The organism is Streptomyces sp. NPDC054961, from assembly GCF_053609145.1.
Genome location: NZ_JBSGWY010000017.1, coordinates 62,871 through 120,138, shown reverse-complemented (window position 1 = coordinate 120,138; position 57,268 = coordinate 62,871). Strand labels below are relative to the sequence as shown.

The 57,268-nt window shown below is 72.1% G+C and carries 46 protein-coding genes (1 of these 46 running past the window's edge); 22 read left to right on the top strand and 24 right to left on the bottom strand.

Annotated features, from left to right (window positions below; translation table 11 throughout):
- Together ACWF9Z_RS17690 and ACWF9Z_RS17685 are read left to right on the top strand one after the other, a co-directional pair.
- Positions 1–303, top strand: the 3' end of a protein-coding gene (locus ACWF9Z_RS17690; RefSeq protein WP_453603090.1) for a lipopolysaccharide biosynthesis protein. 1,449 nt of this gene lie to the left of the window's left edge; only the last 303 of its 1,752 coding nucleotides appear in the window; its start codon lies beyond the left edge, outside the window; the stop codon is at positions 301–303.
- Positions 300–1,556 carry a hypothetical protein gene (locus ACWF9Z_RS17685; RefSeq protein WP_453603088.1) on the top strand — a complete coding sequence of 419 codons (1,257 nt, stop codon included), beginning with the start codon at positions 300–302 and terminating at the stop codon, positions 1,554–1,556. The genes ACWF9Z_RS17690 and ACWF9Z_RS17685 overlap by 4 nt, the downstream gene beginning before the upstream one ends.
- 24 nt (positions 1,557–1,580) lie before the next feature.
- Here the strand turns inward: ACWF9Z_RS17685 and ACWF9Z_RS17680 are convergent, their stop codons facing one another.
- Both ACWF9Z_RS17680 and ACWF9Z_RS17675 read right to left on the bottom strand, forming a co-directional pair.
- Positions 1,581–2,159: a TetR/AcrR family transcriptional regulator gene (locus ACWF9Z_RS17680; protein ID WP_453603086.1), complete on the bottom strand. Its 579-nt coding sequence runs from the start codon at positions 2,157–2,159 to the stop codon at positions 1,581–1,583.
- A gap of 102 nt (positions 2,160–2,261) precedes the next feature.
- Positions 2,262–3,770, bottom strand: coding sequence for a hypothetical protein (locus tag ACWF9Z_RS17675; RefSeq protein ID WP_453603084.1), 1,509 nt, complete (start codon positions 3,768–3,770; stop codon positions 2,262–2,264).
- Positions 3,771–3,914: 144 nt separating this feature from the next.
- Here ACWF9Z_RS17675 and ACWF9Z_RS17670 point away from each other — a divergent pair, with 144 nt between their 5' ends.
- Together ACWF9Z_RS17670 and ACWF9Z_RS17665 are read left to right on the top strand one after the other, a co-directional pair.
- Positions 3,915–4,454: a WcaF family extracellular polysaccharide biosynthesis acetyltransferase gene (locus tag ACWF9Z_RS17670; RefSeq protein WP_453603082.1), complete on the top strand. Its 540-nt coding sequence runs from the start codon at positions 3,915–3,917 to the stop codon at positions 4,452–4,454.
- Positions 4,451–5,569 carry a glycosyltransferase gene (locus ACWF9Z_RS17665; RefSeq protein ID WP_453603080.1) on the top strand — a complete coding sequence of 373 codons (1,119 nt, stop codon included), beginning with the start codon at positions 4,451–4,453 and terminating at the stop codon, positions 5,567–5,569. Before ACWF9Z_RS17670 ends, ACWF9Z_RS17665 begins: the two co-directional genes overlap by 4 nt.
- Before the next feature lie 22 nt (positions 5,570–5,591).
- On the opposite strand, the gene ACWF9Z_RS17660 is transcribed toward ACWF9Z_RS17665, so the two are convergent.
- The 4 genes from ACWF9Z_RS17660 to gmd form a co-directional block, all read right to left on the bottom strand.
- Complete coding sequence (locus ACWF9Z_RS17660; RefSeq protein ID WP_356649275.1) at positions 5,592–5,804, bottom strand: hypothetical protein; 213 nt, start codon at positions 5,802–5,804, stop codon at positions 5,592–5,594.
- A gap of 131 nt (positions 5,805–5,935) precedes the next feature.
- Entirely contained in the window at positions 5,936–6,610 is a 675-nt protein-coding gene (locus ACWF9Z_RS17655; RefSeq protein ID WP_453603078.1) for a hypothetical protein, read from the bottom strand.
- A 272-nt stretch (positions 6,611–6,882) separates the two neighbouring features.
- On the bottom strand, positions 6,883–9,660 hold the full coding sequence (locus tag ACWF9Z_RS17650) for a CBM96 family carbohydrate-binding protein (RefSeq protein ID WP_453603076.1): 2,778 nt from the start codon (positions 9,658–9,660) through the stop codon (positions 6,883–6,885).
- 246 nt (positions 9,661–9,906) lie between these two features.
- Positions 9,907–10,920 carry a GDP-mannose 4,6-dehydratase gene (gene gmd, locus ACWF9Z_RS17645; RefSeq protein WP_453603074.1) on the bottom strand — a complete coding sequence of 338 codons (1,014 nt, stop codon included), beginning with the start codon at positions 10,918–10,920 and terminating at the stop codon, positions 9,907–9,909.
- Positions 10,921–11,276: 356 nt separating this feature from the next.
- Between gmd and ACWF9Z_RS17640 the strand changes: the two genes are divergently transcribed.
- Positions 11,277–12,266: a GDP-L-fucose synthase family protein gene (locus ACWF9Z_RS17640; RefSeq protein ID WP_453603073.1), complete on the top strand. Its 990-nt coding sequence runs from the start codon at positions 11,277–11,279 to the stop codon at positions 12,264–12,266.
- A 17-nt stretch (positions 12,267–12,283) separates the two neighbouring features.
- Here ACWF9Z_RS17640 and ACWF9Z_RS17635 read toward each other — a convergent pair whose 3' ends face one another.
- The gene (locus tag ACWF9Z_RS17635) at positions 12,284–13,759 is read right to left on the bottom strand and encodes a sugar transferase (protein WP_453603071.1); all 1,476 of its coding nucleotides are present in this window, start codon (positions 13,757–13,759) and stop codon (positions 12,284–12,286) included.
- A 383-nt stretch (positions 13,760–14,142) separates the two neighbouring features.
- On the opposite strand from ACWF9Z_RS17635, the gene ACWF9Z_RS17630 reads away from it, so the two are divergent.
- Entirely contained in the window at positions 14,143–16,416 is a 2,274-nt protein-coding gene (locus tag ACWF9Z_RS17630; protein ID WP_453603069.1) for a M4 family metallopeptidase, read from the top strand.
- 1,145 nt (positions 16,417–17,561) lie between these two features.
- Here ACWF9Z_RS17630 and ACWF9Z_RS17625 read toward each other — a convergent pair.
- Complete coding sequence (locus ACWF9Z_RS17625) at positions 17,562–18,200, bottom strand: hypothetical protein (protein ID WP_453603067.1); 639 nt, start codon at positions 18,198–18,200, stop codon at positions 17,562–17,564.
- A 219-nt stretch (positions 18,201–18,419) separates the two neighbouring features.
- Positions 18,420–19,979 carry an MFS transporter gene (locus ACWF9Z_RS17620; RefSeq protein ID WP_453603065.1) on the bottom strand — a complete coding sequence of 520 codons (1,560 nt, stop codon included), beginning with the start codon at positions 19,977–19,979 and terminating at the stop codon, positions 18,420–18,422.
- Positions 19,980–20,190: 211 nt separating this feature from the next.
- Here ACWF9Z_RS17620 and ACWF9Z_RS17615 point away from each other — a divergent pair, with 211 nt between their 5' ends.
- The gene (locus tag ACWF9Z_RS17615; RefSeq protein ID WP_453603139.1) at positions 20,191–21,210 is read left to right on the top strand and encodes an Lrp/AsnC family transcriptional regulator; all 1,020 of its coding nucleotides are present in this window, start codon (positions 20,191–20,193) and stop codon (positions 21,208–21,210) included.
- 80 nt (positions 21,211–21,290) lie between these two features.
- On the opposite strand, the gene glgP is transcribed toward ACWF9Z_RS17615, so the two are convergent.
- Entirely contained in the window at positions 21,291–23,927 is a 2,637-nt protein-coding gene (gene glgP, locus ACWF9Z_RS17610) for an alpha-glucan family phosphorylase (protein ID WP_453603064.1), read from the bottom strand.
- Positions 23,928–24,407: 480 nt separating this feature from the next.
- Between glgP and ACWF9Z_RS17605 the strand changes: the two genes are divergently transcribed.
- The 4 genes from ACWF9Z_RS17605 (at position 24,408) to glgB (ending at position 32,014) form a co-directional block, all read left to right on the top strand.
- Positions 24,408–26,402 carry a maltotransferase domain-containing protein gene (locus ACWF9Z_RS17605; protein ID WP_453603062.1) on the top strand — a complete coding sequence of 665 codons (1,995 nt, stop codon included), beginning with the start codon at positions 24,408–24,410 and terminating at the stop codon, positions 26,400–26,402.
- Positions 26,399–28,093, top strand: coding sequence for a maltose alpha-D-glucosyltransferase (gene treS, locus ACWF9Z_RS17600; protein WP_453603060.1), 1,695 nt, complete (start codon positions 26,399–26,401; stop codon positions 28,091–28,093). Before ACWF9Z_RS17605 ends, treS begins: the two co-directional genes overlap by 4 nt.
- 154 nt (positions 28,094–28,247) lie before the next feature.
- Positions 28,248–29,687 (top strand): maltokinase N-terminal cap-like domain-containing protein, encoded by a 1,440-nt coding sequence (locus ACWF9Z_RS17595; RefSeq protein WP_453603059.1) that lies wholly within the window; start codon positions 28,248–28,250, stop codon positions 29,685–29,687.
- The gene (gene glgB, locus ACWF9Z_RS17590; RefSeq protein WP_453603057.1) at positions 29,684–32,014 is read left to right on the top strand and encodes a 1,4-alpha-glucan branching enzyme; all 2,331 of its coding nucleotides are present in this window, start codon (positions 29,684–29,686) and stop codon (positions 32,012–32,014) included. Before ACWF9Z_RS17595 ends, glgB begins: the two co-directional genes overlap by 4 nt.
- Here the strand turns inward: glgB and trxA are convergent.
- The 3 genes from trxA to ACWF9Z_RS17575 all read right to left on the bottom strand — a co-directional run bounded on the left by trxA (position 31,989) and on the right by ACWF9Z_RS17575 (position 33,782).
- Positions 31,989–32,363 carry a thioredoxin gene (gene trxA / locus ACWF9Z_RS17585; protein ID WP_453603056.1) on the bottom strand — a complete coding sequence of 125 codons (375 nt, stop codon included), beginning with the start codon at positions 32,361–32,363 and terminating at the stop codon, positions 31,989–31,991. The genes glgB and trxA overlap by 26 nt on opposite strands.
- A 29-nt stretch (positions 32,364–32,392) precedes the next feature.
- Positions 32,393–32,770 carry a MerR family transcriptional regulator gene (locus tag ACWF9Z_RS17580; protein ID WP_453603055.1) on the bottom strand — a complete coding sequence of 126 codons (378 nt, stop codon included), beginning with the start codon at positions 32,768–32,770 and terminating at the stop codon, positions 32,393–32,395.
- Between the two features lie 76 nt (positions 32,771–32,846).
- Positions 32,847–33,782, bottom strand: coding sequence for a LysR family transcriptional regulator (locus tag ACWF9Z_RS17575; protein WP_453603053.1), 936 nt, complete (start codon positions 33,780–33,782; stop codon positions 32,847–32,849).
- A 136-nt stretch (positions 33,783–33,918) separates the two neighbouring features.
- Here ACWF9Z_RS17575 and ACWF9Z_RS17570 point away from each other — a divergent pair, with 136 nt between their 5' ends.
- Positions 33,919–35,163 carry an MFS transporter gene (locus tag ACWF9Z_RS17570; RefSeq protein ID WP_453603051.1) on the top strand — a complete coding sequence of 415 codons (1,245 nt, stop codon included), beginning with the start codon at positions 33,919–33,921 and terminating at the stop codon, positions 35,161–35,163.
- Positions 35,164–35,612: 449 nt separating this feature from the next.
- Complete coding sequence (locus tag ACWF9Z_RS17565) at positions 35,613–36,236, top strand: XRE family transcriptional regulator (RefSeq protein WP_453603049.1); 624 nt, start codon at positions 35,613–35,615, stop codon at positions 36,234–36,236.
- A 190-nt stretch (positions 36,237–36,426) separates the two neighbouring features.
- On the opposite strand, the gene ACWF9Z_RS17560 is transcribed toward ACWF9Z_RS17565, so the two are convergent.
- Positions 36,427–37,452: an ATP-dependent 6-phosphofructokinase gene (locus ACWF9Z_RS17560; RefSeq protein ID WP_453603048.1), complete on the bottom strand. Its 1,026-nt coding sequence runs from the start codon at positions 37,450–37,452 to the stop codon at positions 36,427–36,429.
- A gap of 334 nt (positions 37,453–37,786) precedes the next feature.
- On the opposite strand from ACWF9Z_RS17560, the gene pta reads away from it, so the two are divergent.
- The 3 genes from pta (at position 37,787) to pyk (ending at position 42,627) form a co-directional block, all read left to right on the top strand.
- Entirely contained in the window at positions 37,787–39,871 is a 2,085-nt protein-coding gene (gene pta / locus ACWF9Z_RS17555) for a phosphate acetyltransferase (RefSeq protein ID WP_453603046.1), read from the top strand.
- A gap of 41 nt (positions 39,872–39,912) precedes the next feature.
- Positions 39,913–41,133 (top strand): acetate kinase, encoded by a 1,221-nt coding sequence (locus tag ACWF9Z_RS17550; protein WP_453603044.1) that lies wholly within the window; start codon positions 39,913–39,915, stop codon positions 41,131–41,133.
- 63 nt (positions 41,134–41,196) lie between these two features.
- Positions 41,197–42,627 (top strand): pyruvate kinase, encoded by a 1,431-nt coding sequence (gene pyk, locus ACWF9Z_RS17545; RefSeq protein ID WP_453603042.1) that lies wholly within the window; start codon positions 41,197–41,199, stop codon positions 42,625–42,627.
- 206 nt (positions 42,628–42,833) lie between these two features.
- On the opposite strand, the gene ACWF9Z_RS17540 is transcribed toward pyk, so the two are convergent.
- From ACWF9Z_RS17540 to ACWF9Z_RS17525, 4 genes are all read right to left on the bottom strand, one after another.
- On the bottom strand, positions 42,834–44,156 hold the full coding sequence (locus ACWF9Z_RS17540; RefSeq protein ID WP_453603040.1) for a hypothetical protein: 1,323 nt from the start codon (positions 44,154–44,156) through the stop codon (positions 42,834–42,836).
- The gene (locus ACWF9Z_RS17535) at positions 44,146–44,733 is read right to left on the bottom strand and encodes a DUF6114 domain-containing protein (RefSeq protein WP_453603038.1); all 588 of its coding nucleotides are present in this window, start codon (positions 44,731–44,733) and stop codon (positions 44,146–44,148) included. The genes ACWF9Z_RS17540 and ACWF9Z_RS17535 overlap by 11 nt, the downstream gene beginning before the upstream one ends.
- A 114-nt stretch (positions 44,734–44,847) precedes the next feature.
- Positions 44,848–45,492 (bottom strand): DUF6230 family protein, encoded by a 645-nt coding sequence (locus ACWF9Z_RS17530; protein WP_356649298.1) that lies wholly within the window; start codon positions 45,490–45,492, stop codon positions 44,848–44,850.
- Between the two features lie 603 nt (positions 45,493–46,095).
- The gene (locus tag ACWF9Z_RS17525) at positions 46,096–47,103 is read right to left on the bottom strand and encodes a co-chaperone YbbN (protein ID WP_453603036.1); all 1,008 of its coding nucleotides are present in this window, start codon (positions 47,101–47,103) and stop codon (positions 46,096–46,098) included.
- A gap of 288 nt (positions 47,104–47,391) precedes the next feature.
- Between ACWF9Z_RS17525 and ACWF9Z_RS17520 the strand changes: the two genes are divergently transcribed.
- Positions 47,392–48,069: a TetR/AcrR family transcriptional regulator gene (locus ACWF9Z_RS17520; RefSeq protein ID WP_453603035.1), complete on the top strand. Its 678-nt coding sequence runs from the start codon at positions 47,392–47,394 to the stop codon at positions 48,067–48,069.
- Positions 48,070–48,199: 130 nt separating this feature from the next.
- Here the strand turns inward: ACWF9Z_RS17520 and ACWF9Z_RS17515 are convergent, their stop codons facing one another.
- The 4 genes from ACWF9Z_RS17515 to ACWF9Z_RS17500 form a co-directional block, all read right to left on the bottom strand.
- A complete protein-coding gene (locus ACWF9Z_RS17515; protein ID WP_453603034.1) occupies positions 48,200–49,900 on the bottom strand; it encodes an acyl-CoA mutase large subunit family protein in 1,701 nt (566 codons plus the stop codon).
- Positions 49,901–49,986: 86 nt separating this feature from the next.
- Positions 49,987–50,316, bottom strand: coding sequence for a DUF3817 domain-containing protein (locus ACWF9Z_RS17510; RefSeq protein ID WP_453603032.1), 330 nt, complete (start codon positions 50,314–50,316; stop codon positions 49,987–49,989).
- 64 nt (positions 50,317–50,380) lie between these two features.
- Positions 50,381–50,890 (bottom strand): MarR family winged helix-turn-helix transcriptional regulator, encoded by a 510-nt coding sequence (locus tag ACWF9Z_RS17505; RefSeq protein ID WP_453603031.1) that lies wholly within the window; start codon positions 50,888–50,890, stop codon positions 50,381–50,383.
- 21 nt (positions 50,891–50,911) lie between these two features.
- Positions 50,912–52,288: an MFS transporter gene (locus ACWF9Z_RS17500; protein WP_453603029.1), complete on the bottom strand. Its 1,377-nt coding sequence runs from the start codon at positions 52,286–52,288 to the stop codon at positions 50,912–50,914.
- 86 nt (positions 52,289–52,374) lie between these two features.
- Here ACWF9Z_RS17500 and ACWF9Z_RS17495 point away from each other — a divergent pair, with 86 nt between their 5' ends.
- Entirely contained in the window at positions 52,375–53,367 is a 993-nt protein-coding gene (locus tag ACWF9Z_RS17495; protein WP_453603027.1) for a DUF5937 family protein, read from the top strand.
- A 278-nt stretch (positions 53,368–53,645) separates the two neighbouring features.
- Here the strand turns inward: ACWF9Z_RS17495 and ACWF9Z_RS17490 are convergent, their stop codons facing one another.
- Together ACWF9Z_RS17490 and ACWF9Z_RS17485 are read right to left on the bottom strand one after the other, a co-directional pair.
- Complete coding sequence (locus tag ACWF9Z_RS17490) at positions 53,646–53,942, bottom strand: MTH1187 family thiamine-binding protein (protein ID WP_453603025.1); 297 nt, start codon at positions 53,940–53,942, stop codon at positions 53,646–53,648.
- The gene (locus ACWF9Z_RS17485) at positions 53,939–54,283 is read right to left on the bottom strand and encodes a DUF3817 domain-containing protein (RefSeq protein WP_453603023.1); all 345 of its coding nucleotides are present in this window, start codon (positions 54,281–54,283) and stop codon (positions 53,939–53,941) included. Before ACWF9Z_RS17485 ends, ACWF9Z_RS17490 begins: the two co-directional genes overlap by 4 nt.
- Positions 54,284–54,486: 203 nt before the next feature.
- Here ACWF9Z_RS17485 and ACWF9Z_RS17480 point away from each other — a divergent pair, with 203 nt between their 5' ends.
- The 4 genes from ACWF9Z_RS17480 (at position 54,487) to ACWF9Z_RS17465 (ending at position 57,163) form a co-directional block, all read left to right on the top strand.
- The gene (locus ACWF9Z_RS17480) at positions 54,487–55,125 is read left to right on the top strand and encodes an AIM24 family protein (protein ID WP_449484164.1); all 639 of its coding nucleotides are present in this window, start codon (positions 54,487–54,489) and stop codon (positions 55,123–55,125) included.
- Positions 55,125–55,775: an AIM24 family protein gene (locus ACWF9Z_RS17475; RefSeq protein ID WP_453603021.1), complete on the top strand. Its 651-nt coding sequence runs from the start codon at positions 55,125–55,127 to the stop codon at positions 55,773–55,775. The genes ACWF9Z_RS17480 and ACWF9Z_RS17475 overlap by 1 nt, the downstream gene beginning before the upstream one ends.
- A gap of 11 nt (positions 55,776–55,786) precedes the next feature.
- Positions 55,787–56,590 carry an AIM24 family protein gene (locus tag ACWF9Z_RS17470; RefSeq protein ID WP_453603137.1) on the top strand — a complete coding sequence of 268 codons (804 nt, stop codon included), beginning with the start codon at positions 55,787–55,789 and terminating at the stop codon, positions 56,588–56,590.
- Positions 56,591–56,686: 96 nt separating this feature from the next.
- Positions 56,687–57,163: a MarR family winged helix-turn-helix transcriptional regulator gene (locus tag ACWF9Z_RS17465; RefSeq protein WP_356649429.1), complete on the top strand. Its 477-nt coding sequence runs from the start codon at positions 56,687–56,689 to the stop codon at positions 57,161–57,163.
- Positions 57,164–57,268: the final 105 nt, after the last annotated feature.

Here is a 57,268-nt window from a genome sequence, read left to right as displayed (position 1 = left end):
GACCCGCGCGCGGTGCACCGCACCGACCTGTCCCGCATCCGCGAGCTGATCAGCGGCGCCGGCGGCACGGTGCTCGGCGCCGTCCTGCACTCGCCGCTGCCCGGCGAGAAGAAGCGCGGCGGACTGTTCCGCAAGGGCTCCGCCCCCGCCCCCGCGGCGGCCCCGGCCGCCGCTCCCGTCTCCCGGCCGCGCGAGCCGCAGCCGATCCCGTACGAGGTGGCGGCCGCCGACGCGGAGCAGCACATCCCCGGAGACGGTACCGACACGGTCGCCCTGCGCACGGTGCGCACGGGCCGGCGGTGAGCCGCAGGGCCTTCGCCGCGGTCGCCTCCGTCCTGGACCAGGCCGCGTCCAGCGCGACGAACATCCTGGTCCTGGTGCTGGCCGCGCGGCTCTCCTCCGCGGCCGGCTTCGCCGACTTCTCCATGGTCTACGTGACCTTCACCGTGCTCCTCGGACTGAACATGGCCTACGTCGGCCAGAGCCTGGTCCTGCAGAAGGGCGAGGAGGGCGAGCCGCTCGGCTCCGCGTGCCGGGCCGGCCTCGCGTTCACCGGGGCCGCCTCCGCCGCGGTGGGTGCCGTACTGGCCGTCGTGGGCCTGCTGCTGCCCGGGACCCCGGGGCGGGCGTTCCTCGCGCTGGGGCTCGTCCTGCCCCTGGTGCTGCTGCAGGACGGGCTGCGCTACTGCTTCTCGGCTCTGCGGGCGCCCCAGCGGGCGCTGGCCGCCGACGCGCTGCGCCTCGTGTGCGTCGTGGCGGCGCTCCTGCTCCAGCCCGAAGGGGCCTCGGCGGCCCGGCTGGTGCTGGTGTGGGGGGTCTCGGCACTGCCCGCGCTCGCGCTGGGCCTGTGGCTGCTGTGGCCGTCGGTGCGCGGGGCGTCCGCCGCCGGACTCCTCCGGGACCTGCGGCCGTACCTGCGCCGCGGGCACCTGGGGCAGCGGTTCGTCGTCGAGTTCGCGGTGGGCAACGGCTCCAGCCAGCTGGCCGTGCTGGGCCTCGGCGTCTTCGCGACCCCGCTGGCCGTCGGCGCGCTGCGCGGCGCCACCACCCTCTTCGGGCCGCTGAACGTGCTGTTCAACTCCGCGAACGCCTTCGGCCCGCCCGTCGTCGGCCGGGCCCGCGGCAAGCGGGGCGTGGTCCGGCTGACCGCCCTGATGGGCGCGGCCCTCGCGGTGACCGGCGCCGTCTGGGGGGCCGTTCTGTACGCGCTGCCCGACCGGCTGGGCCGCGAGCTGCTCGGCGACAGCTGGACGGCGGCGGCCGCGCTGCTGCCCGCGACCGGCGCGCAGTACGCGGTCATGGGCCTGGGCACGTGCGCGCTGCTGACCCTGCGGGTGCTCAACCCGAAGGCCACGCTCTCGCTGCAGATCGTCTTCTCGCTGCTGTCGGTCGGACTCCTGCTCGGCGGCTACGCCGTGGGGGGCGTGGCCGGGGCGGCGTGGGGGCTGGCGCTCGGTTCCGCCGCGAAGGCGGCGGCGGGCTGGCTGCGGGTGGCCCGGCTGGACACGCCGGCGCCGGCGGCCTCAGGGACGGCCTCGGAGCCGGCGGCCGTCTGAGGGGCGGCCGTCTGAGGCGGCCTTCTAAGGGGTGGCTCCGAAGCCCTCCTCGAGCAGGGCGAAGAGGTCCTCCATGGCCTGCCGTTGACCGGCCCGGCCGCGGACCAGGCTCGTCGTGTCCAGCGCGAAGCGGGCCAGCGCGGCGCAGCGCAGGTCGCCCTCGGGGGCGCCCGCCGCCTCCTCGATGGCGGCGGCGAGCGCGCGCGCGTGGCGCTGCCGCATCCGGTCCCCGTACTCCTGGAGCTCCGGCGTCCGCCGGACCAGGGTGACCCGCGCGAGGTCCTGCGGATCGTCGCTCGGCCCGGCCGCCCCTTCCTCCACGAGGTGCGCGCACAGGGCCCGCAGGACGGACCGGCCGGGCGCGCGGTCGCGTACGGCCGCGACGAGCGAGGCCCCGCTGTCCGCGTCCTCGTCGAAGACCAGCGCCTCCTTGCTCGGGAAGTGCTTGAACAGCGTGGTCACGGAGACGTCGGCGGCCTCCGCCACGTCGCGGACGCCGACCCCGTCGTACCCGCGCTCCAGGAACAGGCGCAGCGCGGAATCGGCGAGCGCCTTGCGGGTCTGGGCCTTCTTGCGCTCGCGGCGCCCCACGGTCACGGTCATGGCACCACGGTAACGACAGGGTGCATCCGATGCAAAAGGTGAGTCGTTACACTTCCGCGGGCACCCAGGACGCCGTACCGGGACGCCCCGGGACCGCGCGCGTCAGCGCAGCCTGGCGTCCTTGTCCTGCCGGTACGTGGCCACGAGCGCGAGGCACATCGCGGCGATGGCCACCCGCCCGGAGGCCTGGAGCAGCGGCCCGCGCAGCAGGATGAAGGAGTATCCGGCGACCAGCGGGACCACCACGGAGATCAGGCTGCCGGGTGGCGAACGCCGGGTCGCCCGCTTCGCGTAGCGGCGGTCCACGCGGGCGGAGGCGTACCCCATGCCGAGCAGTCCCGCGCCCATGCCCAGCGGCCCGAAGTCGAGCCACAGCTCCGCCCAGATCGGGGAGGAGAGGTTGGTGTTGACCGTGCCCATCCACTGTCCGACCATCACGCCGGTGTCGCGGGGCTTGCCGGGCCACATCGTGCGCGGCACCGCGAAGAAGACGGACCCCGCGAGCTGGCGCCCGTAGAAATGGCCGGGGCCGGAGTTCGAGTAGGTGATGGTGTTCGCGAACATGCCGATCTGGTCGTAGTCCTTGAGCGCCATCGGCTCCAGGAACGAGGTCGTCTCGACGGGCTTGTAGTTCTTCTCGTCGTAGCGGAAGCGGTCCGCGAACGGGAAGACGAGCAGGGCGATCACCACGGCCATGGACAGCGCCACCCGGTACATCGCCGCGCTCACCGGGAAGACCGTGAAGAGCAGCGAGAACATGACGGTGAGGAACCAGTAGCGCGGGTTCGAGATCGGGTTGTTGACCACCAGGTTCAAGGCCGCCAGCGCCGACCAGGTGACGATGATCGACACCTTGCGGCGGGCGAACTTGGACGTGATCAGCCAGCGCGTGTACAGCAGCAGGGACAGCAGCGCCGGGACGGTGCCGAAGCCGCGCAGCAGCGCCTGGCCGGCCTGGCCGTCCTGGGAGACGCCCGCCTCCTGGATGCCCGCGATGATCTCCTGGCGGCTGGAGAAGAAGACCGCCGGGCCGCCCAGCTTCATGACGAACGCCGCGCTCCCCAGGAACGACAGGACGGTCAGCAGCTGGAGCCGCCGCCGGTGCGCCATGACCGGGCGCGGCTCCTTCTGCGAGCCGCCCGCGCGGCCGGCCGGCCGGTGGCGGGCCAGCAGCACGCCCACGTCGAAGGCGGCGCAGCCGAGCAGCACCAGGCCGATGGCGGCCGTGAGGTCCGAGCGCGGGCCGACGACGGGGGTCGGGACCTGGCCGAGGACGGCCTGGGCGAGGGGGGCCACGCCCATGGCCATGTAGACGAAGAGCCAGAAGGAGCCCTGGAGCAGCTTGCGACGGCTGGTCAGGACCATGGCGGACAGGCGGGCGCCCGCGTACATGGTGAGCACGAGCTGGAGCCAGAAGGCCGTGTCACGCTGTCCCGCACCGTGCTGGACGGCGACGAACAGGGGCAGGAAGACGGTGAATCCGAGGGCCAGCGGGACGGAGAGCGCCCGGGAGAGCAGGGTCCGGGGAGTGGTGACCTTGCCCCAGCTCTTCTCTTCGTCGGGATGGGGCGGGACCGCGGGCCCGTTGGGGCGGACGACGGTCTCGCGCATGTCGGTTGCCACCCTTGCCCCCACCCCCTGTGCCTGATCCGGGCGCAGTCTAGTCTGAGCGGTCGGCGCCCGGGGAGGCGCCCGGGGACCGGACGATGGAGCGGGCTATGGGGCGGACGATGCGGCGGACGACGGGGGGCTGCTGTGCGTGATCTTCCTTCCTTCACGCTGTCCGGTTACGACAAGGGGCGCGGGCTGCTGACGCAGGCGCTCTGGTTCGCCGTGATGAACACGCTGTTCATGAGCTGGTTCTGCCCGGCCCGGCTCCGGGTCCGGCTGCTGCGCGCCTTCGGGGCGCGGATCGGCGAGGGGGTGCTGATCCGCCACAGGGTGCGGGTGCTGTGGCCCTGGAAGCTGACCGTGGGCGACCACACGTGGATAGGCGAGGGCGCCTGGCTGCTGAACCTGGAGCCGGTCACGATCGGTTCGCACGTGTGCCTCTCCCAGGAGGCCCTGCTGTGCACCGGCTCCCACGACCACCGGGCCGCCGACTTCCGCTACCGCAACGCGCCGATCTCCGTCGAGGACGGCGCGTGGGTGGCCGCACGGGCCACCGTGCTGGCGGGCGTCACGATCGGCCGGTGCGCGGTGGCGGGCGCGGGCTCCGTGGTCCACAAGGACCTTCCCGCGCTGACCCTGCAGACCCAGGACGGGCTGCGCCGCCCCGTCGAGGAGCCGAAGTGAGAGTCCTGCACGCCGTCACGCTGCACTCCCCCACGCACGCCTTCGGCGGGCCGGTGCGGGTCGCGCTGAACCTCGCGAAGGGGCTGCGCGCACGCGGCCACGAGGCGGGACTGCTGGCGCTGGGCGAGGGGTTCGACCCGTGGCCGGACTCCGTGGAGGGCGTACCGGCCAGGCTCTTCCCGGCCCGCCGCCTGCTCCCCCTCGGCTTCAGCGGGATGACCTCGCCGGCCCTGCTCGCCTCGGCGGGCCGCCTGGTGCGGGACGCGGACCTGGTCCACGTCCACCTGGCACGGGACCTGGTCACCCTGCCCGTGGCCCTGGCGGCGCTGCGGGCCCGCAAACCCCTCGTCCTGCAGACCCACGGCATGGTCGACCCGAGCGAGAAGCTCCTGGCCAAGGTGCTGGACGCGGTGGCGGTACGCCGCCTGCTGCGCGGCGCCGACGCGGTGCTCCACCTGACCCCGCACGAGCGGGAGGGCCTCGACGCGGTCGTCGGAGGCTCCCTGCCCCGGTCGGTGCGGCTGGTGAACGGCACCCCGGCCCAGGAGGAGCGCCCCGCCCCGTCCGGGCCGCCGCGGATCCTCTACTCGGCCCGCCTGCAGGCCCGCAAGCGCCCGGTGGACTTCGTGGACGCGGCCCCGGCCGTGCTGGCGGTGCACCCGGACGCGGAGTTCGTGGTGGCCGGCCCGGACGAGGGCGAACTCGCGGCGGTCCGCGCCCGCATCGCCGAGCTGGGCCTCGGCCCCCGCTTCACGGTCCCGGGCGCCCTGTCCGGCTCCGAGGTCCTCACGGAGCTGCGCCGCGCCCACGTCTACGTACTGCCCTCGGTGGACGAGCCGTTCCCTATGTCGGTCCTCGAAGCCCTGTCGGTGGGCGTCCCTCCGGTGGTCACCCACTCCAACGGCCTGGCCCGCGACATCGCCGCGGCCGGCGCGGGCCGCGCGGTCACCCCCGGGCCGTCGGGCGTCGCGGAGGCGGTCCTGTCCCTCCTGGACCCGTCCGAGAACGCCGCGTCGTCGAAGGCCGCCCGCGCCCTCGCCGCGTCCTCCTTCTCGATGGACGCGGTCCTGGACGCGCTGCTGCCGGTCTACGAGGGCGCCCTGCGCCGGGGTTGAGGGCGGGGGGCCGGTGGCCGGGTCAGAGGCCGCGACGGGTTTCGTCCACCACCGGGAGGGCCCCGACGCGGCGGCGCTTGAGGACGCTCGCGTAGACCGCGAGGCCGATGGCGCCCGCCACCATCATGATCACGCCGACCAGGTCGAGGTTCACGCTCTGCATCTTCCAGTCGGACGCGAAGGTGAGGATGGCCCCCACCACGATCAGGCCTATGCAACCGCTGATGCCCCTCATCGAATTCGCCTCCGCAGTCGTGGCCGGGGAGAACCCCGCCGTGTGGATCCTCGCCTGCCCTCGTTCCCGGAACGAAAACGCCCCCGCCGCCCAAGTACTGGGCGGCGGGGGCGTTCTCGTCGGGTGCGGCTCTACGCCGGCACCCACGCGTAGCAGCCGTTCGAGACGAACTGGGCCGTGGACGCGGGGACGACGGCGGTGATCTTGTCGCCCGCCTTCGGCTGGGTCTCCGGGCCCGAGGCCAGGACGGTGCCGTCCTTGCCCTTGGCTTCCCAGGTGCACGAGGTGCCCTGGGTCAGCGCGCGGTAGGTGCCCGCCGCCGGGGACTCCTTCGTGCCGTCGGGGAAGCCCTTCTCGGCCGCCGCGAGGATCGGCTTCTGCTCGGGGCACAGGTAGGTGATCGCGTCCTTCGCGCCCGGGATCTCCCCGGCCACGAGGGAGCCGACCGCCGCGTCCTTGTCGTGCTTCGCGGTGCGCTCCACCCGCTGGCAGGACTCCTGGCCGCTCTGGAGGACGGCCGCCGGATCCATCTTCTCCGGGACGCGCCCGGACAGGTACTTCTTCTCCGTCGCGGTGAAGCTGCCCGTCTTGGGGGTGAGCTTCGCTTCCGGCAGGACGGGGCCCGTCGGCTTCGCGTCCGTCGAGGGCGGCGCCGAGGCGTCCGCCGGGTCGGCGGCCGGCGACGCGGCCGGCGGCTTGGGCGACGCGGCCGGCGCGTCGGCCTTGTCGTCCCCGCCCGAACTGCAGGCGGTCAGCGTCAGGGCGGCGGCCAGCAGGACAGCAGCCGCTGCGGAGCGTCGGTACATCAGGTGGCTCCCGTACGTATGAGATGGGTGTGCGGGGCCCCGGGGGGGGGCGGGGGGGGGGGGGCGCGCGGGCGCGCCCCCCCCCCCCCCCCGCGCGGGGGGGGGGGGGGGGGGGCGGGCTGGGGGGGGGGGGGGGGCGCGGGGGGCCCACGCCCCCCCCCGGGTGGGGGGGTGGTCCACTCCGGGGGCCACCCTAATTTTTGAGGGGGGTGGGGGGCCCCCGCCCCCCCGGGGGGGGGGGGCCGGGCCGGGCCCCGCAGGCCCTCAAGCGGTTACTTCGCGCCGAAGGTGAGGACGAGCTGCGGGCTCGCGTCCGCGGCCGTCGCCTCCGAGGACCAGATCCACAGCGGGTCGGTACCCGCACTGGTCAGGCCCAGGCTGTAGTTGGTGCCCAGGACCGCGGAGACCGCGGCCGTGTCCAGCTGGACGCTCTGGACGGCCGAGCCGTCCGGCACGCCCGAGATGGAGCCGAGCGGGTTGGTGCCGAGGGTGGGCTTGGTCTTGAAGGTCGTGCCCGCACCGCTCCAGGTACCGGTGACCGGGACCACGGAGATGGTGTCGGCCGAACCGGCGCCCGCCGCCGTCGAGGTCTTGAACTGGAGCGAGGCCGACTTCAGCACCTGGTTGGCCGGAGCCGCCGGGATGTCGAAGCGCAGGTACGTCTCGTAGGCCGAGGTGCCGCGCACCGCGAGCGAGGTGGACGTGCCGTAGGCCGTGCTGGGGGCGCCCTGGTTGATGTAGGTGTCCTCGGTCGCGGAGACCGTGGAGACCGTGTCGGTGGGCGCCGTGGCCAGGTCGAAGTGGTTCTTCACCTGGGCCGGCGTCAGGACCTTCGGGTAGACGGCCGTCTCGTCGATCTGGCCGGCGAAGAAGTTGCTCGACGGCTTGGAGCTCCAGCCACCGAGATTGTCACCGCCCACGTGCCAGAAGCCCTCGTACTGCTGGGAGCCCGTGGTGTTGTTGGTGCCCTTGGACTGGCCGTCGACGTAGAGCGCCATGCCGGCGGGGCCCTGCGTCGCGACGACGTGGTGCCACTTGTTGTCGTTGAACGTGTCGAGCAGACCGGTGGAGAGGGTCTTCCAGCCGCTGCTGGGGCCCGATCCGAAGAACAGGCGACCGCTGTTGGTCATGTAGACGGTCTTGTCGTACAGGCTGCTGCTGCGCTCGGTGTTGTTGCCGAAGCCGATCAGCTTGCCGCCGCGGGTGCTGCTCGTCTTGAACCAGGTCTCCAGCGTGTACGAGCTGCCGACCGTCTGGCGGTGGTCGCTGTACACCTGCTGGCTGGTCCCGTTGAAGCCCATGGCCGTGCTGGTGCCGGTGACGGCACCCGGGCTCTGGCGCAGCGCCGGGGCGTTGAGCTGGATGCCGCTGGTGTTGCCGTTCTCCGAGGAGTCGGCGACGTACGGGCTGACGGTGTCGTCGTAGCGCCAGAACAGCTCGGCGCCGTCCGCGCGGACCTGGTTCGGGTACGCGTTGACCGCGTTCGGGACCGTCACCGAGGTGCTGGCCGACAGGGCGCTGGTGTTGCCGGCCGCGTCGGTCGCGGTCACGCGGTAGCTGTAGGACAGGCCGGCCTTGACCGTGGTGTCGGTCCAGGAGGCCTGGCGGCGCTGCCATTCCAGGGACTCCGCGCTCAGGGTGGCGACCGGGGTGGCCGAACCGTTGCGGTAGACGCGGTAGGTCAGCTTGCTGTCGTCCTGGTCGTAGCTGGTGCGCCAGCGGACCTGGACCTCGCCCGGCTTGACGCTGGAGACGCTGGAGACCGGGGTGGTCGGGGCGCCGACGTCACCGGTGGAGGCGAAGCGGGTCAGGGCCTGCTGGGCCTTGCCGTTGATGAGGGTGAACTCACCGCCGACCCACATGTACTTGGTGTCGCTCTTCTCCGCGATGGCCATGACGCGCGGGCCGATGCCCTCGCCGATGCCGTCGTTGGCGGTGGGGTGCCAGCCGAGCTTGCGCGGGCTGCGCACGAAGCCGTCCACCGGCGCGGGGGCGGCGCCTTCGTGGTCGGTCAGCTGCGCCAGCAGGAAGTTGCGCTTGCCGTCGGGGAACTGGCCCTCGAGGGAGCAGTCGTGCGCGTGCGAGGAGCTGTAGAGGACTCCCTCGTACGGCAGGACGAACTGCGTCGCACCGAGGCAGCGGTCGCGCCACTTCTCGTTGAACTCGGTGGAGAGGCCGATGCGGCCGTCGAAGACGCCGCCGCCCGAGCCCTCGTTGCCGGTGTAATAGCCGGTCGAGTCCGCCGCGATGTGCTTGACGACGGAGTTCGAGGGGATGTTGCCGTACGTCTTGGTGACGGCGCCGGTGGAGGCGTTCACGACGGCCAGCGCGTGGCTGTTCTTGCCGTTGACCGTGAAGAAGTCACCGCCCAGCAGGACGTTCTGGCCGTCGTTGCTGAGCTCGATGGCGCGGCCGGGCTCGTCGGCGTTGGCGACGAAGGGCTTGAGCGCACCGGAGGTGGCGTCGACCGCGGCGAACCGCTCGCGGGTCTGGCCCTCGACGGTGCTGAAGTCGCCGGCCGCGTACAGGGTGTCGTCGGTGACGGCGAGCGCGCGCACGGTGGCCGGGAAGGCCGGGTGGAACGAGGCCTTGGGGGTGCAGGTCTCGATGTCGACGGCCGCGACGCTGGAGACCGGGGTGCCGTTGACGGCACCGAAGTACCCGGCCGCGTACAGGGTCTTCTTGTCCTTCGAGACGGTCAGGGCGCGCACGGTCGCGCTGCCGTCGCCGACGGTGAAGGAGAGCTTGCAGGAACTTGGGGCGCCGGTCGCCGCGTCGAGCGCGACGAAGTTCACGGCTTCCTGCTCGGCGCCTGCCGCGCCGTCCGGCGGGCGGACCGCCGAGAAGGTGCCACCGGCGAAAACCGTACCGTTGGCCTGGTCCATCGCGAAGACGATGCCGTTGGGCTGCCAGGTGGGCAGTTCGTCGGCGGTGAAGGCCACCGGCTGGGTGATGGCCGAGGCCTCGGGCATCAGCACCAGGCCCAGGCCGGTGCCGGCACCGGCCAGTGACAGGACGAGGGCAGCAGTCAGCCCTCTGGATCTACGCATGAGCCCCCCAGGGCAATTGCCCGGTTTGAATGGCTGGAACTATCCGAACAGCCATATGTACTGGCGCAGACTAGGGCTCCTGCGAGGGCCCGGTCACCACACTTGACCCATTGCATACCAACTTGGAATGAACAAGGTTCCGCACGGAGGACGCACTTCGGACATATGGCAGGTTTGACCCGGCCGCACCCGCATGGAGCTGCGCGAATGACCGGGACACGGCAAATCGTAGGCGAAATATAAGCCTCAGCGGTCGATGCGGACGCTCACGCCTGCCAGTTGGTCCTCAACCTGACGGACATCCGCGTCCACCATGATCTTGGCCAACTCGGCCACCATGACCGTCGGCTTCCAGCCAAGCAGCTCATGGGCCTTGGAAGCGTCGCCGATCAGGGCGTCGACCTCGCTCGGGCGCTCGTACTTGGGGTCGTAGCGCACGTGCTCGTTCCAGTCGAGACCGGCGTGGGCGAAGGAGGCCTCGACGAACTCCCGGACGGTGGCGGCGACGCCGGTGGCCACGACGTAGTCGGTGGCCTCGTCCTGCTGCAGCATCCGCCACATGGCGTCCACGTACTCCGGGGCGTAGCCCCAGTCGCGGACCGCGTCGAGGTTGCCGAGGTAGAGCTTCTCCTGCAGGCCCGCCTTGATCCGGGCGACCGCGCGGGTGATCTTGCGGGTCACGAACGTCTCGCCGCGGCGCGGGGACTCGTGGTTGAAGAGGATCCCGTTGACGGCGAACATGCCGTACGCCTCGCGGTAGTTCACCGTCGTCCAGTACGCGAACACCTTCGCGGCCCCGTACGGGCTGCGCGGGTGGAACGGGGTGCCCTCGTTCTGCGGCGGCGGGGTCGCGCCGTACATCTCGGAGGACGAGGCCTGGTAGATGCGGGTGTCCACGCCACTGGCCCGGATCGCCTCCAGCAGGCGCAGCGCGCCGAGGCCGGTCACGTCACCGGTGTACAGGGGCGCGTCGAAGGAGACGCGGACGTGCGACTGGGCGCCGAGGTTGTAGACCTCGTCGGGGCGTATCTCGCGGAGCAGGTTCACCAGGGCGACGCCGTCGGAGAGGTCGGCGTGGTGCAGGACGAACGAACGGTTCGCCGTCTGCGGGTCCTGGTAGATGTGGTCGATCCGCTCCGTGTTGAAACTGGAGGAGCGCCGCACGAGCCCGTGCACCGTGTAGCCCTTGGAGAGCAGGAGCTCTGCGAGGTACGAGCCGTCCTGCCCGGTGACGCCGGTGATCAGCGCGGTCTTGCCCATGGGGTCCCCCTGGGGATCGTTGCGGTCTTGTTGGAGTGAGGCTGCGGCGCCTGGTGGTGCTTGCGGTGCTGCACGAGTCTCGTGCGGGCGGACCCGCCGGGCCCGGCCCCAGGGGGCTGGATGGGTACCGTACACGCCGCATCAGGAGTGCTTTCCACCGGATTCGGCCCCACCCGCCGCCTTACGGGGGCGCAAGCCCCACCCGGGGTCAAACCACCCGGAAACCCTGCCCGGCGGGCGTCCGGACCCCGTCCGCGACGGGGCGCGGCCGCGACGGCGGACGGACCGGTGACGGGCGGACCGGGGACGCACCTCCCCCGTGAACCCGCGGCGAGCGGACTGGCATCATCGGCGGTATGACAAGTTCGCCGCTCCTGCCCCCGAACGCCCGTGTCTTCGTCGCCGGCCACCGCGGCCTCGTGGGGTCCGCCGTCGTCCGCCGGCTCACGGCCGACGGCTACGAGGTGCTCACCCGCGGCCGCGCCGACCTCGATCTGCGCGACGCCGCCGCGACCGCGGCGTACCTGCGGGACGTCCGGCCCGACGCCGTCGTCCTGGCCGCCGCCAAGGTCGGCGGGATCATGGCCAACAGCACGTTCCCGGTGCAGTTCCTCGAGGACAACCTCAAGATCCAGCTCAGTGTCGTCGCCGGCGCCCACGAGGCGCAGGTGGGCCGGCTGCTGTTCCTCGGCTCCTCCTGCATCTACCCCAAGCTCGCGCCGCAGCCCATCAGCGAGGACTCCCTGCTGACCGGCCCGCTGGAGCCCACGAACGAGGCGTACGCCCTGGCGAAGATCGCCGGCATCGTCCAGGTCCAGTCGTACCGCAAGCAGTACGGGGCCTCGTACATCTCGGCCATGCCGACGAACCTCTACGGTCCGGGCGACAACTTCGACCTGGAGTCCTCGCACGTCCTGCCCGCCCTCATCCGCCGCTTCCACGAGGCCGCGGCCGAGGGCCGGGACGAGGTCACCCTGTGGGGATCGGGCACGCCCCGCCGGGAGTTCCTGCACGTCGACGACCTGGCCGCCGCCTGCGCGGTGCTGCTGCGCGAGTACGACGGCGCGGAGCCGGTCAACATCGGCTGCGGCGAGGACCTCACCATCAAGGCGCTCGCCGAGACGGTCGCCGAAGTGACCGGCTTCCGGGGCCGGCTCGCGTGGGACACCTCCAAGCCCGACGGCACCCCCCGCAAGCTGCTGGACGTGACCCGGCTGCGTTCGCTGGGCTGGAAGCCCGCGATCGAGCTGCGCGACGGCATCGCCGCCACTTACGCGTGGTGGCTCGGGCAGAGCGGCGGGCAGAGCAGCCGGCAGGACAGCGGGCAGGGCAACGGACAGGGCTGATCTCAACGCTTCGGCTCTCAGTACGCTCCGCGTCCGTCCACCACGGCGCGGAGCGTGCGGCCCATGACGTCGACGTCACTGGTGAAGGACCAGTTGTCGACGTACTGCAGGTCCAGCTGGATCGTTTCGTCCCATGACAGGTCGGACCGGCCGCTGATCTGCCACAGCCCGGTCATGCCGGGCCGCACCGTGAGCCGGCGCAGCTCGACCTCGTCGTACTTCGCCACCTCCTCCGGCAGCGGGGGACGCGGACCGACCAGGGACATGTCACCGGCCACCACGTTGATCAGCTGCGGCAGTTCGTCCATCGAGGTGCGCCGCAGCAGCCGGCCGACCCGGGTCACCCGGGGGTCGCGGCGCATCTTGAACATCAGGCCGTCGTTCTCGTTGGCTCCGGACAGCTCGGCCTTCATCGCGTGGGCGTCCACGACCATCGTGCGGAACTTCCACATGACGAACGGGACCCCGTCCCGGCCGATGCGCATCTGCCGGTAGAAGGCCGGACCGCGCGAGCCGAGCCGGATCGCCAGGACCGTGCCGATGAACGCCGGCGACAGCAGCACCAGTCCGACCGCCGCGGCCACCCGGTCCAGTACCGACTTCAGCAGGGTCTGCGCGCCCCGGCTCACCGGCGGCGCCACGCGCAGCACGGTCAGGCCGCCCGCGGACAGGGTCTCCAGCCGCTTGACGGAGACTTCCACCAGGCCGGGGAAGACGGCCAGTTCCAGCCCCGCGTCGTGCAGGGCCCAGGCGATCCGCCGCAGCCGGTCCCCCGCGAGCCGCGCCCCCGGGGCCACGAGCACCAGGTCGGCACGGTGGGTGGCGACGGCGCCGAGCACGGCGGTGGAGTCCCCGTTCGGGGTCGGCGTCATGGCGGATCCGAGCCGCCCGGCGACGGGCATCCCGCTGTCCAGCTCTCCGGGGCCGACCGGGACCACGCCGACGACCACGTACGGGTGGTCGGTGCGCGCGGCCAGGTGTCCGATGACGGACTCGGCGGCATCGGGCTCGCCGATCACCAGGACCCGGCTCACGGCCTGGGCCTCGCGCCGGGCGCCGGAGAGGTGGCGGTAGGTCAGTTTGTGGCAGGCGACGGTGATGAGCAGAGCCGGCAGCAGGGCGCCGAGGGCGGACAGCCGGGGGGTGTCCTCACCGGTGACCACGCGGGCCACCGCGAGGACGCCGATGAGAATGAGCCAGTCGTGCACGACGGGCAGAACTCCCCGGGATTCGCCGAGCGCGCGGCCCGCGTAGCGCCGGCGCAGCAGCTGCACGCCGGTCCAGGCCAGGGCCGCGCCGAGGGCGCAGTATCCGGGCCGGTCCTGGTGCGCGGCCTCGAAGACCAGGCCGACCGGCACGCCCGCACCGATGAGGTCCGCGGTGACCGCGGCCGGGAGGTACCAGCGTGCCTTGTCGCCCAGCCCCCGGACCGGCGCAGCGGACGCGAGCGCCCTCCTGGCCACTCTTTGCACAGGTATATGGACATGCCTCATGGGCCCCCCTGGCACGTGGTCTATGACGGTGGCCGTCCGTCCGCGGCTTCCCCAAGCAGTGGATGACTGACGCACCGGGAAACAGTACGACAAACACCCGTACGGTTATCGCCGTTTCCGTGAACCCGGCGGCTTGTTGCCCAAGCGTTAGCGACCGGTATCGCACATTCCGGATATTGAGCGCTTCTCTCCCACACGAAAGTGAATGCTCCGCATACCGGATACGTCTCTTCGGACAACGAACTGTTTCCAGCCAACCTTTTGACGCGGCCCTGACATTGCGCCCGCCAAGTGGCACTCTTCGACCGTTCTTCGCACCAGCCCTGATCTGCCCGGAGGCCCACCCAGCCATCCGGAACCCCCCCTTGCAGAAGGAGTCTGCGTTGAGTCCCACCCCCCAGCGGCGTGCCACCACGGCCGGCGCGCTTGTTGCCGCGGCCGCTCTCCTCGCCGTAGGCATCCAGACCGGTACCGCCACCGCCGACGTCACCACGTCGCAGGCTGCTTCGGTCGCCCAGGCCAACCCGGGCGCGGCCAACCGCGCACTCAGCGCTTCGGAGCGTGCGACGCTCCTCGCCGAGGCGAACTCCACCACCGTGCAGGCGGCCAAGGCCCTGGGCCTCGCCGGCACCGAGAAGCTCGTCGTCCGCGACGTGGTCAAGGACGCGGACGGCACCACCCACACCACCTACGAGCGCACCTACGACGGCATACCGGTGCTCGGCGGTGACCTGACGATCCATGCCAAGGACGGCGTCACCAAGAGCGTCACCAAGGCCACGAACGCGGACGTGAAGGTCGCGGACACCACCGCCGCCGTCACCCCGGCCTCGGCCGAGGGCACCGCGCTCAAGTCCGCCAACGCGGCGGGTGCCAAGGACGCCACGGCCTCCAAGAGCGCCCGCAAGGTGATCTGGGCCGCCGACGGCGCTCCGGTCCTCGCCTTCGAGACCGTCGTCGGCGGCCTCCAGCACGACGGCACCCCGAGCGAACTCCACGTGGTCACCAACGCCAAGACCGGCGAGAAGATCACCGAGTGGCAGGCGATCGAGACCGGCATCGGCAACACGATGTACAGCGGTCAGGTCACCCTCGGCACCTCGCAGTCGGGCAGCAACTTCACGCTGACCGACGCCGGGCGCGGCAGCCACAAGACCTACGACCTCAACGGGGGCTCGGGCAGCGGCACCGGCACCCTCTTCAGCAGCACCAGCGACACCTGGGGCAACGGCGCAGCCTCGAACCGGGCGACCGCCGGCGCCGACGCGCACTACGGCGCCCAGCTGACGTGGGACTACTACAAGAACGTGCACGGCCGCAACGGCCTGCGCAACGACGGCGTGGCCCCGTACAGCCGGGTCCACTACGGCAACGCGTACGTCAACGCGTTCTGGGACGACTCCTGCTTCTGCATGACCTACGGCGACGGCATCAGCAACACGCACCCGCTGACCTCGATCGACGTGGCCGCGCACGAGATGACCCACGGTCTGACCTCGGTCACCGGCAACATGACCTACTCGGGTGAGCCCGGCGGCCTGAACGAGGCGACCTCCGACATCATGGCGGCGGCCGTCGAGTTCAACGCCAACAACCCCAACGACGTGGGCGACTACCTCGTCGGCGAGAAGATCGACATCAACGGCGACGGCACCCCGCTGCGCTACATGGACAAGCCGAGCAAGGACGGCGGCTCCAAGGACGCGTGGTACTCGGGCCTCGGCGGCATCGACGTCCACTACTCCTCGGGCCCGGCCAACCACTGGTACTACCTGGCCTCCGAGGGCTCGGGCGCCAAGGTCATCAACGGCGTGAGCTACAACTCGCCCACGTCCGACGGCCTCCCGGTCACCGCGATCGGCCGCGACGCCGCCTCGAAGATCTGGTTCCGCGCCCTGACGGTCGGCTACTTCAAGTCGAACACCAACTACGCGGCCGCCCGTACGGCGACCCTGCAGGCGGCGGCCGACCTGTACGGCGCCGGCTCCGCGACGTACAACAACGTGGCCCACGCGTGGGCGGCCATCGCCGTCGGATCGCGCCCCGCGCCCAGCGGTGTCTCGGTGACCGCGGTCCCGAACCAGACCACCCAGGTCAACACCGCGGTGAACCTGCAGGTCCAGGCCACCAGCACCAACCCGGGTGCGCTGAGCTACGCGGCGACCGGCCTTCCGGCCGGCCTGTCGATCAACTCCTCGACCGGCCTGATCTCGGGTACGGCCACCACCGCGGGCACGTCCAACGTGACCGTCACGGTGACCGACTCCGCGAGCAAGACCGGGACGACGTCCTTCACCTGGACGGTCGGCACCTCGCAGCAGAACGTCTTCGAGAACACCGCGGACTACACGATCAACGACAACGCCACCGTCGAGTCGCCGATCACCGTGGCCCGCTCCGGCAACGCGCCGAGCACCCTCAAGGTGGACGTCAACATCCTCCACACCTACGTCGGTGACCTGAAGGTCGACCTCGTCGCCCCCGACGGCACCGTCTACAACCTGCGCAACCGCACCGGCGGCAGCGCGGACAACATCATCCAGAGCTTCACCGTGAACGCCTCCTCGGAGGTCGCCAACGGCGTCTGGAAGCTGCGCGTCGCGGACCTCGCGTCCCTCGACACCGGCAAGATCGACAGCTGGAAGCTCACCTTCTGATCCCCACCGGGAACGGATGAGCCACAGCTGAACCGCTAGATCACGGGGCCGCCCGGGAGGAAACCTCCCCGGGCGGCCCTGTTCCATGGGCGACCACCGGCGTCCACCAGCGTCCGTTCGCATCCGTCGGCGTTCGTCGGCGTCCGTCCCCTTGGCCCCCGGCCGAGGGGGTCCACCTCCCCCACGGCCGGGACCTTCGGGGCCGTTGCCGGCCAGGGCCGGCTCGGGCGAGGGCGGGCTGGGCGTGGTCTCCGGCACCGCACTGGACGTCGTACTGGCCCGCGTACTGCAGACCGGCGACCCCGGCGGCCACGCCCGCCGGGCCCTGGCCGCCTTCCCGCTCCCGGAGCTCGCCCGGTCCGCTCTCGACCTCTACTTCCGCGCGGACGGCCTCGACGACGGCGTCCCGATGCGCGCCACCCCGCGGCTGCGGGCCACGGGCGGGGCGCAGGCCGAAGTCCTCACCGTCCTCGGCGACTTCGCCGAGGTCTGGCTCGCCAAGGAGGGACATGAAGGTGTCATCGGCATCAACTACCTGGAAGAGATCCAGCTCGCCACGGCCCCCGCGGTGTCCGGCGCGATCCTGGCAGGCGTCGACCACGTGCCCGTGGGCGCGGGAGTCCCCGGCCGGATCCCTGACCTCGCCTCGCGGCTGGCGCGCTACGAACGCTGCCTGAGCACGATCGACGTGGAGGGCCAGGAGACTCCCCTGGACCGTCCCTTCGACCCTCGTGAGCTGCTCGCCGGGCACCTGCCCGGCCCGCTGCGCCGCCCCCGCGTGCTGGCCGTCGTCTCGCTCCCGGTGCTCGCCGCCTACCTGGCCCGGGACGAGGCCACCCGCCCCGACGGCTTCGTGATCGAGACGAGCCGGGCGGGCGGCCACAGCGCCCCGCCCCGCGGTCCGATGAAGCTGGACGAGGCAGGCGAGCCGGTCTACGGGCCGCGCGACGACCCGGATCTCGCCATAATGGCGGCGCTGGGGCTGCCGTTCCGGCTCGCCGGCGGCCAGGCCTCCCCGGAGGCGGTGGCCGGGGCCCGCGCCGGCCGCGGGCTGAGCAAGCCGGACGGGGCCGGGTCCTTCGGGAGCCCGCACGCGGAGGGCCCGGCCCCCGAGGGGGCCGGGCCTGTCAGCGGCCGGTCCTGGATCAGCCGATGGAGCGGAAGAGGGAGTCGAAGAAGTCGCGCGACTTGCCCTGGCCCGGCGAGACGGCCGCGCGGCCGCCGGCGCGGTCCTCGTCGTTCGCCTCGTCGGAGCGGGCGTCGTGCTCGCCGCGGCCGTCGTGGTCGCCGCGCTCGTCGTGGTCGCCGCGCTCGTCGTGCTCGCCGCGGCCGTCGTGGTCACCGCGGCCGTCGTGACGCCCGTCGTTGTCGTCCCGCTCGTCGTGCCGGCCCTCGTGCCGGCCCTCGTGACGGCCGTCCCCCTCGGCCGGCTTGAGGTAGACGGAGGCCGCCTCCACGCCCTGGATCCGCTCGCCCGGCTCCAGCACCGCCTCCGCCGACCCGCCGCAGTCCTCGTCGCTGTAGAGCACCGCGAGGGATTCCGTCTCGTTCTTCACCTCGAAGGCCGGGCGGTTCTCGGTGGTGTGTGTCAGCCGGTAGCAGGTGTCGTTGTCGGACGGGCGGATCTCCCCGCCCGTGCGGTCGCCCTCCCGGTCGGTGTACCGGTAGTGCAGCGTGCCGAGGTTCTCGCGGTCGTCGTGGTCGCCGGCGTACGACAGTCCGGCGGTCGGCAGAACGAGCGCGAGGGCGCCGACGAGGGCGGTGGCGGTGGTGCGAAGACGCATGGGAGTCCGTTTCTCGGGTTCCTGGGATACCGGGTCCGGTGGGCATCCGCGGGCAGCGTAGAAGCGGACGGTTTTGCCGAAACGATTCGGCAAGACAAGCGCGTTCGAAGGTTCACCCTCACGGTCCCCCCGGGCCGCCGAACGCCCGGACGCCCCGGATCCGCGGGGGATCCGGGGCGTCCGGGCGGCGTACGAGGCTCCGCGGTCGGGCGGGACGGTTCAGACGGCGCCGCGTCCGGCCCCCCGCGCGGCCGCCCCGGCCGGCCCGGCCGGGGCCGGAACGGCCGCCGGGACCGCGGGCTCCACGGGGCCGGCCGGGGCCGCGGCGGAGGGCTTGCGGACCAGCGCCACCAGGATCACCGCGCCGGCCAGACCCATCGCGCCCGAGACCCAGAAGGTGTCCTTGAGCCCGCTCGCGAAGGCCGCCTCCACCCACGACCCGGCCTCCGGGGCCGCGTGCAGCAGCTTCCCCGCGCCACCCGAGGCCAGCGCCCCGGCCGTGCCGTGCGGCTGCCCGGAGCCTTCGAGCCCGTCTTCCAGCCCGGACTGGAAGACCGCGCCGAGCACCGCGATGCCCAGGGCCATGCCCAGCTGCCGGAACGTGTTCAGCGCGCCGCCGGCCATGCCCGCACGGGCCGGGGGCACGGCACCCATCGCGGCGGCCGCCAGGGCCGGGGAGATCATGCCCACGCCCAGGCCGGTGACGGTCAGCCCGGGGACGAGCGCCGTCCAGCCGTCCCCCGCGTCGAGCATCCAGCCCTGGAGCAGCGCGCCCGCGCCGATGAGGAGCAGCCCGCCGCCGACGGTGATCCGGATGGAGGCCCCGTGCATCAGCTTTCCGGAGGCGGCGGCCACGAAGAAGCCGGCCAGGCTGAGCGGCACCAGCGCCAGACCGGCGCCGACCGGCCCCATCCCCTCGGCGGTCTGCAGCCACAGGGAGACGTACATCAGGTACCCGAAGGCGGCGCCGGACATCAGCAGCGAGGCGGTCATCACGGCGACGAAGGTCGGGCTGCGGAAGAGCGAGAGGTCCAGCATCGGGCGGGAGCTGCGCAGTTCGACGAGGACGAAGGCGGCGAAGGCGGCCGCGCTCAGGGCGAACAGGGCGAGGGTGGTGGCGGAGGTCCACCCGTTCTCGCCGACGCGGATGAGGGCGTAGGTGACGGCCGCGGCGCCGGTGGTGAAGGCCGCCATGCCGGGCAGGTCGAGGCCCTTGGCGTGCGGGTCGCGGGACTCGGTGACGGCCTTGAGGGTGACGTACACGGCGAGGGCGCAGACCGGCAGGTTGATGAAGAAGATCCAGCGCCAGCCGAACTGCTCGGTGAGCATTCCGCCGATGATCGGACCGGCCGCGGCGGCCGCTCCGTTGACCGCGCCCCAGATGCCGAAGGCGACGCCCCGGTCGCGGCCCTGGTAGGCGGAGCTGAGCAGGGCCATGGTCGTGGCGAACATCGCGGCGCCGCCGATGCCCTGGACGGCGCGGAAGGCGATCAGCGCGGCCGGGCCGCTCGCCAGGCCGCAGGCGAGCGAGGCGGCGGCGAAGAGTCCGAGCCCGCCGAGGTAGACGCGACGCCGGCCGATGCGGTCGGCGAGCGATCCGGCTCCGAGCAGCAGGGCGGCCAGGGCGAGGGCGTAGACGTCCATCACCCACTGGAGGCCGGCGAAGCCGGTGTGCATGTCAGCCGCCATGTCGGGCAGGGCGACGGTCACGATCGTGACGTCGACCAGGAGCATGAAGGCTCCGAGGCACACGGCCGTCAACGGCAGCCATTTGCGCATGGGAGTTCTCCTCGGATTGCGGAGCGCGGGAGCGCGGAGCGGGGGCGCGGAGCGGGGGCGGGGCGGGAAAGCGGGGGCGGGGCGGTATGCGGGCGCGGGCGGGATGCGGGCGCGGGGATCCCCGGTGGCCCCAAGCTCTCAGTTACCTCCCGGAATCCCCCACCCAGCGGGCCGCTCCTGCCGGATTTCCACCATCGGGGCGCCTGCGATGATGGAAAACGTGAACGACACGGAGATGGATCCGCTGGACCAGCAGCTGGTCCAGGCCCTCGCGATCGACGGCCGGGCCCCCTTCAGCCGGCTCGCCGAGGTGCTGGAGGTGTCCGACCAGACCGTCGTGCGCCGCTACCGGCGCCTGCGGACGAGCGGCCTGGTCCGGGTGGTGGGGCTGCCCCTGGGCAGCCGTGTCGGGCTGTTCGAGTCCTGGCTGCGGGTGCAGTGCGCCCCCGACGCGGCGCTGCCGGTGGCGGAGGCGCTCGCGCGCCGCCCGGACATCGCGTGGGTGACCCTGAACTCGGGCGGCACGGAGGTCCACTGCATGACCCGGTCCCGTACCCGCAAGGACCGCGACGTCCTGCTCCTGGAGAAGCTGCCGCGCACCCGCCGGGTGACGGGCATCAGCGCCCACACCATCCTGCGGAAGTTCTTCGGGGGTCCCGACTCCTGGGCGGGCCCGGACGTGCTGCGCCCCGATCAGATCGCCGCCCTGCGGCGCCCTCCCCTGCCGCCCGGCCCCGAGCAGGACGCGCCGTACGTCCTGGACGCGGCGGAGCTCGCGCTGCTCGCGGTGCTGGGCCGCGACGGCCGCGCCGGGCATCCGGAACTGGCGCGTGCGACGGGCCTGTCGGAGTCCACGGCCCGGCGCCGGCTGGAGCGGCTGCGCGATCTCGGGGCGGTCTTCTTCGACGTGGAGTTCGTCCCCGCCCTCTTCGGCTACGAGCCGGAGACGACGCTGGTGCTGACCGTCCCGCCGGCCCGGCTGGCGCAGGTGGGAGCCGCCCTGGCGAGCCACCGCGAGGTGGCGTTCGCGGCGGCCGTGACCGGGGCGGCCTCCCTGATGGCGGTGGTGACGTGCCGGGACACCGACGCGCTCTACACCTATCTGACCGAGCGGATCGGCGCGGTGGACGGCGTGGGCCACGTGGAGGTGATCCCGGCCCTGCGCAGCGTCAAACGGGCCGGGATGCTGGTGGAGGACGGGCGGCTGGTGGACCCACCGCCCGTCCTCTGAGCCCCGCGGACCCGCGGGGAAACCCCCGCGGGCCGGCGGGCCCGTTCTCGAGGCCCTGCCGTCAGGCCCTGCTGCCGGACCTACCGCAGGAGCACGCCGCCTCCCGCGTCCGTGTCCACCGGACCGGCGACCAGGCCCAGTTCGGCCGGGGTCGCCAGCAGCGGATGCGCCGGCAGGATCCGTACGGTGTATCCGAAGGGCCCCGTACGGTCGAGGGCGAGCGGGCCCTCGTACAGCCAGCGGCCCTCCAGGTCCGGCCCGCCGGCGGGCTTGAGCGGGAAGGTCCGCGCGCCCTGGATCACGTCCTGCGCGTCGACCCGTCCCGCGACCGCCTGCACCTCCACGTCCTCGGGTGCGAGGGCGTCGAGCGAGACCTGCACGCGCAGGGTGAGCGTGGCGCCGAGTTCGGCGGTGCCGCCCACGGGACCCGAGGCCAGCGCCTCGACGTGCTCGACGGCGAGCTGCGGCCAGGCCGCCCGGACCCGCCCCTTCCACCAGGCGAGGTCCCGCGCCGCATCCGGGGTCAGGGTGCGGTGGGCGAGTGCGGCCGGCGCGTAGAGCCGCTCCACGTACTCCCGCACCATCCGCCCCGCCAGCACCTTGGGCCCCAGTGAGACGAGGGTGCGGCGGACCATCTCGATCCAGCGCACCGGGAGCCCGCCGCTCCCGGCCCGGTCGTAGAACCGGGGCGCGACCCGGCCCTCGATCAGGTCGTAGAGGGCGCCCGCCTCCAGGTCGTCGCGGCGGTCCTCGTCCGAACCGAGACCGTCGGCGGTCGGGATGGCCCAGCCGAAGTCCGGCTCGAACCACTCGTCCCACCAGCCGTCCAGGACGGACAGGTTGAGGCAGCCGTTGAGCGCCGCCTTCATCCCGCTCGTCCCGCACGCCTCCAGCGGGCGGAGCGGGTTGTTGAGCCAGACGTCGCAGCCCGGGTAGAGCTTTTGAGCCATGGCCATGCCGTAGTCGGGCAGGAACACGATGCGGTGGCGCACGCGCGGGTCGTCCGCGAAGCGCACCAGCTCCTGCACGAGGCGCTTCCCGCCGTCGTCGGCCGGGTGCGCCTTGCCCGCGACCACGATCTGCACGGGCCGTTCCGGGTCCAGGAGGAGCCGGCGCAGCCGATCGGGGTCGCGCAGCATCAGCGTGAGCCGCTTGTACGACGGGACGCGCCGCGCGAAGCCGATCGTCAGCACGTCGGGATCGAGGACGGAGTCCACCCAGCCCAGCTCGGCGGCGGCGGCCCCGCGCTGGCGCCACGAGGCGCGCAGCCGGTCCCGCACCTCCTGCACCAGCTGTTCGCGCAGGACCCGGCGCACGTCCCAGACGTCCTGGTCGGGGATGTCGGCGACGGCGTCCCAGCGCGGCGAGCCGCCCACGGACAGCGCGTCCTCGGTCCGTCCGGCGCCGATCTGCCGCGCGCCGAGCCGGACGACCTCCGGCGCCACCCAGGTCGGTGCGTGCACTCCGTTGGTGACCGAGGTGATGGGTACGTCGGCGGGGTCGAATCCCGGCCACAGCCCGGCGAACATCTCCCGGCTGACGGCGCCGTGCAGGGTGGAGACGCCGTTGGCCCGCTGGGCGAGGCGCAGCCCCATGACCGCCATGTTGAACACCCCGGGGTCGCCACCGGGATAGGTCTCGGCGCCGAGTTCGAGGATCCGGTCGACGGGTACGCCGTCCAGTTCCCCGCCGTCCGCGAAGTGGCGGGCGACCAGGGCCCGGTCGAAGCGGTCGATGCCGGCGGGGACGGGGGTGTGGGTGGTGAAGACGGTTCCGGCGCGCACGGCTTCCACCGCGGCGTCGAAGCCGAGTCCCTGCTGCCCCTCCAGTTCCCTTATGCGTTCGAGTCCCAGGAACCCCGCGTGTCCCTCGTTGGTGTGGAACACCTCGGGATCGGGATGCCCGGTGATCCGGCAGTAGGCCCTGACGGCCCGCACCCCGCCGATCCCGAGCAGCATCTCCTGGAGGAGCCGGTGGTCGCTGCCGCCGCCGTAGAGCCGGTCGGTCACCTCGCGGGCGACCGCGTCGTTGTCCTCGACGTCGGAGTCGAGCAGCAGCAGCGGCACCCGCCCGACAAGGGCCTGCCAGACGTGTGCGTGCAGGGCCCGGCCGCCGGGCAGGCTCAGGGAGACCCGGGCCGGTGTCCCGTCCTCCTCCCGCACCAGGGCGACGGGCAGTTCGTTGGGGTCGAGGACCGGATAGTGCTCCTGCTGCCAGCCGTCCCGGGAGAGGGACTGCCGGAAGTAGCCGTGCCGGTAGAGGAGTCCGACGCCGATCAGGGGTACACCCAGATCGCTGGCGGCCTTGAGGTGGTCCCCGGCGAGGATTCCGAGCCCGCCGGAGTACTGGGGCAGGGCGGCGGTGATCCCGAACTCGGGCGAGAAGTAGGCGATGCCGGCGGGCAGGTCCGCGGCGGCCTCGTGACCCTGGTACCACCTCCCGCCGTGGACGTAGTCATCGAGGTCGGCGGCCGCGACGGCGAGCCGGCGCAGGAACCGCCGGTCTCCCGCCAGCTCGGCGATCCGCGCGGCGGACACGGAGCCGAGCAGCCGGACGGGATCCCCGCCGGCGGCCTGCCAGCCCTCGGGATCGACGGATTGGAAGAGTTCACGGGTCTCTCCGTGCCATGACCAGCGCAGATTTCGCGCGAGCTCGGCGAGTGGGGAGAGGGTCTCGGGGAGGACGGGGCGTACGGTGAATCGACGGATAGCCTTCACGCGTTCCACCTTCGCAGGGGATTCCGGATCGAAGCGGCCGCACCACGCGGTGCACCGCGAGCGTCACCCTCGGAAGGCTAGCGCCGCCCTCTCCCCCCGGCCACGGCGTCTCTACCGCCGCTCCACCGCGGGTTGGGCCCCGGGCCACGGACATCCGGTAGTTGTTACGGAGTTGACGGAACATCGGCGAATGTCGGGCAGGGCCTTGGGGATACCTGTGCGACTACGTACGAGTAGTTAACCGAACACACGGATTGGTCCGGGCAGGAGTGGGCAGGCCTCCCCGGGTAACACGCACGGCACACCCTCCCCCGACCTTCTCCCGCCACCCGAGTGAACGCGGACAGGAGCGGCCATGCCCGCAGCCCAGCCGTCTTCCGAGCGGCTAGAAACAGAGCGAACAGAGCGTGCACTACCAGTCGCCTTACCGGCTGGCCTGTTGTCACCGAGCCCTGCGAACTGCCCCCAGGTGATCCCATCATGATCGGTCGCATTCCCGTGCTGGACGTCCGCCCTGCCGTCGACTGCGGCGTCAGACCCGCCAAGGCGGTCGTGGACGAAGTCTTCGAAATTTCCGCCACCGTGTTCCGCGAGGGGCACGACGCCGTGGCCGCACATGTCGTGCTCCGCGATCCGAGCGGGCGGCTGCGGCCCCCCGTACCGCTGTCCGAGCTCGCTCCCGGCACCGACCGGTGGGGAGCCCGGGTGTCCGCCGAGACCGAGGGGAGGTGGACGTACACCGTCGAGGCGTGGAGTGACCCGGTGGCCACCTGGCGGGCCCATGCGGCGATCAAGATCCCCGCCGGGATGGACACGGACCTGACGCTCCTGGAGGGCGCCGAGCTGTACGAGCGGGCCGCGGCCAAGATCCCCAAGCGGGACGGCCGCGAGCACGTGCTCACGGCCGTCGACGCGATGCGCGACGAGGAGCGCGAGGTCGCCGTACGGTACGCGGCCGCCCTCGATCCGCAGGTCACGGCGACCCTGGCGAAGCGCCCGTTCCGGGAGCTGGTCAGCGCCTCCAAGCCGTTGCCGCTGCTGATCGAGCGCAAGCGGGCCCTCTTCGGCTCCTGGTACGAGATGTTCCCCCGGTCGGAGGGGGCCGTGCTGGAGCCCGGCGAGGCCCCGGTCAGCGGGACCTTCCGGACGGCCGCCGAGCGTTTGCCGGCCATCGCCGCGATGGGTTTCGACGTGGTCTACCTGCCACCGGTCCACCCCATCGGGAGCACCTTCCGCAAGGGACCGAACAACACCCTCTCCGCCGGGAGTTGGGATCCGGGCGTGCCCTGGGCCATCGGCTCCACCGAGGGCGGGCACGACGCTGTCCACCCGGAGCTCGGCACCATCGAGGACTTCGACGCCTTCGTGGCCAAGGCCCGCGAGCTGCGCATCGAGGTGGCGCTCGACTTCGCCCTGCAGTGCTCCCCGGACCACCCGTGGGTGGAGAAGCACCCGGAGTGGTTCCGCCACCGCGCCGACGGGACGATCGCGTACGCGGAGAACCCGCCGAAGAAGTACCAGGACATCTTCCCGATCCACTTCGACACCGACATGGCCGGCATCGTCGAGGAGACCGTGCGGATCCTGCGGCACTGGATGGACCACGGGGTCCGCATCTTCCGGGTCGACAATCCGCACACCAAGCCGGTGGTCTTCTGGCAGAAGGTGATCGCGGACATCAACAAGTCCGACCCGGACGTGATCTTCCTGGCCGAGGCGTTCACCCGGCCCGCGATGATGCGGGCCCTCGCCTCGATCGGCTTCCAGCAGTCCTACACGTACTTCACCTGGCGCAACACCAAGGCCGAGCTCACGGAGTACGTGAGCGAGCTCGCGGACACCCGCTCCGCCTCCGTCATGCGGCCGAACTTCTTCGTCAACACGCCCGACATCCTGCACGCGTACCTTCAGCACGGCGGCCGCCCCGCCTTCGAGGTCCGCGCGGTCCTCGCCGCCACCCTCTCCCCCACCTGGGGGGTCTACGCCGGTTACGAGCTCTGCGAGAACGCCGCCGTCAAGGAGGGCAGCGAGGAGTACCTGAACTCCGAGAAGTACGAGCTGCGGCCGCGCGACTGGGCCGCCGCCGAACGCGAGGGCCGCACGATCGCCCCGCTGATCACCGCGCTGAACCGGACGCGCCGCCGCAACCCCGCCCTCCAGCAGCTTCGTGACATCCATTTCCACCCGACCGACAACGAACAGGTGATCGCCTATTCGAAGCACGCCGGAGCCAATTCCGTACTGGTGGTCGTCAACCTCGATCCGCACCACACCCAGGAGGCGACGGTCTCGTTGGACATGCCGGTACTCGGCCTCGACTGGCACGGGTCCCTCGCGGTGCGCGACGAGCTCACCGGCGAGACCTATCACTGGGGCAGGGCGAACTACGTGCGCCTAGAGCCGGGCCGAACGCCCGCGCACGTGCTGGCCGCTCTGCGACCGTCCCCGCCCACCGGAGGGTCACCCACCTCATGATGATCAACGATCCCGTCCACGACACCTTCGAGGACACCCCCGTCAAGGACCGCGATCCCGACTGGTTCAAGCGGGCGGTCTTCTACGAGGTCCTCGTCCGCTCCTTCCACGACAGCAACGGCGACGGCGTAGGTGACCTCAAGGGGCTCACCGCCAAACTGGACTACCTCCAGTGGCTCGGCGTCGACTGCCTCTGGCTCCCGCCGTTCTTCGCCTCACCCCTGCGCGACGGAGGCTACGACGTCTCCGACTACACCTCGGTACTGCCCGAGTTCGGCGACCTCGCCGACTTCGTGGAGTTCGTGGACGCCGCGCACACCCGCGGCATGCGGGTGATCATCGACTTCGTCATGAACCACACGAGCGACCAGCACGAGTGGTTCCAGCAGTCCCGCAAGGACCCCGACGGGCCCTACGGCGACTACTACATGTGGGCCGACAACGACAAGCAGTACCAGGACGCCCGCATCATCTTCGTCGACACCGAGACCTCGAACTGGACGTACGACCCGGTCCGCAAGCAGTACTACTGGCACCGGTTCTTCTCCCACCAGCCGGACCTCAACTACGAGAACCCGGCCGTCGTGGAGGAGATCGTCTCCGCGCTCCGCTTCTGGCTCGACCTCGGCATCGACGGCTTCCGCCTCGACGCCGTGCCCTACCTGTACGCGGAGGAGGGCACCAACTGCGAGAACCTGCCGCGCACCCACACCCTCCTCAAGCGGGTCCGGGCCGAGATCGACGCGCACTACCCGGACACCGTGCTGCTCGCCGAGGCCAACCAGTGGCCCGAGGACGTCGTCGACTACTTCGGGGATTTCGCCAAGGGCGGGGACGAATGCCACATGGCCTTCCACTTCCCCGTCATGCCGCGCATCTTCATGGCCGTACGCCGGGAGTCCCGCTACCCGGTCTCGGAAATCCTGGCCAAGACCCCGGCGATCCCGGACCGCTGCCAGTGGGGCATCTTCCTGCGCAACCACGACGAGCTCACCCTCGAAATGGTCACGGACGAAGAGCGCGACTACATGTACGCCGAGTACGCCAAGGACCCCCGCATGCGGGCCAACATCGGCATCAGACGCCGGCTGGCCCCGCTGCTGGACAACGACCGCAACCAGATGGAGCTGTTCACGGCCCTGCTGCTGTCGCTGCCCGGTTCGCCGGTCCTGTACTACGGCGACGAGATCGGCATGGGCGACAACATCTGGCTCGGTGACCGCGACGGCGTGCGCACGCCGATGCAGTGGACCCCCGACCGCAACGCCGGTTTCTCCTCGTGCGATCCGGGCAGGCTGAACTTGCCGGTCATCATGGACCCGGTCCACGGGTACCAGGTCACCAACGTCGAGGCGGCCATGGCGTCGCCCTCCTCGCTGCTGCACTGGACCCGCCGGCTGATCGAGGTACGCAAGGCGAATCCGGCGTTCGGGCTCGGCTCCTACACCGAACTGCCCTCGTCCAACCCGGCGGTGCTCGCCTTCCTCCGGGAGTTCGGGGACGACCTGGTGCTGTGCGTGCACAACTTCTCGCGCTTCGCACAGCCCACCGAGCTCGATCTCCAGTCGTTCGACGGGCGCGTCCCGGTGGAGCTGACGGGTGACGTGCGCTTCCCGCCGATCGGCCAGTGGCCGTACCTGCTGACCCTGGCGGGACACGGCTTCTACTGGTTCCGCCTGCGCGCCGAGTAGGGACCGGACCCGGGGGCGGGCGCGGCGAATGGGTCAACCGCCCGCCCCTGTAAGGACCAATTGACCCGACACTCACACACACCGGAGAAGCAACTACCGCGATCCGGGACACTCTGCGCATTCTTTGACGGCCCCGGGGAAAGGACGCGACGCCATGTCGGAGGCTGCATCCGCCCGGGATCGGCTCACCGCCGACCGGGTCACCGGACTCGGCCCACTGGAGCCGATGCTGAGGGCCTGGCTGCCCGCACAGCGCTGGTTCGCGGGCAAGAGCCGTGAGATCGGACGGCTGAGGACGGTCTCGGCGGCCGAACTGCTGCCGCCCGGGTCCACGCCCGGACTGCTCCACCTGCTGCTGGACGTGGACGGCGACTGCTACCAGCTGCTGCTCGGGATCCGCCCGAGCCCGCTGCCGCCCGCGCTCGCACCCGCGCTGATCGGCCGCGCCGAGCACGGCCCGTACGCCGGCCAGTCGGTCTACGAGGGACTGGGCGACCCCCGGCTCGCCTCGCTGCTGCTGGAGCGGCTGCGCTCCCCCGGGAGGCTCGGGCCGCTCCGCTTCGACCGGGACCCGGCCGTGGTGATCCCCGAGGGCCCGGCGCCCCGGCCGCTGTCCGGCGAGCAGACCAACTCCTCGATGATCTACGGGGATTCGCACATCCTGAAGGTGTTCAGACGAGTCGGCCCCGGGGTCAATCCCGACCTGGAGCTGCCCAGGGCCCTGGCCGCCGCCGGCTGTGTCCGGGTCCCCGCGCCGGTCGCCTGGTACGAGGCCGACCTGCCCGGATCCGAGCCGCTGACCCTGGGCGTCCTGCAGCCGTACCTGCGCGGCTCGGACGACGGCTGGCAGCTCGCGCTGCACCGGCTGCGCTCCGGCGCCGACTTCACCGCCGAGGCGCACGCGCTGGGCCGGGCCACCGCCGAGGTGCACAGCGCGCTGGCCGGGGCCCTGCCCACCGTCGCGCTGGGTCCGGAGCAGACGGCCCGGCTGGCCGCCGGGATGACGGCGCGGCTCGCCGCCACCGCCCGCGAGGTGCCCGCGCTGCGGCCCTACGAGGCGGGGCTGCGCGGCGCCTTCGACGCACTGGCCGCCTCCCGCGGGGCCGGGGTGCCCGCCCAGCGGATCCACGGGGACCTGCACCTGGGGCAGACCCTGCGCACCGTGGACGGCAGTTGGGCGCTCATCGACTTCGAGGGCGAGCCGGCCCGGCCGCTGGCCGACCGCCGCCGTCCGGAGCCGGCCGTCCGGGACATCGCCGGGATGCTGCGCTCCTTCGACTACGCCGCCCGCTCGCACCGGCCGTTCGCCCCCGCCTGGGCGGACGCCTGCCGGGCCGCCTTCTGCGAGGGCTACGCCCGCACCACCGGGCGCGACCCGCGCGAGGACCCCGTACTCCTGCGCGCCTACGAGACCGACAAGGCGGTGTACGAGGCCCGCTACGAGTCGCGGCACCGCCCCGACTGGCTGCACGTGCCGATGGCGGCGATCCGGCGGCTGTCCGAGCCGCAGCGTCCCCCCGTCCACCGCACCCAGTCCCCCGCCCCCGGCTCCCACACCCCCCACCCGAAGCCCCCGAGGAGGCCGCTCGCGTGAGCGCCGCACGACAGCCGTCACCGACCGTCCGCGACGAAGCCGCTGTCGCCGTCACCGCCCCCGGCTCCGTCCCCGCCCCCGAGACGCCGGCGAAGAAGGCCCGCGCCCCACGGGCCCGCCGGGCCGCCCCGCCCCGCGGGGTGCGGCCGGCGCCCGGGCTCGGCGCCGGGGAACGGGCCCGGCTGCTGGAGGGCCGCCACCACGACCCGCACGCCGTGCTCGGCGCCCGCACCCAGCGGGGCGGGGTCTCCTTCCGGGTGCTGCGCCCCTACGCGAAGGCGGTCACCGTCCTCGCCAAGGGGCTGCGGGCCGAGCTCCTCGACGAGGGCGACGGGCTGTTCTCCGGGCTGCTGCCCCTGGCCGAGGTGCCCGACTACCGGCTGCTGGTGACGTACGACAGCGACGAGGTGGAGGTCCACGACCCCTACCGCTTCCTGCCGGCGCTCGGCGAGCTCGACCTGCACCTGATCGGCGAGGGCCGGCACGAGGAGCTGTGGACGGCGCTCGGCGCGGAGCCGATGGAGCACCAGGGCGTGGCCGGCACCCGTTTCACGGTGTGGGCCCCGAACGCCCAGGGGGTACGGGTCAGCGGGGACTTCTCGTACTGGGACTCGGTCGCCTATCCGATGCGCTCGCTCGGCTCGACCGGCGTGTGGGAGCTCTTCCTGCCGGGCGTGGGCGAGGGGACGCTGTACAAGTACGACATCACGCGCCCGGACGGCTCGCACACCCTGCGCGCGGACCCGATGGCCCGGCACACGGAGGTCCCGCCCTCCACCGCCTCGGTGGTGACGGCCTCCCGCTACGTGTGGCAGGACGACGCCTGGATGGCCGCGCGCGGGACCGTCCCGCCGCACCAGGCCCCCTTCTCCGTGTACGAGCTGCACCTGGCGTCCTGGCGGCCCGGCCTGTCCTACCGGCAGCTGGCCGAACAGCTGCCCGCCTACGTCACAGAGCTCGGCTTCACGCACGTGGAGCTCATGCCGGTGGCCGAGCACCCCTTCGGCGGCTCGTGGGGCTACCAGGTCACCGGCTTCTACGCGCCGACCTCCCGGATGGGCGGCCCGGACGACTTCCGCTTCCTGGTGGACGCGCTGCACCGGGCCGGGATCGGGGTGATCGTCGACTGGGTGCCGGCGCACTTCCCGCGCGACGACTGGGCGCTTGCCGAGTTCGACGGACGGCCGCTGTACGAGCACCACGACCCGCAGCGGGCCGCGCACCCGGACTGGGGCACGCTGGAGTTCGACTACGGGCGCCGGGAGGTCAGGAACTTCCTCGTCGCCAACGCCGTCTTCTGGTGCCAGGAGTTCCACGTCGACGGGCTGCGCGTGGACGCGGTCGCCTCCATGCTCTACCTCGACTACTCGCGCGCCGAGGGCGAGTGGACGCCCAACGAGCACGGCGGGCGGGAGAACCTGGACGCGGTGGCGATGCTCCAGGAGATGAACGCGACCGTCTACCGGCGCTGCCCGGGCGTGGTGACGATCGCCGAGGAGTCCACCGCGTGGCCCGGCGTCACCCGGCCCACGGACGGCGGGGGCCTCGGCTTCGGGCTGAAGTGGAACATGGGCTGGATGCACGACACGCTGCGCTACGCCTCGAAGGAGTCGGTGCACCGCAAGTACCACCACCACGACATGACCTTCGGGATGATCTACGCGTTCAGCGAGAACTACGTGCTGCCGATCTCGCACGACGAGGTGGTGCACGGCAAGGGCTCGCTGGTGTCGAAGATGCCCGGGGACTGGTGGCAGCAGCGGGCCGCGCACCGGGCGTACCTGGGCTTCATGTGGGCCCACCCCGGCAAACAACTGCTCTTCATGGGGCAGGAGTTCGCACAGGGCTCGGAGTGGTCCGAGCGGTACGGGCCGGACTGGTGGCTGCTGGACTCCTCGTACGCGGCGGCCGGCGACCACCTGGGCGTACGCAGCCTCGTGGGCGACCTGAACCACACCTACCGGGCGGCGCCCGCCCTGTGGGAGCGGGACACCGTGCCGGAGGGCTTCGCGTGGGTCGAGGCGGACGCGGCGGAGGACAACGTCTTCGCGTTCCTGCGGTTCGCGCAGGACGGCTCGCCCCTGCTGTGCGTCTCGAACTTCTCGCCGGTGGTCCGGCACGGGTACCGGCTCGGGGTCCCGGAGGAGGTGCCCCAGTGGCGGGAGGTGCTCAACACCGACCGGGAGGCCTACGGCGGCAGCGGCGTGCACCACGCGCGGCCGCTGCGGCCCGAGCCGGTGCCCGCGCAGGGGCGGGCGGCGAGCCTGCGCCTGACGCTGCCGCCGCTGGCGACGCTCTGGTTCAGGCCGACGCCGCCGCGGGCGTAGCCGCGGTCGCGGCCGCCGGCAGCACCTCCTCCAGCTCCTGGAGGAGCTTGCGCTTGGCGCGGGCCCCGACCATCTGCCGGACGGGCTCGCCGTCGCGGAAGACGAGCAGGGTCGGCATGGACAGCACCCCGTAGCGCGCGAGCGTGGCGGGGTTGCTGTCCGCGTCGATCTGGACGACCTTGAGCCGGCCGGCCTCCTCGGCCGCGATCGCGGACAGCACGGGCGCGAGCTGGCGGCACGGGCCGCACCAGTCCGCGGTGAACTCCACCAGGACGGGCCGGCCGCGCTCGGCCAGCACCTCCGCCTCGAAGTCCGCGTCGGTCACCTCGGGCACACCGTGAGCCTTCATGTTTCCTTCCCCTCTCGTCGTCGACCGGTTCAGCCGGTCAGTTCGCATCTGGGCCGGGCGGCCTCCGCCTCGGCGAGCTGGCCCGCCACCTGGTCGCGCACGCCCGTGAGCCGGCCGATCAGGCCGTCCAGCTCGGCGAGCTTGCGCCGGTAGACGGCCAGCGAGGCCGGGCAGGAGTCGCCGGCCGGATGCCCGGCCCGCAGGCACTCCACGAAGGGGCGGGTCTCCTCCAGGTCGAAACCGAAGTCCTGGAGCGTGCGGATCTCGTGGAGCAGCCGCAGGTCTTCCTCGCCGTAGGTGCGGTAACCGTTGCCGTCGCGCCGCGCGGGCAGCAGTCCCCGTGCTTCGTAGTACCGGAGCGTCCGCGTGCTGGTGCCCGCCCGCTCGGCCAGTTCGCCGATTCGCATGGCCCGACCGTAATCCTTGACGTCGACGTCAAGGCAAGGGCCGGTCCGGCCGGGAAGCTCGCGGGCCGGGCGGCGTTCAGCGCGGGAGCACCCAGCCCGGCGTCCAGGTCCCGGCGGCGTCGTGGCCGGCCGTCGTGGCGGCGAGCCGGGCGCGGAGGACGGGCAGCGCCGGGTGGGGATTGTCGCGGTGCCAGAGGAGCGAGTGCGGGTAGACGGGCGTCGGGTCGGTCACCGGGATGCGGCGCAGGCCGTGGCCGGCGGGCCAGACGAGGCGGGTGTGCTCGCTCATGAAGGTGGCCAGGGCCGGGGTGTCGGCGACGGTGTCGAGCAGCACGTCGGAGCCGAAGTTGGGGCCGGTCGCCTCGATGGTGAGGCCGAATGCGGCGACGAGGTCGTCGTAGTAGGCGGCCCACTCGCTGCCGGGGAGGAGGCCGGGCATCCAGATCCGGTGCCCCACGAGCTGCGCGACCGTCACCGACCGGGCGGCGGCCAGCGCGTGGGCGGGGCCGGTGAGGAGCTGGAGCGGTTCGTCGAGCACCCGGACGGACTCGATGTCCTCGGGGAGCGGGCGGCCGGGCGCGGTGACGGCGCGGAAGGTCGCGTCGATCGCACCGGACCGCAGGGAGGTCACGGCCGCCTCGATGTCGAGCAGCATCAGCACGTCGAGGTCGATCTCGGGGTGCGCGCGGTGGAAGCCGCGCATCAGGCCCGAGGCGGCGCCGCGCGAGTTGATCACGTCGACGCGCAGCGGGCGGCGGCCGGGGCGCACGGAGGTGACCGCGCGCTCGGCGGCGCGCAGCAGGTCGCGGGCGTGGGGCAGGAACGCCTGCCCGTCGATGGTGAGCTCGGCGCCGCGCGGCGTGCGGGTGAACAGCCGCACGCCGAGGTCGCGCTCCAGGGCGGCGATGCGCTTGGAGACGGCCTGCTGGGTGACCGACAGGTCGGCGGCGGCCTTCTGGAACTGGCCCGCTTCCGCGACGGCGGCGAAGGTGCGTACGGCTTCAAGGTCCATGCCGGCTCACCTTAGTCAACAACGGATGGTTGTGAGATGGTGGCCGGTCGGTTGTTTGACCTGGGGTCACGCCGCTCGCTTAGCTCTCCCCGGTCAACGTCGGTTTGTTCGAGTGGGACGTCGGGGGGCGCCGGGCGTGAGGGGCAGGAGAACGCTGGGCCGGCCGTTCGGCTGGCTGTGGGCGGCGTACGCGGTGAGCGCGTACGGGTCCGGTCTGGGGTTCGGCGCACTGCCCATGGTCGCCGTGCTGGTGTTGCGGGCCGGCCCCGCCGAGGTGTCCGTGCTGTCCGCGGTGGGGCCGGCGGTGGGCGCGCTGATCGCGGTGCCGCTCGCGCCGTGGGTGGAGTTCCGGCGCAAGCGCCCGGTCATGATCGCGATGGATCTGGCCCGGTGCGCGGCGCTGGCGACGATCCCGGTCGCCTACGCCTTCGGCCGGCTCGGCTTCGTCCAGTTGCTCGTGGTCTCGGCCGTGGTCTCCGCGGCCAAGATCGCTTTCAACGCGGCCGGCGGCGCCTTCCTCAAGGCCCTCGTCCGGCCGGAGGACCTGCTCGTGGCCAACGCCCGGTTCGAGTCCACGAACTGGAGCTCCATCGCCGTCGGGCCACCGCTGGGCGGGGCGGCGACCGGGCTGTGGGGGCCGGTCACCACCGTGGTGGCCGACGCGCTCGGCTACCTGCTCTCCGCGCTGGGCGTCGCCGCGATCCGGAGCCGCGAGGAAGCGCCGCGGGCGGGCGGCACGAACCCCCTCCGGGCGCGCGCCCTGCTCGAGGGCTGGCGGCACATCCTGGGCGAGCCCGGCCTGCGGGCGCTCTACCTCAACAACATGGCCGTCTCCGGCCTGATCATGGCCACCGAGCCGCTGCTCGCCGTGCTCCTCCTGCGCCAGCTGGGCTTCCCGCCCTGGCAGTACGCCCTCGCCTTCGCCGCTCCCTGCTGCGGCGGCCTCATCGGCTCCCGGCTGGCCCACCGGGTCGTGGCCCGCTACGGACGCCAGCGGGTCCTGCGCACCGTCGGCGCCCTGCGCGCCGTCTGGCTGATCGGGCTGGCCTTCGTCCGTCCCGGCGTCGCCGGCCTCGTCACGGTGATGGCCGTCGAGCTGGCGGTCATCATCAGCATGAGCCTGTACACCCCCGTGCTCGCCACCTACCGGCTCGAACGCACGCCCGCCTCCCTCGTGGCCCGCACCTTGACGGCCTGGTCGATCGGCCAGCAGGCGTCCATCGCCCTCTGCACCGCGCTCGGCGGTCTGCTCGCCGGCGCCACCGGCCCGCGCACCGCTCTCGCGGCCGCGGGACTGCTCGTCCTGGCGTCCCCGCTCCTGCTCCCCCGGCGCGACCAGATGCCGCAGCACGAGCCGGAGCCGTCCCTCGGCCGCCCATGACCCCGCGCACCGCGACCGAAGCCCGCAGCCCCGGTCCGGTCCGGCCCGGCCCACGGCCTCGCGCTCGGCCGGCTCCTCGCGCGGGGCGGGGACGGGTGCGGGAAGAGGCCCCCGCCACCCCCGTGAGCGGGGGCCTCTTCCCGGAGCACGTATCGGCCGGGTGGCCGGTTCAGGACGGTGGGGCCGTGTGAGGGGGATCACGCGCGGGGGTATCGCCGGGGGCGGCCGGAAACGTACGATGGGGAGTGGATCACCGCGCGATCCGATTACCGGTCAGTCGCAGAGAAAACGGACCAAAGCCCTTAACTCCATGGGATGTTCCTACGAGTTATGGGCTTGTTTGATTGGTCTGTAGTCGCCGCAGCTCGGCCACTCCTACGGTGTGGCGTGTGCACTCCAGCCCACCTTTCAATGCCCCCGCCGCGCGTCGTCTCCGCGCGGCCCTGGGCATGGCTCCCGGTCATGTCGCCTATGGCCTGCGCGCCCAGTACGGACTGCTCGTCACGCCCGAGACCGTGATGGCCTGGGAGCGTGGCGAGATCTCGCCCGGCTCCGCCGAGCTCACGGCCCTCGCGGGCGTGCTCTGGTGCTCCCCCGGCGAGCTGCTCGCCGAGCCGGTCACCCTGCGCGAGCACCGGATCTCCCGGGGGCTGGCCGCCGAGGACCTGGCCCGGCGGATCGGGGTGGAGGCCGGCGCCTACCAGAAGATGGAGGACGCCGGCCGCTGGAAGGGCAACGAGCGCCAGTCCGCCGCCCTGGCGACGGCGCTCGGACTGACCCTGGCCCAGTTCGTGACGGCGACCGGCAAACACGAGGAGCTCGCCGGCCTGCTGCGCAGCGCGGTGACCACGCGGTGGCAGGCGTACGTGAAACCGCTGTCCAAGCTGCTGCCCGTACCGAAGGAGCACCTGGAGCGGGTGCTGGAGCGGCTGCACGGCGACTACCAGTCGAAGATGGTGACGACCCTCAGCTGGGGCGGCGGGGTGGGCGAGGCCGGGACCGGGGACGCGGGGCGCGAGTTCCTCGCGGACATCGTGGAGCACTTCTGGTACGTCGCGGGCGGTGCGGCGTAGGACACATTCCGCGGCCCGGACCACCACGGCGAACGGCCCCGGCGCGTCCGCACGGGGACCGCGCCGGGGCCGTTCGGCCGTCGGAGTCGGGAGGAAGGTCCCTGCCGGGCAGGGCCGTAGGACCGGCCCGGGACGGCCGGCGGACGGGTGCGCGCGGCGGCCGGCCGGTGTGCCCGGGTCCGCCGCGGGCCTAGAAGACCGACTCGGCCTCGTACATGCGCTCCTCGGGGACGGTCTTCAGCTCGGTGACGGCTTCGGCCAGCGGGGCCATCACGATGTCGGTGCCGCGCAGGGCCGTCATGTTGCCGAAGTCGCCGCGGTGGGTGGCCTCGACGGCGTGCCAGCCGAAGCGGGTCGCGAGGACGCGGTCGTACGCGGTGGGGGTACCGCCGCGCTGGACGTGGCCGAGGATGACCGGGCGGGCCTCCTTGCCCAGGCGCCGTTCCAGTTCGACCGCGAGGCGGTTGCCGATGCCCGCGAAGCGCTCGTGCCCGTACGCGTCGATCGCACCCTTCTCGTACGGCATGGAGCCCTCGGCCGGGTGCGCGCCCTCGGCGACGCAGATGACGGCGAACTTCTTACCGCGGGCGAATCGTTCCTCCACCATCTTGACCAGGGCGTCCACCTCGAAGTGGCGCTCGGGCAGACAGATCCCGTGGGCGCCGCCGGCCATGCCGGACTCCAGGGCGATCCAGCCCGCGTGACGGCCCATGACCTCGACGACCATGACCCGCTGGTGCGACTCGGCGGTGGTCTTGAGGCGGTCGATGGCCTCGGTGGCGACCATGACGGCGGTGTCGAAGCCGAAGGTGCGGTCGGTGGAGGAGATGTCGTTGTCGATCGTCTTCGGCACGCCGACGACGGGCATGCCCGCGTCCGACAGCATCCGGGCGGCCGTCAGGGTGCCCTCGCCGCCGATCGGGATCAGGGCGTCGATGCCGTAGCGCTTCGCCAATTCGGCCGCGTTCTCGGCCGCTTCGTGCAGGCGCGCGCGCTCCATCCGGGCTGAACCGAGAATCGTGCCGCCCCGGGCGAGAATGCCGCTGACGGCATTGATGTCGAGGGGGCGGAAGTTTCCGTCCAGGAGGCCCTTGAAGCCGTCTTCGAAACCGATGACCTCGTCCCCGTGCCCGACCACGGCGCGGTGTACGACCGACCGGATGACAGCGTTCAGGCCCGGGCAGTCGCCGCCTGCGGTGAGAACTCCGATACGCATCGTGCTGTGTCTCCTGCTCCTGGTCGTACCTGGCCGTACGCGTGCGGGCGGCCGGCCGTACATATGAAGGGCGTATTGATGAAGCGTGTCCGATTGTTCCACGCTCACGGGGCGACGCGCGCTCCGTGGCACTCCGCGCGGCCGGTGCCCGAAGGGCCTTTCGACCCCTGCGGACAGGGCCTTTTCCCGGCGGGCGTCCTGTCGGGCCACGGAGGTATCGTCGAGAGGCCAAGCCCACACTAACCGGGACATCCGGCTCGGAGATCCGCCCCGCGGCGGCGAGGATCGCGGTGGGGCCGCACCGACATTCACACGATTGGGACGGAGACCACGCGTGACGCGCAGCGTGTACGTGACCGGTATCGAGCGGGGGGACGGCCGCCAGGTCGTCGAGCTGGGGATCATGGAGCTCCTGACCCGCCAGACGGGCCGGGTCGGCGTCTACCGCCCCTTGCTGCACGACGGACCCGACCGGCTCTTCGACCTCCTGAAGGGCCGCTACCGGATCGACCAGGACGCCTCGACCGCCGTCGGGATGGAGTACCAGGAGGCCTCCGTCATCCTGGCCGAGAAGGGTACCGACGAGCTGGTCTCCCAGCTGGTCGGCCGCTACCACCGGGTGGCGCGCGACTACGAGGTCATGCTGGTCCTCGGCACCGACTACGCCGACACCAACCTCCCCGACGAGCTGGCGCTCAACGCCCGCCTCGCCAACGAGCTGGGCGCGCTGGTCGTCCCCGTCGTGGGCGCCACCCAGCACGACGCCGACGCCGTGCGCGCCGAGGCCCGCAACGCGTACCGCGCGTACGAGGCCCTGGGCTGCCGCGTGGGCGCGATGGTCGTCAACCGGGTGGCCGCCGAGGACCGCGACGTGATAGCCGAGCGGCTCGCCGCCCGGCTCCCCGTCCCCTGCTACGTGCTGCCGGACGACAAGCACCTGTCCGCGCCGACCGTCGCCCAGATCACCCAGGCGCTCGGCGGGGAGGTGCTCCTCGGCGACGAGGCCGGGCTCGCCCGCGACGCCCTGGACTTCGTCTTCGGCGGGGCCATGCTGCCGAACTTCCTCAACGCCCTGACCCCCGGCTGCCTGGTCGTCACCCCCGGGGACCGGTCCGACCTGGTGATCGGCGCGCTCGCCGCGCACACCTCCGGCACCCCGCCGATCGCCGGCGTGCTGCTGACGCTGAACGAGCGCCCCACCCGGGACATCCTGACGCTGGCCTCGAAGCTGGCTCCCGGCACGCCGGTCGTCTCGGTGGCCGGCAACAGCTTCCCGACGGCCGCCGAACTCTTCTCGCTCCAGAGCCGGCTGAACTCCGCGACCCCGCGCAAGCTGGAGACCGCGCTCGGCCTGTTCGAACGCCACGTGGACACCGCCGAGCTGCGCGAGGTGCTGTCGGTGGCCCGCTCCGAGCGCGTCACGCCGATGATGTTCGAACACGAGCTGCTGGAGCAGGCCCGCTCCGAGCGCCGCCGCGTGGTCCTCCCGGAGGGCACCGAGGAGCGCGTGCTGCGCGCCGCGGACGTGGTGCTGCGCCGCGGTGTCTGCGACCTCACCCTGCTGGGCGAGGAGCCGGCGATCCTGAAGAAGGCCGCCGACCTGGGGATCGACATCTCGGGCGCCCAGCTCATCGACCCGGCGACCTCCCCGCTGCGGGAACGGTTCGCCGAGTACTACGCCACGGCCCGCGCCCACAAGGGCATGACGGTCGAACTGGCCAACGACGTGGTCACCGACGTCAACTACTTCGGCACCCTGATGGTCCAGGAGGGCTTCGCCGACGGCATGGTCTCCGGTTCGGTGCACTCCACCGCCGCCACGATCCGCCCGGCCTTCGAGATCATCAAGACCAAGCCCGACGCGTCCATCGTCTCCTCGGTCTTCTTCATGTGCCTGGCCGACAAGGTCCTCGCGTACGGGGACTGCGCCGTCAACCCGGACCCCAACGCCGAGCAGCTCGCCGACATCGCCATCCAGTCGGCGACCACCGCCGCCGCCTTCGGGCTGGAGCCGCGGATCGCGATGCTCTCGTACTCGACCGGCACCTCCGGCACCGGCGCGGACGTGGACAAGGTCCGCAAGGCCACCGAGCTCGTCCGCGCCCAGCGCCCCGACCTGCTGATCGAGGGCCCGATCCAGTACGACGCCGCCGTGGAGCCCTCGGTCGCCGCGACCAAGCTCCCCGGGTCCGACGTGGCCGGCCGCGCGACCGTGCTGATCTTCCCGGACCTCAACACCGGCAACAACACGTACAAGGCCGTGCAGCGTTCGGCCGGCGCCGTGGCGGTCGGTCCGGTCCTGCAGGGTCTGCGCAAGCCGGTCAACGACCTCTCGCGCGGCGCCCTGGTCCAGGACATCGTCACCACCGTGGCCATCACCGCCGTCCAGGCGCAGGGCGCCCCGGCCTCCACCGCCTGAGCCCCCGCCCGAGCCCCCACCCAAAGGAAATGACCCCCATCGTGACCGCATCGCGCGTACTCGTCCTCAACTCCGGCTCCTCGTCGGTGAAGTACCAGCTGCTCGACATGGCGGACTCCTCCCGCCTGGCGGCCGGCCTGGTCGAGCGCATCGGCGAGGAGACCTCCCGGCTCACGCACGAACCGTTCACCGGCGGGGCCCCGGACGGCGCCGGCGCCAAGCGCGAGCGGGTCGGCCGGATCGCGGACCACGGGCAGGCGCTGCGGGCCGTGGCCGAGGAGCTCGCCGCCGACGGGCTGGGGCTGGACTCCCCCGAACTGGCCGCCGTGGGGCACCGGGTGGTGCACGGCGGGACCAAGTTCACGCACCCGACGCTGATCGACGACGCGGTGCTGGCCGAGATCCGCGCCCTGATCCCGCTGGCGCCGCTGCACAACCCGGCGAACGTGACCGGCATCGAGGTGGCGCGCGAGCTGCGCGCGGACCTTCCGCAGGTGGCCGTCTTCGACACGGCCTTCCACTCGACGATGCCGGAGCACGTGGCCCGGTACGCGATCGACGTGGCGACGGCGGACAAGTACTCCATCCGGCGGTACGGCTTCCACGGCACCTCCCACGCGTACGTCGCCCGCGCCACGGCCGCGCTCCTCGGCAAGCCCGAGGAGGACGTGAACGTGATCGTGCTGCACCTGGGCAACGGCGCCTCGGCCTCGGCCGTGCACGGCGGGGTCTGCGTGGAGACGTCCATGGGCCTGACCCCGCTGGAGGGGCTGGTCATGGGCACCCGCTCGGGCGACATCGACCCGGCGGTCGTCTTCCACCTGGCGCGCGTGGGCGGCATGTCGGTCGACGAGATCGATTCGCTCCTGAACAAGAAGAGCGGTCTGCTGGGTCTGTGCGGCGACAACGACATGCGCGAGGTGCAGCGGCGGGCGCTGGAGGGCGACGCCTCGGCGGGCCTGGCGCTGGCCTCGTACATCCACCGGCTGAAGAAGTACATCGGCGCCTACTCGGCCGTCCTCGGCCGCGTGGACGCCGTGACCTTCACGGCCGGTGTCGGCGAGAACTCCTCCTCCATCCGGGAGATGGCCCTGGCCGGGCTGGAGGAGCTGGGTCTGGCCCTGGACCCGGAGGCCAACGCGGCGCGGTCCTCCGCGCCGCGCCTGGTGTCCGCGGAGCGGGCCCGGGTGGCCGTGGCCGTGGTGCCGACCGACGAGGAACTGGAGATCGCCAGCCAGACGTACGCGTTGGTTACTCGCTAGTCACTTTGGACTTTCCACCAGACGGAATATTCCACTGCGAAACAAACCGATAGGATCCGCTCCATGCGCCGTTCCAAAATCGTCTGCACCCTGGGCCCCGCCGTCGACTCTTACGAGCAGCTGAAAGCGCTCGTAGAGGCCGGTATGAACGTGGCCCGATTCAACTTCAGCCACGGCTCCCAGGCAGAACACCAGGAGCGGTACGACCGCGTCCGGAAGGTCTGCGCGGACACCGGGCGGGCGGTGGGCGTCCTCGCCGACCTCCAGGGCCCGAAGATCCGTCTGGAAACCTTCGCCGAGGGTCCCGTCGAGCTCGTCCGCGGTGACGAGTTCACCATCACCACCGACGACGTCCCCGGCGACAAGTCGATCTGCGGCACGACCTACAAGGGTCTGCCGGGCGACGTCTCCAAGGGCGACCAGATCCTGATCAACGACGGCAACGTCGAGCTCCGGGTGACCGAGGTCGACGGCCCCCAGGTCAAGACCATCGTCATCGAGGGCGGTGTCATCTCGGACCACAAGGGCATCAACCTGCCGGGTGCCGCCGTCAACGTCCCCGCCCTGTCGGAGAAGGACGTCGACGACCTCCGCTTCGCCCTGCGGATGGGCTGCGACATGGTCGCCCTCTCCTTCGTGCGTGACGCCGACGACGTCAAGGACGTCCACAAGGTCATGGACGAGGAGGGCCGCCGGGTCCCCGTCATCGCCAAGGTCGAGAAGCCGCAGGCCGTCGCCAACATGGAAGGCGTCGTAGCCGCCTTCGACGCGGTCATGGTGGCCCGTGGCGACCTGGCCGTGGAGTATCCGCTGGAGAAGGTCCCGATGGTGCAGAAGCGCCTCGTGGAGCTCTGCCGCCGCAACGCCAAGCCGGTGATCGTCGCGACCCAGATGATGGAGTCGATGATCACCAACTCCCGCCCGACGCGCGCGGAGGCCTCCGACGTGGCCAACGCGATCCTCGACGGCGCGGACGCGGTCATGCTGTCGGCCGAGTCCTCGGTGGGCGCCTACCCGATCGAGACCGTCAAGACGATGTCGAAGATCGTCGAGGCGGCCGAGGAGGAGCTCCTCTCCAAGGGCCTCCAGCCGCTGGTGCCCGGCAAGAAGCCCCGCACCCAGGGCGGCTCCGTCGCCCGCGCGGCCTGCGAGATCGCCGACTTCCTCGGCGCGAAGTCGCTCGTCGCCTTCACCCAGTCCGGCGACACCGCCCGCCGGCTCTCGCGCTACCGCACGATCCAGCCGATCCTCGCCTTCACCACCGACGAGGGCACCCGCAACCAGCTCACCCTGAGCTGGGGCGTCGAGTCGTACGTGGTCCCGCACGTGGACAACACCGACGCGATGGTCGACCTCGTGGACGCGGAGCTGCTCAAGCTCAACCGCCACAACCAGGGCGACATCATGATCATCACGGCCGGCTCGCCCCCCGGCGTCCCGGGCACGACCAACATGGTGCGCGTCCACCACCTGGGCGGCGACACCCGCGACTGACGCCGCCCGCACCGCCGGGTGGACCCTGCCGCCCTCGGCGTTTCCTCGAGCGGCACGCTTCCGGGCGGGCTCGTGGCCCCCGGCCCGGTGCACGGCGGACAGCCCAGTGCACGGCGGACGGCCCTTGCGAACGGCGAACGGCCCGCCCCCGTTCGCAAGGGGCGGGCCGCCGGCTCCGGACCTACGTGCTCACCTGCCGGGAGCCGTCACTCGGCCGGGCCGATGTAGTTCTTGAGGCCCGGAACGGTCAGCGTGCCGCCGAACTGGCCGGCCTGGACGACCTTGGCGTCCGTGAAGAACGCGAAGGGGACGTTCAGGGGCGGCGGGCTGTTCGGGCTGAACTCGATCGGGATCAGGCCGAAGAGGTTGCCCTTGAGGCTCTCGGTGTACATCGTCACCTTGGCCCCGCGGATCTTCGACGTGGAACCCGGACGGGACTTCAGGTGCGCGACCTGCTGGCCCGTGCCGACCGTCTGGTACAGGTCCTTGATGTCCAGCGAGTCCGCCGTGAACTTCAGGACCGTCTTGGTCTTGCCGCCCGCCGTCTTCACCTCGACGATGCCCTCGTAGTCGAGGCCGTAGAGGGTCAGCAGCGAGCTGTCCAGGTACCAGGGCTCGTCCGGGAGCAGCGGGATGCCCTGCTCCACTTCGGCGTCGGCCAGTGCCTTGGCGTCGTAGGTCGGGCAGGGGAAGGGTTCCTTCCCGTCCGCGTCCTTCTCGTCCTCGGCCTTCTCCTCGGCGGCCTTCTCGTCCGCGGCCTTCTTGTCGGCGGCCTTCTTGTCCGCCGCCTTCTTGTCGGCCTCGGCCTTGGCGCCCGTCTCGTCCTTCGGGGTGGCCGCGGTGTCCTTGACCTCCTCGGAGAGCTCCGAGACCTCGGCGCCGGCCGTCTTCGCGGCCTCGCGGATCGCGTCCGCCGCCGGGTCGGGGGCGGGAGCGACGGGTGCCGGCTTGTCGGCCGTCTTCCCGGCGGGCGGGGTGACCGCGGCCTGGAGGGGCTTGCCGAGCTCGTCGAAGAAGCCCTTGACCGCGGCGCCCACTCCCAGCGGGTCCAGCGGGTTCGTGGCCTTGGCCTCCGCCGGGGCGGGGGCCGCCTGCTTCTCCGCGGGCTTGGCGGGGGTCTCGGCCGGCTTCGTCGCCTCGTGGGACGCCGACGGGCTCGCGGTCGGCGAGGGCACCGCGGTGGGCGACTTGTCCGGCGACGGCTCCGTCTTCTTCGAAGCGGTCTTCGACGGGGACGGGGAGGAGGACGGGGACGAGGACGGGGACGCCGACTCCGCGGGCTCGTCGGACCGCGTCACGCACGGTCCGGGCGCGAAGGGTATCTCCTTGTCGTCGGCCACGGCCAGCTTCGGCGCCATGCTCATGCCGACGAAGACCGCCGTGGGCATGGCTGCCAGCGCCATCGTCTTGCCGACGGGTATCTGGAACTTGGTCAGCAGCGACTTCCTGGGCGCCGCGTGGCGCGGGCCCTTCTTCTCACGGGACTCCGCACCTGGGGTCACACCCCGCTGCGTCTCGTCACCCCGCACTGTTCCTCCCGCCATCGGCGTGGGCAGTCGTCTCGCTCGCGTATGCCGTTTCCGTCTCACGGGGGCCGGGTACGCCCTGGAACCCACCCGCCATCGCGCCCGTCATGCCCGGGTCCACGGCCTGCGCCGCGCCCCGGCCGCCCCCTGCGTCCGTCTCGTCCTGTGCCGGCCTGGCCGGCACCCAGGCGAGCGCGAGACCTCCGCCGACCATGGCGAAGATGAAGCCCAGGCCGAAACCACCGAGGTTGGACACCGGCAGGGACACCAGCGCCAGCAGGATCGAGGCGACCCCGGCGAAGATGCGTACGCCCTGCTGGAACCAGAGGGTCAGGCCCAGCGTGATCAGCAGGATGCCGATGATGAGCGAACCGGCACCGGCCGTCGTCGCCATCGCGATGGTGACGTTGCCGAGCCGGAGGTCCGCGTACGGGAAGTACGCGATCGGAAGACCACCGAGGAGCGTGAACAGACCTGCCCAGAAGGGACGGCGACCGCTCCAGCCATGGAAGCGGTAGTACACCAAGGTGAGCCAAGCGTCGTCTTCGGCGCGCACGTAAGCCGGGGCCTGGGGGTTCATGGACAACAGCTCCCTGGAAACGGGTGGTACTGAGAACTATGTGGAGCCCGGACGGGCGGGCGACGGCGACAGCCGCCGTCACCGCCCGCCCGTCCGGTTACGCACCCGGGACGATTACTGCCCGTCCTGGTAGCAGGGCTGGTCGCCACCCATGAGGCGCAGCTTGAGGTCGGGCAGCTTGAAGGTGCCCGCCGTCGTCGCCCACGCCTTCTGGCGCACGTTGGACAGCACCGCGCGGTCCGCACGCTGCGAGAACGCGTAGGGGCTGGCCACCGTACCGGCCTGCGGCTTGGTCTTGTGGCTCGCGTCGCCGACGGCGACACCGATGTCCAGGTTGGTGAACTCGGCGTCGGTGTCGAGCTCCGCAACATCGAGGTAGATGTTGTCGGCCACGGCGGGCTTGCCCGCCTTGGTGCCCGTCTGGAGCTTCATCGTGATGTTGCCGAGCGGAGTCGGCGTCACCAGCGACTGGCACATGTTGGTGATCTCGGCGTGGCTGAACCCGGAGATGGTGACCGGGTGGTGCGCCGCGGCACCCGTCTTGAGGTCGTGACCCTCGGCGACGCCGCCGTACTGGATCAGGTTCTGGCCGTCGAGCTTGTCGGCCGAAACCTTGAAGTCCTGGCCGGACACGGCGAACGACGCCGCGAGGGCACCCTGCGCCAGGCCGACACCGACCACGGCCGTGGCCGCGATGCTCGGCACCATGACGAGCGCGAAGCGCTTCCATCTGGTCCCGCCACGAATCTGAGAACTCATTACGTTCCTCCTTCTCGGACGTACATCTCCGGTCCGGGCGGTGCCCGTCCTGGGATGGGAGAAGTGCTACGTCCTCGGGAAGGAGCGCGCGCTGCCGGGCCGCGGCTCAGCCGCATCCCGTACACCGGCGATCACCCCCGAGCGACAACCACTTGGCCACGCGTTCGCGCAACCTCGAGGACAGGCCCCACCGTGTGGCGGAGACCCCCCTGTCCCACGGCCGGTGCCACTGCCACCGGCCGGCCCGGTGGGGACCCTCCACCGCGGCTCCGGATGAGCGGCTCTGCGGGAAGGACCGAGCGTCGCCGATCGTGGTCCATTCGGGGCCGGGGCACAAGGGGGTTCGTTACTGGCGGGTAACGGCCAGATAACCTGAGGAAGACATGCCGCTGTCGGGCCGCAACACAGGGTGTCACCAAGGGCCACGACAGATCGGCGGAAGAGTGAACACACCGGACAGTTCACGGGGTTCGATTTACTGCGAGTAACAGCGGCCGCGATTGCCAAGTTTTGGCAAAGTGCGGCCGCTGTTTATCTCCGTGTCAACAAATCACCGGCGCCGGACCGGACCCGGACCGATGCCGGACCAGCGGCGGGACGCCCTTAGAAGAGCACCCGCGCGAGCGCCGTACGGGCCGAACTGACGAGCGGATTGTCCGCTCCGACGGCTTCGAACATCTCCAGGAGCCGCACCCGTACGGCGTCCCGGTCCTCACCCACCGTCACGCGGACGGTGTCCACCAGGCGCCCGAACGCGTCCGCCACGTGGCCGCCGGCCAGGTCCAGGTCGGCGGCGGCGATCTGCGCCGCCGGGTCGCGCGGGTTCTCGGCCGCCGCGGTGCGCACCGCCTGCGGGTTCATGTCCTTCACCCGGGCGAGGAGTTCCGCCTGCGCGAGGCCCAGCTTGGCCTCGGTGTTGGCCGGATCCGACACCAGGACGTTCTTGTACGCCTGCACCGCGCCGCCCAGGTCGCCCGCGTCGAGCGCCGCGACGGCCGCGTCCAGCAGCGCGTCGTACGGTCCGGCGGGGGCCTCGGCGGGTTCCGCGCCGGCGCCCGGGGCGTGCGCGCCCTCGGCGGCCGGGTCCACGGTGACGCCGAGGACGCCGAAGCGCTCCTCGGAGATCTGGACGAGCTGGGCCAGGATCGCGCGGACCTCGTCCTCGGGCGCGAAGTCCTGGAACAGGGGCATGGCCTGCCCCGCGACCAGGGCGAAGACGGCCGGGAGGGCCTGGATGCGGAACTCTCGGATCAGGTTCTGGCTGGCCGCCACGTCGAGCGAGGCCAGGGCCAGGCGGCCCTTCGCCTCGACCGTGAGCCGCTCCAGCAGCAGGCTCAGCTCGCGGCCCTGCTCGAAGCCCTCGGCGCGGAAGTCGAGGATGACCGGAACCTCGTTCGAGAGCGGGACGACATGGCTCTCGAACTGGGTCTCATCGGTGTCGAAGACGAGCGCGGAGGGCGGCACCGCACCGGCGGACGCGGGCGCACCGCCCTGAGCGGCCTGCCGGGACGCCTCGGCGCGGGCCTGCTCGGCCTTCGCCTTGGCCTCGCCGGCCGCCTTCACCGCGGCGAGGTCGACGACGCCGCTCATGGACATGTTTCTGGGCTGCATGCGTACATCCTCCCCCGTGTGCGCGCGCCGACGAAAAAGATCGGCCGAAACGAACCGATCGCGGTATGCCTGGTACTCCCGTACTGCCCCGGTTGCGCCGGGCCCCGCTCGTCGTACTGGTCCTGCCGTGGCGCCGGGTCCCCACCTGGCGCCGGTAGCCCTTCGCGTGGTTGCCGCTCTTACGCTACGACCCGTAGCGTAACTCGCTACGCCCGTCCGTGCCCCGTGATCTGAAGCACACCGGCGGGCCCCCCGGCGGTTCCGATACCGGCGGGTATGGTCTCGCCCATGCGCAACCCCAGCTCAGCCGGCTCCTCCGGCGGCCCCCTCCCCTCCCCGGCCGGCCGCACCGGCCGCCCGCGCAGCGCCACGGCCGACGCCGCGATCCTCGCCGCGACCCGGGACGCGCTGGTGGAGCTGGGCTGGTCGAAGCTGACGATGGGGGACGTCTCGGCGCGGGCCGGGGTCGCGAAGACCACCCTCTACCGGCGCTGGTCCGGGAAGAACGAGCTGGTCGTGGACGCCGTCGCGGAGCTCTTCGACTCCCTGGAACTCCCGGACCGGGGTTCGCTCGAGGCCGACATCGAATACGTGGTGCTCCGGTTCGCGGAACTGCTGCGGCGCCCCGAGGCCCGTACCGCCCTGATGGCGGTCGTCGCCGAGTCCACCCGCGACGAGGCCCTGCGGGACCGGATCCGGTCGGCCATCGTGGACCGGCAGAAACGTCTCGTCGTACTGGGCCGCGAGCGGGCGCAGGCCCGCGGCGAACTGCCCTACGAGGAGGACGAGTCCCTCGCCTCGCACACCACGGACCTGATCTTCGACGTGATCGCGGGCACGGTCGTCCACCGCGCGCTGGTCAGCTCGGAGCCGGTGGACGAGGTGTGGGTGGCCACCTTCACCGCCCTGCTGATGCACGGCCTCCAGGGCCCTGACGGCGCCGCTCCCGGCCCCGCCGGGGCGTGACCACCGCGCCGGACGCCCGCCCCGGCCCCGGGCGCGGGAAGACGAAGGCCGGCCGCGGCCGCCACCCCGGGGGTGGACGGCCGCGACCGGCCCGTGTGCGAGGGTCCGCGGGGCCCCTGCGGGCCCGGGCTCAGAAGCCGGGCGGCTCCGTGTAGGTGCCCCACTCGTCGCGCAGCAGGTTGCAGATCTCGCCCATCGTGGCCTCGGCGCGCGCCGCGTCCAGCATGGCCGGGATCATGTTCGACCCGTCCCGGGCGGCGGCGAGCATGGCGTCGAGCGCCTGCTTCACCTTCGCGTCGTCGCGGCCCGCCTTGCGCTCCGCGAGCTCCCGTACCTGTACGCGCTCCACCTCGTGGCTGACCCGGAGGATCTCCAGGTCCCCGGTGACCGAGCCGTGGTGGACGTTGACGCCGACGACCCGCTTGTCGCCCTTCTCCAGCGCGCGCTGGTACTGGAAGGCCGACTCGGCGATCTCACCGGTGAACCAGCCGTCCTCGATGCCGCGCAGGATGCCCGAGGTGATCGGTCCGATCGGGTGCCGGCCGTTCGGGTGGGCGCGCAGTCCGCGCTCCTTGATCTGCTCGAAGATCTTCTCGGCTTCGGCCTCGATGCGGTCGGTGAGCTGCTCGACGTACCAGGAACCGCCCAGCGGGTCGGCCACGTTGGCGACGCCGGTCTCCTCCATCAGCACCTGCTGCGTGCGCAGGGCGATCTCGGCGGCCTGCTCGCTCGGCAGCGCGAGGGTCTCGTCGAGGGCGTTGGTGTGCAGCGAGTTGGTGCCGCCGAGGACGGCCGCGAGGGCCTCCACGGCGGTGCGGACGACGTTGTTGTACGGCTGCTGCGCGGTGAGGGAGACCCCCGCCGTCTGGGTGTGGAAGCGCAGCCACATGGTCTTCTCGGACTTCGCCCCGTACACCTCCTTCATCCAGCGGGCCCAGATGCGGCGGGCGGCGCGGAACTTGGCGATCTCCTCGAAGAAGTCGAGGTGCGCGTCGAAGAAGAAGGAGAGCCCGGACGCGAAGTGGTCCACGTCCAGTCCCCGCGAGAGGCCCAGCTCCACGTAGCCGAACCCGTCGGCGAGCGTGTACGCGAGCTCCTGCGCGGCCGTGGCCCCGGCCTCGCGGATGTGGTAGCCGGAGACGGAGAGCGGCTTGTAGGCGGGGATGCCGTTCGCGCAGTACTCCATGAGGTCGCCGATGAGGCGCAGGTGCGGCTCGGGCTCGAAGAGCCACTCCTTCTGGGCGATGTACTCCTTGAAGATGTCGGTCTGGAGCGTCCCGTTGAGGACGGCCGGGTCGACGCCCTGCCGCTCGGCGGCGACGAGGTACATGCAGAAGGCGGGCACGGCGGGCCCGCTGATGGTCATGGAGGTGGTCACGTCGCCGAGCGGGATGTCCTTGAAGAGGACCTCCATGTCGGCCGCGGAGTCGATGGCGACCCCGCAGTGGCCGACCTCGCCCAGTGCGCGCGGGTCGTCGGAGTCCCGGCCCATGAGGGTCGGCATGTCGAAGGCGACCGAGAGCCCGCCGCCGCCGGCGGCCAGGATCATCTTGTAGCGCTCGTTGGTCTGCTCGGCGTTGCCGAAGCCGGCGAACTGCCGGATGGTCCAGGTCCGCCCCCGGTAGCCGGTGGCGTGCAGGCCTCGGGTGTAGGGGTACTCCCCCGGCCAGCCGATGCGCTCGAAGCCCTCGTACGTGTCGCCGGGCCGCGGCCCGTAGACGGGATCGACGTCATCCCCGGAGAGCGTGGTGAAATCGGCCTCGCGCGTGCGGGCCTTGTCGTAACGGGCCTGCCAGCGACGGCGGCCCTCCTCGATGGCGTCAGCGTCCATACCCATGAATTTACTAGGACGTCCTAGTAAATGTCGATGGGCAACCCCCGGAGAGTCGCTCTCCGGGGGTGGTGGATCAGAGGCGGTCAGGCGCGGGCGCCGGCCAGGCCGCCCGCGACGAGGGGCTCGACCTCGGCACGGACCCTGCGCTCGACGAAGAAGGCGGCGAGCGGGATGGTGCCCGAGACCAGCACCCACAGGAGCTTGCCGAACGGCCACTTCGCCTTGGAGCCCAGGTCGAAGGCGAAGACCAGGTAGATCATGAACAGCACGCCGTGCGCCTGCGAGACCGCGAAGGTCAGGTCGGCGCCGGTGCCGAAGCCGTACTTCGCCACCATGCAGCAGCACAGGATCAGGAGCATGACCGCGGTCACGTAGGCCATGACGCGGTAGCGGGTCAGCACGCTTCGTTTCATGCCGCCGAGCCTAGCCGTCCGTTTTGCACGATCTTGCAGCGGGCCGCCCCGGCCGGCGCCCCGGCTACTTCTCCTCGAAGTCCGAGGCCGCGACGCGCAGCGGGCGCAGCAGGGCGAAGATCTCCCCGCACTCCTCGGCGTCGTACGCGCCCAGCCCGAAGTCGACCTCCATGAGCGCCTTCGTCGCCGCCTCGACGACCTCGCGGCCCTTGTCCGTGATCGACGCGAGCGTGCCGCGCCCGTCGTTCGGGTTGGGGCGCTTGGCGACGAGCCCGGAGCGCACCAGCCGGTCCACCGTGTTGGTCACCGACGTCGGGTGGACCATCAGCCGCTCGCCGATCTTCGACATCGTCAGTTCCCCGGCCTTGGAGAAGGTCAGCAGCACCAGCGCCTCGTAGCGGGCGAAGGTCAGTCCGTACGGTTTGACGACCGCGTCGACCTCGCCGAGCAGGATCTGGTGCGCCCGCATGATCGAGGTGATCGCGGCCATCGAGGGCACCGGCCCCCACCGCTGCTGCCACAGTTCGTCGGCGCGGGCGATCGGATCGAAGGGAAGGCTGAGCGGCTTGGGCACGCATCAGACCCTACCGGGCGGTCATTTGGCGGCGGGACCCGTCTCACGCCTCGGCCCGTCCGTCCTGCGGACCTCCCTGAGGAGCAGCAGGACCACGCCCGCGGCGAGCACGGCGGCGAGCGTGACCACGGTGTGGACGGGCAGGAACTCCGCGGCGGCCCCGGCCAGCGCCATGCCCACGCCCTGCAGGGTCATCAGGCCGGTGCTGAGCAGCGTCATCGCCCGGCCGCGGAGTTCCTCGGGGACGGCGTCCACGTACCACTGGTCGAGGCCGAGGGTGTAGGCGTGGGCCAGCCCGGCCAGGACGAGCGCGGCGAGCAGGAGCGGTACGCCGGGCCGGACGGCGTACGCGAGCAGCGGCAGGGGCGAGAGGGCGGCGAGCGGGGCCACGATCCGCGAACGCGTTCGGGCGGTGAGCGCGGAGCCCGCCCACAGCTCCCCGGCGATCGTGCCCGCCGGCAGCGCGCACATCAGCAGCCCGAGCGCGGCGGTCGACGCACCGATCCCGGCGGCGTACGGGGTGAGCAGCGCCTCGGGGACGACCACGAAGAGCGGCGGCAGCCAGCACAGCAGGGTGAGCGCGCGCAGCCGGCGCTCGCCCAGGACGGCGCGCAGGCCCGCGAGCGGGGAGCTGCGGGGCGCGCCGTCCGCGGCGCGGGCGGGCCGGGCCCGGGTGCCGAGGCGCAGCAGGAGCGCGGAGCCGAGGAATCCGGCGGCCGTGAGGGTGATGGCCCCGCGCGGGGCCAGCACGGTGAGCAGCAGCCCGCCGAGGCCGAAGCCGACGAGCTGGGCGCTCTGCGCGACCATGCGCAGCAGGGAGCGGCCGAGGACGTAGGCGTCCCCGGCGCCGAGGATGTCGGCGAGGGAGGCGCTGCGGGTGCCCTGGAACAGCGGGGCCACGAAGGCCATCGCGCAGCGCAGTACGAGGAGCAGCGCGATCGGGGCGGCCGGCACGGCCATGACCGCCGCGCAGGCCGCGCAGAGGAGGTCGCAGCCGACGAGCACGCGGCGGGCCGGGAGGCGGTCGGCCAGGGGGGCGAGGAGGGTGCCGCCGAAGGCGTACGGGACGAAGCCGATGGCGAAGGTGAGGGCGCTCATCAGGGGCGAGCCGGTGGCGCGGAAGACGAGGACGGTGAGGGAGATCTCGGCGACGACGATCCCGAGCACGGACAGCAGGTGCGCGGCGAAGACGGGCCGGAACTCGCGGACGCGGAAGACGGAGCGGTAGCCGGCGGATTCCCTCGCGGCGGCCTCCGCGGGGTCCGCGGCGGATTCCGTCGCGGGGTCCGCGGCCGGGACGGGGGCCGCGGCGGGAGCGGGGGCCTCCTCCGGTCCGGAGGTCCCCCGGGGCGTGGTCCGGGGTTCGGGGGCGGGCGCGCCCGGGTCGACGGTCGTCATACGGAGAACCCTGACGACGTCTAGGCTGGGGGGACAGAGATTCGTTCCAGCGCGAATGATCCGGCCGGATGTCCGGGGAGGACACCGTGACGTTCCACTTCCGCTTCGGCCCGGCGGACCTGATGCGCTGCCGGTTCTCGATCTCCCCCCGCTGGGAGACGCAGGAGGCGGTACGGGTCCTGCTGGACCGGCGGCGCCACGCCTACCACCTGCCCTGGCTGCGGCAGATCCGCGCGGCGGCGGCCGGACTGGACCTGCGTCCCCTGTGGCTGCTGATGCCGCGCACCGGACACAATCCGGATTTCCTCAGCCCGCCGCCGACGGGCCCCTCCGTCACCTTCGAGGAGGAGCTGGCGCGGGTCCGGGCCACCGGTCCGGAGGCGGCCGGGGACGACCTGCGGCGCTCCCTGGTGTGCACCCCGGGCGCCCTGGAGAGCGAGGCCGGGCAGCGGATGCTCGCCGATCCGGCGCGGGCCGTCCAGGAGCTGGCCGACCTGATGGAGGCGGCCTGGCACGCGCTGGTCGCCCCGCACTGGCCCCGGCTGCGGGCCCTGCTGGAGGCCGACATCCTCTTCCACTCGCGACGGCTGGCCGCGGGCGGGCTGGAGGCGCTCTTCGACGGACTCCATCCGGACCTGCACTGGTCGGGCGACACCCTGACGATCGACCGCCGCACCCACCACGACCGCTCACTGGACGGCCAGGGACTCCTCCTCATGCCGAGCGCGTTCGTCTGGCCGGAGGTGGTCGGCGGCTACGACCCGCCGTGGCAGCCCACCCTGGCGTACCCGGCCCGCGGCATCGGCGCCCTGTGGACGGCCTCGGCGGGCCCGGCCCCGCAGGCCCTGGCCCGGCTGCTGGGCCGCGCCCGCGCCGACGTCCTCTGCGCGCTGACGGATCCGGCCTCGACCACGGCCCTGGCCCACCGCCTGTCCCTGGCCCCCTCCACGGTCTCGTCCCACCTGAAGGCCCTTCAGGCGGCGGGCCTCCTGGTCGCGTCCCGCCACGGCCATCAGATCCTCTACGAACGCACCCCGCTGGCCATCGCCCTGACCGCGGGTCCGGGCGCCGGCGCCTAGGCCGGCCGCGTCAGGCGACGTCCGCACGCACTCCCGCCCGCATGCCCACCCGGCCCCATGCGGCAGTGCCACGCGGGGCCCAGGTGCTCCGGCGGATCTCCGAGAGGCCGATGTCCCTGTGGGGTCCGGGGGACGACCCCGGCCCCGAGATCCGCCGGGCCCGGGAGAGCGCCCGCGCGGCCGGCCGCACGCTCGTCCTCACCGCACCCGGAGGACCTTGCCGCGTACCTGGCGGTGCTGAATCCAACTGATGTGCACGTACACGCCGTGTGAGTGCGTCAGCCGTCGGCGAGGTGCCGCTCGATCGTCTCCATCTTGGAGGTCATGCCGTCCGTGACCCCGGGGCGGATGTCGGCCTTGAGGACGAAGGAGACCCGGGGCGCGCGCGCCTCCACGGCCTCCACCGCGCGCTTCACCACGTCCATCACCTCGTCCCACTCCCCCTCGATGGTGGTGAACATCGCGTCCGTGCGGTTCGGCAGCCCGGACTCGCGCACGACGCGGACGGCGTCGGCCACGTACGCGCCGACCTCTTCGCCGACGCCCAGCGGAGTCACCGAGAACGCGATCATCATGCGCGGGCCGCCTCACGGGCGCGGGCCGCGAGCACGCTGGCCGACTCCTCGCGCTTGAGCAGCCGGTCGCCGTAGAGGCCGCCGAAGGGGACCATCGCCAGCAGGAAGAACAGCCCGGCCTTCTTGAGCGGCCACTTCGCCTTGTTCCAGACATCCAGCAGGAACACCGCGTAGAGCACGAACAGGATCCCGTGCAGGGCGCCGAGGGGCATCATCAGGTAGTCGATGTCCGAGATCCGGCTCAGCAGCGATCCGAAGATCAGCAGGGCCGGGAACGACAGCGCCTCCGGTACGGAGATGAGGCGCAGCCGGTGCAGGGCGGAAGCGGTCTTGATGTCCACGGAGAACCTTCGGGATGGATGCCAGGGGTCCGGCCCAGTGTCTCAGCCGCCGGGGGTGATCTTTCCGCAGGCCCCGTCGGGGATCCGCCCGGGGCCCGGACCGCGTCCGACGTGATGTCCGCCACCGTCGGAACCGACCATTCCTGACCCATATCGGCCACCGGGCCCTGTTCGCTCCCGCGCTCTGCCGATAACGTCATCCCGTGGCTCAGTTCAGACTTCAAGGCAGCAAGGTGCTCGCCGTCGACCTGACCGGTGACGCCGTCAAAGCAAAGAACGGCGCCATGGTCGCGTACGACGGCCAGATGGCCTTCAAAAAGATGACCGGCGGCGGCGAAGGCCTCCGCGGCATGGTGACCCGGCGGCTCACCGGCGAGCAGATGACCGTGATGGAGGTTCAGGGGCACGGCACCTGCTTCTTCGCCGACCGGGCGAGTGAGATCAATCTGGTCAATCTGCGCGGCGAGAAGCTGTACGTCGAGTCCAGCAACCTGCTGTGCACCGACGCCGGCCTGCGCACCGGCACCACGTTCACGGGCCTGCGCGGCGCGACGTCGGGCAACGGCCTGTTCACGACGACCGTCGAGGGCAACGGGCAGGCGGCGATCACGTCCGACGGCCCGGCGGTGGTGCTGCGCGTCAGCGCCCAGTACCCGCTCTCCGTCGACCCGGGGGCGTATGTCGCGCACACCGGCAACCTCCAGCAGTCCTTCCAGTCCGGCGTGACCTTCCGCACGCTGATCGGCGAGGGCTCGGGCGAGGCGTTCCAGATCCGTTTCGAGGGCGAGGGCCTGGTGTACGTGCAGCCCAGCGAGCGCAACACCATCGGGGGCGACGTCTGATGCCGTTCCGCGAGCTCAACTCGAAGATGGTCGAGGCCCAGGTCGTGCCGGGCCAGAAGATGTACAGCCAGCGCGGCGCGATGCTCGCGTACCGGGGCGAGGTCTCCTTCACCCCGAGCCTGACCGGTGGTCAGGGCGGCGTGATGGGCATGATCGGGCGCCGGGTGGCGAACGAACAGACCCCGCTGATGGAGGTCGAGGGCAGCGGCACCGTGATGTTCGGCCACGGCGGGCACCACATCCAGGTGATCAGCCTGACCGGCGAGACCCTCTACGTGGAGGCGGACCGGCTCCTCGCCTTCGACGGCACCCTGCAGCAGGGCACGATGTTCATGGGCTCGCAGGGCGGGGTCATGGGCATGGTGCGCGGCCAGGTCACCGGACAGGGCCTGTTCACCACCACCCTCAAGGGCCACGGCTCGGTGGCCGTGATGGCGCACGGCGGGGTCATCGAGCTGCCGATCACCCCGCAGCGGCCGGTGCACGTGGACCCGCAGGCCTACGTCGCCCACCACGGCGAGGTCCGCAACAAGCTCTCCGCGGCGCTGGGCTGGCGGGACATGGTCGGGCGGGGCTCGGGCGAGGCGTTCCAGCTGGAGCTGTCCGGACAGGGCGCGGTGTACGTACAGGCCTCGGAGGAGAAGCTGTGAACTTTGGCCCTGTGACCGGCGGCCCCGGCGGCCCGACGGTGTTCGACCCGCACACCCTGCCGTCCGACGACAACGTCAACGCCTACACCTTCTGCGTGGAGCTCAAGGGGAGCCAGTGGTTCCTGCAGAAGGGCAAGATGATCTCGTACTACGGGCGCATCGAGTTCAACGGCATCGGCCACGGCCGCTTCGACCGGCTGCTGCGCAGCAGCTTCCACTCGCCGCTGCACGCGAGCGACTGGGTGGTGGCCGAGGGGCAGGGCAAGATGCTGCTCGCCGACCGGGCCTTCGACGTGAACTCCTACGACCTGGACAACGGCAACCTGACCATCCGGTCGGGGAACCTGCTCGCGTACCAGCCCTCGCTCGCGCTCAAGCAGTCGATCGTCCCCGGTTTCCTCACCCTGATCGGGACCGGTAAGTTCGTCGCGGCCTCCAGCGGGCCGGTGGTCTTCATGGAGCCGCCGCTGCGCGTGGACCCGCAGGCGCTGGTGGGATGGGCGGACTGCCCGTCGCCCTGCCACCACTACGACCACGGGTACATGTCGGGCGTGATCGGCGGCCTGCGCTCGCTGACGGGCATCGGGGGCTCCTCGGGCGAGGAGCACCAGTTCGAGTTCGTGGGCGCCGGGACGGTGCTGCTGCAGTCCTCGGAGCTGCTGATGCCGGAGCAGGCGGTCGGGGCCGTGGGCGCCGGCGCGGCCACGGGCAACGCCCAGGGCGTCCCGGGGGCCGGCCAGGGGCCGCTCGGGCAGCTGGGCGTTCCGCGGATGCCCGGACAGCTGGGCGATCTCCAGCGGCGCTTCGGCCTGTAGCGGGCTCCGGAGCGCCCGGCGCCGCGGCGCGACCAGCACACCCGGTAATTTTTGTACGCAATTCAACATCTTAGGTAGAGTTCTTTCATGGAGACCATCGAGACCGAGACGGCCACCCAGTGGCTGAACGACGCCGAGCAGTGCGCCTGGCGCACCCACCTGGACGTCAGCAGACTGCTGATGCACCAGCTGGAAAAGGATCTCCAGCCCTTCGGGCTCACCAACAACGACTACGAGATCCTCGTGAACCTCTCGGAGTCCGAGGACCACCGGATGCGGATGAGCGACCTGGCGACGTCGACCCTGCAGTCCAAGAGCCGGCTCTCCCACCAGATCACCCGGATGGAATCCGCGGGCCTGGTCCGCCGCGTGAACTGCGAGTCCGACCGCCGGGGGCTCTACGCCGTCCTCACCCCCGAGGGCATGGAGACCATGCGCAAGGTCGCCCCGCACCACGTGGCGTCCGTCCGCCGGCACTTCATCGACCTGCTCCCGCCGGACGCCCTGGCGGCGCTGCGCGCCTCGCTCGGGCCGGTCGCCGAACACCTGCGCGCGGGCCGCGGCAAGGCCTGAACCGGGGCGCGGCCCCGGCGTACGCGAGAGGAGCCGCGCCCCCCCGCCCGGGGGGGCGGGGGCGCCCGCGCCACGACAAGCGCCCCGGCGCCCGCGGGGGGCGGC

What these genes read in the sequence shown, in the direction of transcription:
- ACWF9Z_RS17615 (WP_453603139.1), top strand. Translation starts at nt 20,191, where the DNA reads ATGGAAAACGTGAACGACACGGAGATGGATCCGCTGGACCAGCAGCTG.
- ACWF9Z_RS17530 (WP_356649298.1), bottom strand. Translation starts at nt 45,492, where the DNA reads ATGAGTTCTCAGATTCGTGGCGGGACCAGATGGAAGCGCTTCGCGCTC.
- ACWF9Z_RS17490 (WP_453603025.1), bottom strand. Translation starts at nt 53,942, where the DNA reads ATGATGATCGCGTTCTCGGTGACTCCGCTGGGCGTCGGCGAAGAGGTC.
- ACWF9Z_RS17595 (WP_453603059.1), top strand. Translation starts at nt 28,248, where the DNA reads ATGTCGGAGGCTGCATCCGCCCGGGATCGGCTCACCGCCGACCGGGTC.
- ACWF9Z_RS17620 (WP_453603065.1), bottom strand. Translation starts at nt 19,979, where the DNA reads ATGCGCAAATGGCTGCCGTTGACGGCCGTGTGCCTCGGAGCCTTCATG.
- ACWF9Z_RS17640 (WP_453603073.1), top strand. Translation starts at nt 11,277, where the DNA reads ATGACAAGTTCGCCGCTCCTGCCCCCGAACGCCCGTGTCTTCGTCGCC.
- ACWF9Z_RS17580 (WP_453603055.1), bottom strand. Translation starts at nt 32,770, where the DNA reads ATGCGAATCGGCGAACTGGCCGAGCGGGCGGGCACCAGCACGCGGACG.
- ACWF9Z_RS17515 (WP_453603034.1), bottom strand. Translation starts at nt 49,900, where the DNA reads ATGGACGCTGACGCCATCGAGGAGGGCCGCCGTCGCTGGCAGGCCCGT.
- ACWF9Z_RS17520 (WP_453603035.1), top strand. Translation starts at nt 47,392, where the DNA reads ATGCGCAACCCCAGCTCAGCCGGCTCCTCCGGCGGCCCCCTCCCCTCC.
- ACWF9Z_RS17560 (WP_453603048.1), bottom strand. Translation starts at nt 37,452, where the DNA reads ATGCGTATCGGAGTTCTCACCGCAGGCGGCGACTGCCCGGGCCTGAAC.
- ACWF9Z_RS17635 (WP_453603071.1), bottom strand. Translation starts at nt 13,759, where the DNA reads ATGAGGCATGTCCATATACCTGTGCAAAGAGTGGCCAGGAGGGCGCTC.
- treS (WP_453603060.1), top strand. Translation starts at nt 26,399, where the DNA reads ATGATGATCAACGATCCCGTCCACGACACCTTCGAGGACACCCCCGTC.
- ACWF9Z_RS17575 (WP_453603053.1), bottom strand. Translation starts at nt 33,782, where the DNA reads ATGGACCTTGAAGCCGTACGCACCTTCGCCGCCGTCGCGGAAGCGGGC.
- pyk (WP_453603042.1), top strand. Translation starts at nt 41,197, where the DNA reads ATGCGCCGTTCCAAAATCGTCTGCACCCTGGGCCCCGCCGTCGACTCT.
- ACWF9Z_RS17675 (WP_453603084.1), bottom strand. Translation starts at nt 3,770, where the DNA reads ATGCGCGAGACCGTCGTCCGCCCCAACGGGCCCGCGGTCCCGCCCCAT.
- ACWF9Z_RS17510 (WP_453603032.1), bottom strand. Translation starts at nt 50,316, where the DNA reads ATGAAACGAAGCGTGCTGACCCGCTACCGCGTCATGGCCTACGTGACC.
- ACWF9Z_RS17625 (WP_453603067.1), bottom strand. Translation starts at nt 18,200, where the DNA reads ATGCGTCTTCGCACCACCGCCACCGCCCTCGTCGGCGCCCTCGCGCTC.
- ACWF9Z_RS17655 (WP_453603078.1), bottom strand. Translation starts at nt 6,610, where the DNA reads ATGTACCGACGCTCCGCAGCGGCTGCTGTCCTGCTGGCCGCCGCCCTG.
- trxA (WP_453603056.1), bottom strand. Translation starts at nt 32,363, where the DNA reads ATGAAGGCTCACGGTGTGCCCGAGGTGACCGACGCGGACTTCGAGGCG.
- ACWF9Z_RS17650 (WP_453603076.1), bottom strand. Translation starts at nt 9,660, where the DNA reads ATGCGTAGATCCAGAGGGCTGACTGCTGCCCTCGTCCTGTCACTGGCC.
- ACWF9Z_RS17565 (WP_453603049.1), top strand. Translation starts at nt 35,613, where the DNA reads ATGGCTCCCGGTCATGTCGCCTATGGCCTGCGCGCCCAGTACGGACTG.
- ACWF9Z_RS17475 (WP_453603021.1), top strand. Translation starts at nt 55,125, where the DNA reads ATGCCGTTCCGCGAGCTCAACTCGAAGATGGTCGAGGCCCAGGTCGTG.
- ACWF9Z_RS17680 (WP_453603086.1), bottom strand. Translation starts at nt 2,159, where the DNA reads ATGACCGTGACCGTGGGGCGCCGCGAGCGCAAGAAGGCCCAGACCCGC.
- ACWF9Z_RS17660 (WP_356649275.1), bottom strand. Translation starts at nt 5,804, where the DNA reads ATGAGGGGCATCAGCGGTTGCATAGGCCTGATCGTGGTGGGGGCCATC.
- ACWF9Z_RS17500 (WP_453603029.1), bottom strand. Translation starts at nt 52,288, where the DNA reads ATGACGACCGTCGACCCGGGCGCGCCCGCCCCCGAACCCCGGACCACG.
- gmd (WP_453603074.1), bottom strand. Translation starts at nt 10,920, where the DNA reads ATGGGCAAGACCGCGCTGATCACCGGCGTCACCGGGCAGGACGGCTCG.
- ACWF9Z_RS17535 (WP_453603038.1), bottom strand. Translation starts at nt 44,733, where the DNA reads ATGAACCCCCAGGCCCCGGCTTACGTGCGCGCCGAAGACGACGCTTGG.
- ACWF9Z_RS17605 (WP_453603062.1), top strand. Translation starts at nt 24,408, where the DNA reads ATGATCGGTCGCATTCCCGTGCTGGACGTCCGCCCTGCCGTCGACTGC.
- ACWF9Z_RS17525 (WP_453603036.1), bottom strand. Translation starts at nt 47,103, where the DNA reads ATGCAGCCCAGAAACATGTCCATGAGCGGCGTCGTCGACCTCGCCGCG.